General features: G+C 44.3%; 52 protein-coding genes and 12 pseudogenes. 45 read left to right on the forward strand and 19 right to left on the reverse strand.

Annotation, left to right across the window (positions count from 1 at the left end; genetic code table 11):
• Window positions 1-1,581, reverse strand: a pseudogene (locus JCM19039_RS13995) (collagen-like protein); the annotation flags it as partial.
• A gap of 355 nt (window positions 1,582-1,936) precedes the next feature.
• Between JCM19039_RS13995 and JCM19039_RS14000 the strand changes: the two are divergent.
• The 8 genes and pseudogenes from JCM19039_RS14000 (at window position 1,937) to JCM19039_RS14030 (ending at window position 11,146) form a co-directional block, all read left to right on the forward strand.
• Window positions 1,937-3,376 (forward strand): Msr family ABC-F type ribosomal protection protein, encoded by a 1,440-nt coding sequence (locus tag JCM19039_RS14000; RefSeq protein ID WP_042428237.1) that lies wholly within the window; start codon window positions 1,937-1,939, stop codon window positions 3,374-3,376.
• Window positions 3,377-3,796: 420 nt separating this feature from the next.
• A pseudogene (locus JCM19039_RS28020) lies at window positions 3,797-4,093 on the forward strand (peptidase M4 family protein); the annotation flags it as partial.
• Window positions 4,088-5,280: pseudogene (locus JCM19039_RS28025) on the forward strand (M4 family metallopeptidase). The pseudogenes JCM19039_RS28020 and JCM19039_RS28025, both read left to right, overlap by 6 nt.
• 323 nt (window positions 5,281-5,603) lie before the next feature.
• A complete protein-coding gene (locus JCM19039_RS14010; RefSeq protein ID WP_042428240.1) occupies window positions 5,604-5,915 on the forward strand; it encodes a hypothetical protein in 312 nt (103 codons plus the stop codon).
• A gap of 634 nt (window positions 5,916-6,549) precedes the next feature.
• Window positions 6,550-8,103 carry a BCCT family transporter gene (locus tag JCM19039_RS14015; RefSeq protein ID WP_042428243.1) on the forward strand — a complete coding sequence of 518 codons (1,554 nt, stop codon included), beginning with the start codon at window positions 6,550-6,552 and terminating at the stop codon, window positions 8,101-8,103.
• A 69-nt stretch (window positions 8,104-8,172) separates the two neighbouring features.
• Complete coding sequence (gene htpX, locus JCM19039_RS14020) at window positions 8,173-9,075, forward strand: protease HtpX (protein WP_042428246.1); 903 nt, start codon at window positions 8,173-8,175, stop codon at window positions 9,073-9,075.
• Window positions 9,076-9,238: 163 nt separating this feature from the next.
• Entirely contained in the window at window positions 9,239-10,294 is a 1,056-nt protein-coding gene (locus JCM19039_RS14025; RefSeq protein ID WP_042428249.1) for a tartrate dehydrogenase, read from the forward strand.
• Window positions 10,295-10,297: 3 nt separating this feature from the next.
• On the forward strand, window positions 10,298-11,146 hold the full coding sequence (locus JCM19039_RS14030; RefSeq protein WP_042428252.1) for an alpha/beta fold hydrolase: 849 nt from the start codon (window positions 10,298-10,300) through the stop codon (window positions 11,144-11,146).
• 40 nt (window positions 11,147-11,186) lie between these two features.
• Here JCM19039_RS14030 and JCM19039_RS14035 read toward each other — a convergent pair whose 3' ends face one another.
• Entirely contained in the window at window positions 11,187-12,041 is an 855-nt protein-coding gene (locus JCM19039_RS14035; RefSeq protein WP_042428255.1) for a LysR family transcriptional regulator, read from the reverse strand.
• Window positions 12,042-12,154: 113 nt separating this feature from the next.
• Between JCM19039_RS14035 and JCM19039_RS14040 the strand changes: the two genes are divergently transcribed.
• Both JCM19039_RS14040 and JCM19039_RS14045 read left to right on the forward strand, forming a co-directional pair.
• Window positions 12,155-12,544 (forward strand): hypothetical protein, encoded by a 390-nt coding sequence (locus JCM19039_RS14040; RefSeq protein ID WP_042428258.1) that lies wholly within the window; start codon window positions 12,155-12,157, stop codon window positions 12,542-12,544.
• A 37-nt stretch (window positions 12,545-12,581) separates the two neighbouring features.
• Window positions 12,582-14,096 carry a succinate CoA transferase gene (locus JCM19039_RS14045; protein WP_042428262.1) on the forward strand — a complete coding sequence of 505 codons (1,515 nt, stop codon included), beginning with the start codon at window positions 12,582-12,584 and terminating at the stop codon, window positions 14,094-14,096.
• Between the two features lie 1,355 nt (window positions 14,097-15,451).
• Here JCM19039_RS14045 and JCM19039_RS23260 read toward each other — a convergent pair.
• The 6 genes and pseudogenes from JCM19039_RS23260 to JCM19039_RS14080 all read right to left on the reverse strand — a co-directional run bounded on the left by JCM19039_RS23260 (window position 15,452) and on the right by JCM19039_RS14080 (window position 20,460).
• Complete coding sequence (locus JCM19039_RS23260) at window positions 15,452-15,886, reverse strand: bifunctional precorrin-2 dehydrogenase/sirohydrochlorin ferrochelatase (protein ID WP_081834539.1); 435 nt, start codon at window positions 15,884-15,886, stop codon at window positions 15,452-15,454.
• Complete coding sequence (locus JCM19039_RS14060) at window positions 15,883-16,647, reverse strand: sirohydrochlorin chelatase (RefSeq protein WP_042428269.1); 765 nt, start codon at window positions 16,645-16,647, stop codon at window positions 15,883-15,885. Before JCM19039_RS14060 ends, JCM19039_RS23260 begins: the two co-directional genes overlap by 4 nt.
• On the reverse strand, window positions 16,586-17,989 hold the full coding sequence (gene cobA, locus JCM19039_RS14065; RefSeq protein WP_052398814.1) for a uroporphyrinogen-III C-methyltransferase: 1,404 nt from the start codon (window positions 17,987-17,989) through the stop codon (window positions 16,586-16,588). The genes JCM19039_RS14060 and cobA overlap by 62 nt, the downstream gene beginning before the upstream one ends.
• The gene (gene cysC, locus JCM19039_RS14070) at window positions 17,982-18,596 is read right to left on the reverse strand and encodes an adenylyl-sulfate kinase (RefSeq protein ID WP_042428271.1); all 615 of its coding nucleotides are present in this window, start codon (window positions 18,594-18,596) and stop codon (window positions 17,982-17,984) included. The genes cobA and cysC overlap by 8 nt, the downstream gene beginning before the upstream one ends.
• A pseudogene (sat, locus tag JCM19039_RS14075) lies at window positions 18,593-19,741 on the reverse strand (sulfate adenylyltransferase). Before sat ends, cysC begins: the two are co-directional and overlap by 4 nt.
• Window positions 19,705-20,460, reverse strand: coding sequence for a phosphoadenylyl-sulfate reductase (locus JCM19039_RS14080; protein WP_042428273.1), 756 nt, complete (start codon window positions 20,458-20,460; stop codon window positions 19,705-19,707). Before JCM19039_RS14080 ends, sat begins: the two are co-directional and overlap by 37 nt.
• 231 nt (window positions 20,461-20,691) lie before the next feature.
• On the opposite strand from JCM19039_RS14080, the pseudogene JCM19039_RS14085 reads away from it, so the two are divergent.
• From JCM19039_RS14085 to JCM19039_RS14140, 16 genes and pseudogenes are all read left to right on the forward strand, one after another.
• Window positions 20,692-22,516, forward strand: a pseudogene (locus JCM19039_RS14085) (assimilatory sulfite reductase (NADPH) flavoprotein subunit).
• A gap of 14 nt (window positions 22,517-22,530) precedes the next feature.
• Window positions 22,531-24,247: pseudogene (gene cysI / locus JCM19039_RS14090) on the forward strand (assimilatory sulfite reductase (NADPH) hemoprotein subunit).
• Window positions 24,248-24,396: 149 nt separating this feature from the next.
• On the forward strand, window positions 24,397-25,611 hold the full coding sequence (locus JCM19039_RS14095) for a substrate-binding domain-containing protein (protein ID WP_042428275.1): 1,215 nt from the start codon (window positions 24,397-24,399) through the stop codon (window positions 25,609-25,611).
• Window positions 25,612-25,616: 5 nt separating this feature from the next.
• Window positions 25,617-26,396: an ABC transporter ATP-binding protein gene (locus tag JCM19039_RS14100; RefSeq protein WP_042428277.1), complete on the forward strand. Its 780-nt coding sequence runs from the start codon at window positions 25,617-25,619 to the stop codon at window positions 26,394-26,396.
• Window positions 26,374-27,078 (forward strand): ABC transporter ATP-binding protein, encoded by a 705-nt coding sequence (locus JCM19039_RS14105; RefSeq protein ID WP_042428280.1) that lies wholly within the window; start codon window positions 26,374-26,376, stop codon window positions 27,076-27,078. Before JCM19039_RS14100 ends, JCM19039_RS14105 begins: the two co-directional genes overlap by 23 nt.
• Before the next feature lie 15 nt (window positions 27,079-27,093).
• A pseudogene (locus JCM19039_RS14110) lies at window positions 27,094-27,980 on the forward strand (branched-chain amino acid ABC transporter permease).
• Between the two features lie 4 nt (window positions 27,981-27,984).
• Window positions 27,985-29,055 (forward strand): branched-chain amino acid ABC transporter permease, encoded by a 1,071-nt coding sequence (locus JCM19039_RS14115; RefSeq protein ID WP_238545065.1) that lies wholly within the window; start codon window positions 27,985-27,987, stop codon window positions 29,053-29,055.
• Entirely contained in the window at window positions 29,052-29,219 is a 168-nt protein-coding gene (locus tag JCM19039_RS24485; RefSeq protein WP_193744249.1) for a hypothetical protein, read from the forward strand. Before JCM19039_RS14115 ends, JCM19039_RS24485 begins: the two co-directional genes overlap by 4 nt.
• Window positions 29,212-29,355: a hypothetical protein gene (locus JCM19039_RS25690; RefSeq protein ID WP_238545066.1), complete on the forward strand. Its 144-nt coding sequence runs from the start codon at window positions 29,212-29,214 to the stop codon at window positions 29,353-29,355. Before JCM19039_RS24485 ends, JCM19039_RS25690 begins: the two co-directional genes overlap by 8 nt.
• A gap of 67 nt (window positions 29,356-29,422) precedes the next feature.
• Complete coding sequence (locus JCM19039_RS25695; RefSeq protein ID WP_238545067.1) at window positions 29,423-29,953, forward strand: hypothetical protein; 531 nt, start codon at window positions 29,423-29,425, stop codon at window positions 29,951-29,953.
• Between the two features lie 268 nt (window positions 29,954-30,221).
• The gene (locus JCM19039_RS26620; RefSeq protein WP_052398815.1) at window positions 30,222-30,836 is read left to right on the forward strand and encodes a class I adenylate-forming enzyme family protein; all 615 of its coding nucleotides are present in this window, start codon (window positions 30,222-30,224) and stop codon (window positions 30,834-30,836) included.
• Window positions 30,837-30,838: 2 nt separating this feature from the next.
• Window positions 30,839-31,189 carry an AMP-binding protein gene (locus JCM19039_RS28030; RefSeq protein WP_052398816.1) on the forward strand — a complete coding sequence of 117 codons (351 nt, stop codon included), beginning with the start codon at window positions 30,839-30,841 and terminating at the stop codon, window positions 31,187-31,189.
• Window positions 31,137-31,700 carry a class I adenylate-forming enzyme family protein gene (locus JCM19039_RS26625; RefSeq protein ID WP_052398817.1) on the forward strand — a complete coding sequence of 188 codons (564 nt, stop codon included), beginning with the start codon at window positions 31,137-31,139 and terminating at the stop codon, window positions 31,698-31,700. Before JCM19039_RS28030 ends, JCM19039_RS26625 begins: the two co-directional genes overlap by 53 nt.
• Window positions 31,701-31,751: 51 nt before the next feature.
• A complete protein-coding gene (locus JCM19039_RS14130; protein WP_042428283.1) occupies window positions 31,752-33,059 on the forward strand; it encodes a hypothetical protein in 1,308 nt (435 codons plus the stop codon).
• 35 nt (window positions 33,060-33,094) lie between these two features.
• Window positions 33,095-34,966, forward strand: coding sequence for a bacterial transcriptional activator domain-containing protein (locus tag JCM19039_RS14135; RefSeq protein WP_042428286.1), 1,872 nt, complete (start codon window positions 33,095-33,097; stop codon window positions 34,964-34,966).
• On the forward strand, window positions 34,939-35,826 hold the full coding sequence (locus tag JCM19039_RS14140) for an alpha/beta fold hydrolase (protein WP_042428289.1): 888 nt from the start codon (window positions 34,939-34,941) through the stop codon (window positions 35,824-35,826). The genes JCM19039_RS14135 and JCM19039_RS14140 overlap by 28 nt, the downstream gene beginning before the upstream one ends.
• Before the next feature lie 870 nt (window positions 35,827-36,696).
• Here JCM19039_RS14140 and JCM19039_RS14145 read toward each other — a convergent pair.
• The 4 genes from JCM19039_RS14145 to JCM19039_RS14160 all read right to left on the reverse strand — a co-directional run bounded on the left by JCM19039_RS14145 (window position 36,697) and on the right by JCM19039_RS14160 (window position 38,866).
• Entirely contained in the window at window positions 36,697-37,452 is a 756-nt protein-coding gene (locus JCM19039_RS14145; protein ID WP_042428292.1) for a DUF4097 family beta strand repeat-containing protein, read from the reverse strand.
• On the reverse strand, window positions 37,449-37,997 hold the full coding sequence (locus JCM19039_RS14150; protein ID WP_042428295.1) for an HAAS domain-containing protein: 549 nt from the start codon (window positions 37,995-37,997) through the stop codon (window positions 37,449-37,451). Before JCM19039_RS14150 ends, JCM19039_RS14145 begins: the two co-directional genes overlap by 4 nt.
• Window positions 37,990-38,313, reverse strand: a complete 324-nt coding sequence (locus JCM19039_RS14155) for a PadR family transcriptional regulator (protein WP_042428298.1) — start codon at window positions 38,311-38,313, stop codon at window positions 37,990-37,992. Before JCM19039_RS14155 ends, JCM19039_RS14150 begins: the two co-directional genes overlap by 8 nt.
• A 112-nt stretch (window positions 38,314-38,425) precedes the next feature.
• Entirely contained in the window at window positions 38,426-38,866 is a 441-nt protein-coding gene (locus JCM19039_RS14160; protein ID WP_042428299.1) for a hypothetical protein, read from the reverse strand.
• 339 nt (window positions 38,867-39,205) lie between these two features.
• Between JCM19039_RS14160 and JCM19039_RS22255 the strand changes: the two genes are divergently transcribed.
• From JCM19039_RS22255 to JCM19039_RS14190, 8 genes and pseudogenes are all read left to right on the forward strand, one after another.
• Window positions 39,206-39,646, forward strand: a complete 441-nt coding sequence (locus JCM19039_RS22255; protein ID WP_152550222.1) for a hypothetical protein — start codon at window positions 39,206-39,208, stop codon at window positions 39,644-39,646.
• Between the two features lie 2 nt (window positions 39,647-39,648).
• A complete protein-coding gene (locus tag JCM19039_RS22260) occupies window positions 39,649-39,915 on the forward strand; it encodes a helix-turn-helix domain-containing protein (RefSeq protein ID WP_081834540.1) in 267 nt (88 codons plus the stop codon).
• On the forward strand, window positions 39,912-40,703 hold the full coding sequence (locus JCM19039_RS22265) for an MFS transporter (RefSeq protein WP_052398820.1): 792 nt from the start codon (window positions 39,912-39,914) through the stop codon (window positions 40,701-40,703). The genes JCM19039_RS22260 and JCM19039_RS22265 overlap by 4 nt, the downstream gene beginning before the upstream one ends.
• Before the next feature lie 25 nt (window positions 40,704-40,728).
• The gene (locus JCM19039_RS22270) at window positions 40,729-41,142 is read left to right on the forward strand and encodes an MFS transporter (protein ID WP_152550223.1); all 414 of its coding nucleotides are present in this window, start codon (window positions 40,729-40,731) and stop codon (window positions 41,140-41,142) included.
• Window positions 41,132-41,551: a metallothiol transferase FosB gene (gene fosB / locus JCM19039_RS14175; protein ID WP_042428302.1), complete on the forward strand. Its 420-nt coding sequence runs from the start codon at window positions 41,132-41,134 to the stop codon at window positions 41,549-41,551. The genes JCM19039_RS22270 and fosB overlap by 11 nt, the downstream gene beginning before the upstream one ends.
• Window positions 41,551-42,638: pseudogene (locus tag JCM19039_RS14180) on the forward strand (ethanolamine utilization protein EutH). The gene fosB and the pseudogene JCM19039_RS14180 overlap by 1 nt, the downstream one beginning before the upstream one ends.
• A 20-nt stretch (window positions 42,639-42,658) precedes the next feature.
• Complete coding sequence (locus JCM19039_RS14185; protein WP_042428305.1) at window positions 42,659-43,426, forward strand: kanamycin nucleotidyltransferase C-terminal domain-containing protein; 768 nt, start codon at window positions 42,659-42,661, stop codon at window positions 43,424-43,426.
• A gap of 66 nt (window positions 43,427-43,492) precedes the next feature.
• A complete protein-coding gene (locus JCM19039_RS14190) occupies window positions 43,493-43,792 on the forward strand; it encodes a hypothetical protein (protein ID WP_042428308.1) in 300 nt (99 codons plus the stop codon).
• A 39-nt stretch (window positions 43,793-43,831) separates the two neighbouring features.
• Here JCM19039_RS14190 and JCM19039_RS14195 read toward each other — a convergent pair whose 3' ends face one another.
• From JCM19039_RS14195 to JCM19039_RS25715, 5 genes and pseudogenes are all read right to left on the reverse strand, one after another.
• Window positions 43,832-44,188, reverse strand: a complete 357-nt coding sequence (locus JCM19039_RS14195) for a hypothetical protein (protein ID WP_042428311.1) — start codon at window positions 44,186-44,188, stop codon at window positions 43,832-43,834.
• 66 nt (window positions 44,189-44,254) lie between these two features.
• Window positions 44,255-45,410: pseudogene (locus JCM19039_RS14200) on the reverse strand (MFS transporter).
• 176 nt (window positions 45,411-45,586) lie between these two features.
• Window positions 45,587-46,907, reverse strand: a pseudogene (locus JCM19039_RS14205) (Na+/H+ antiporter family protein).
• A 98-nt stretch (window positions 46,908-47,005) separates the two neighbouring features.
• On the reverse strand, window positions 47,006-47,236 hold the full coding sequence (locus tag JCM19039_RS25710) for a DUF2179 domain-containing protein (protein ID WP_307190271.1): 231 nt from the start codon (window positions 47,234-47,236) through the stop codon (window positions 47,006-47,008).
• A gap of 69 nt (window positions 47,237-47,305) precedes the next feature.
• Window positions 47,306-47,886: pseudogene (locus tag JCM19039_RS25715) on the reverse strand (YitT family protein); the annotation flags it as partial.
• 88 nt (window positions 47,887-47,974) lie between these two features.
• Here JCM19039_RS25715 and JCM19039_RS14215 point away from each other — a divergent pair.
• Entirely contained in the window at window positions 47,975-48,955 is a 981-nt protein-coding gene (locus tag JCM19039_RS14215; RefSeq protein WP_042428314.1) for a zinc-binding alcohol dehydrogenase family protein, read from the forward strand.
• Here the strand turns inward: JCM19039_RS14215 and JCM19039_RS14220 are convergent.
• The gene (locus tag JCM19039_RS14220) at window positions 48,952-49,734 is read right to left on the reverse strand and encodes a hypothetical protein (RefSeq protein WP_042428317.1); all 783 of its coding nucleotides are present in this window, start codon (window positions 49,732-49,734) and stop codon (window positions 48,952-48,954) included. The two genes, JCM19039_RS14215 and JCM19039_RS14220, sit on opposite strands and share 4 nt — an antisense overlap.
• Before the next feature lie 224 nt (window positions 49,735-49,958).
• On the opposite strand from JCM19039_RS14220, the gene cyoE reads away from it, so the two are divergent.
• Window positions 49,959-50,921 carry a heme o synthase gene (cyoE, locus tag JCM19039_RS14225; RefSeq protein WP_081834541.1) on the forward strand — a complete coding sequence of 321 codons (963 nt, stop codon included), beginning with the start codon at window positions 49,959-49,961 and terminating at the stop codon, window positions 50,919-50,921.
• Window positions 50,922-50,992: 71 nt separating this feature from the next.
• Here the strand turns inward: cyoE and JCM19039_RS14230 are convergent, their stop codons facing one another.
• Window positions 50,993-51,451: a GNAT family N-acetyltransferase gene (locus JCM19039_RS14230; protein WP_052398823.1), complete on the reverse strand. Its 459-nt coding sequence runs from the start codon at window positions 51,449-51,451 to the stop codon at window positions 50,993-50,995.
• A 238-nt stretch (window positions 51,452-51,689) separates the two neighbouring features.
• Between JCM19039_RS14230 and JCM19039_RS14235 the strand changes: the two genes are divergently transcribed.
• The 9 genes and pseudogenes from JCM19039_RS14235 (at window position 51,690) to guaA (ending at window position 57,639) form a co-directional block, all read left to right on the forward strand.
• Entirely contained in the window at window positions 51,690-52,493 is an 804-nt protein-coding gene (locus tag JCM19039_RS14235; RefSeq protein ID WP_373975749.1) for an AAA family ATPase, read from the forward strand.
• Entirely contained in the window at window positions 52,408-52,644 is a 237-nt protein-coding gene (locus JCM19039_RS28035) for a hypothetical protein (protein WP_373975751.1), read from the forward strand. The genes JCM19039_RS14235 and JCM19039_RS28035 overlap by 86 nt, the downstream gene beginning before the upstream one ends.
• Entirely contained in the window at window positions 52,641-53,090 is a 450-nt protein-coding gene (locus JCM19039_RS23895) for a hypothetical protein (RefSeq protein ID WP_152550224.1), read from the forward strand. Before JCM19039_RS28035 ends, JCM19039_RS23895 begins: the two co-directional genes overlap by 4 nt.
• Window positions 53,087-53,842 carry a DUF58 domain-containing protein gene (locus JCM19039_RS14240; protein ID WP_193744250.1) on the forward strand — a complete coding sequence of 252 codons (756 nt, stop codon included), beginning with the start codon at window positions 53,087-53,089 and terminating at the stop codon, window positions 53,840-53,842. Before JCM19039_RS23895 ends, JCM19039_RS14240 begins: the two co-directional genes overlap by 4 nt.
• On the forward strand, window positions 53,842-54,729 hold the full coding sequence (locus tag JCM19039_RS14245; protein WP_042428323.1) for a hypothetical protein: 888 nt from the start codon (window positions 53,842-53,844) through the stop codon (window positions 54,727-54,729). The genes JCM19039_RS14240 and JCM19039_RS14245 overlap by 1 nt, the downstream gene beginning before the upstream one ends.
• Window positions 54,705-54,851 carry a hypothetical protein gene (locus tag JCM19039_RS24490; protein ID WP_193744251.1) on the forward strand — a complete coding sequence of 49 codons (147 nt, stop codon included), beginning with the start codon at window positions 54,705-54,707 and terminating at the stop codon, window positions 54,849-54,851. The genes JCM19039_RS14245 and JCM19039_RS24490 overlap by 25 nt, the downstream gene beginning before the upstream one ends.
• A complete protein-coding gene (locus tag JCM19039_RS14250; protein WP_052398824.1) occupies window positions 54,848-55,651 on the forward strand; it encodes a transglutaminase family protein in 804 nt (267 codons plus the stop codon). The genes JCM19039_RS24490 and JCM19039_RS14250 overlap by 4 nt, the downstream gene beginning before the upstream one ends.
• Before the next feature lie 119 nt (window positions 55,652-55,770).
• Complete coding sequence (locus tag JCM19039_RS22275; RefSeq protein ID WP_052398825.1) at window positions 55,771-56,019, forward strand: DUF4129 domain-containing protein; 249 nt, start codon at window positions 55,771-55,773, stop codon at window positions 56,017-56,019.
• 79 nt (window positions 56,020-56,098) lie between these two features.
• Window positions 56,099-57,639, forward strand: a pseudogene (gene guaA / locus JCM19039_RS14255) (glutamine-hydrolyzing GMP synthase).
• Window positions 57,640-57,671 lie beyond the last annotated feature (32 nt).

Below are 57,671 nucleotides of genomic sequence, written 5' to 3' on the forward strand. Positions count from 1 at the left end.
CGTAGGACCAGTTGAGCCAGTGAGTCCGGTATTGCCGGTTATGCCAGAAGGACCAGTGACACCGGTGGTGCCCGTAGCTCCGGTAACGCCAGTAGCACCCGTCGCACCTGAAGGGCCAATGTCGCCTGTAACTCCAGTCACACCACTACTCCCAGTAGACCCTGTTGAGCCAGTAACTCCGGTATTTCCAGTGTTACCCGTAGCCCCGGTTGCTCCAGTATTGCCAGTTGAGCCAGTAATCCCGGTACTGCCAGTTGTTCCTGAAGGACCGGTAGCGCCCGTGGGACCAATATCCCCAGCAGATCCCGTGACACCGGTGGTGCCCGTTGCTCCGGTAGCGCCAGTAGCACCCGTCGCACCTGAAGGGCCAATGTCGCCTGTAACTCCAGTCACACCACTACTCCCAGTAGGCCCTATTGCACCAGTAACTCCGGTATTGCCAGTACTTCCAGTGTTACCTGTAGCCCCGATTGCTCCTGTATTTCCAGTTGAACCGCTAGGTCCAGTAGGACCAGTGACGCCAGTACTACCTGCAGTACCAGTATTCCCTGTAGCTCCAGATAGACCAGTAGGCCCGGTGTTACCAGTGCTTCCAGTATTGCCAGTAGGTCCAAATGGTCCAGTAGCTCCTGAAGGGCCAGTGGTACCAGTGAATCCCGTTACACCTGTAGGACCAGTTGAACCGCTAGGACCTATGGCGCCAGTACTCCCTGTAGCCCCTGGTGGACCAGTTAAACCATTCGGCCCCGTATCTCCAGAGACCCCCGTCGCGCCTGTTATTCCGGTATTTCCAGTTATGCCAGTAGCCCCAGTGACACCCGTGCCTCCTGTGATCCCGGTAGAGCCCGTCGCTCCTGTACCTCCAGTTGATCCACTAGGTCCCGTGATACCAGCGATTCCAGTAGAGCCAGTGACGCCCGTTGATCCGGTTACACCTGAGGGACCAGTGGCGCCAGTACTCCCTGTAGCGCCGATAGATCCAGTAGGACCTGTGTTACCCGTCGGCCCAGTAACTCCCGTAACACCTGAGGGGCCTATGGGACCGGTAAGCCCCGTAGCCCCGGTATTGCCTGTTATTCCTGTGATCCCGGTAGATCCCGCCGCACCTGAAGGTCCAGTAACACCAGTAGGCCCTGTCGATCCAGATGCACCAGTAACGCCTGTGGCACCAGTGACACCAGAAGCCCCAGTACTACCTGTAGGCCCAGTAGGACCTACAATCCCAGTGATTCCTGTTGCTCCAGTATTCCCAGTCAATCCAGTAGGTCCGGTAACCCCGGTAACCCCGGTAGGCCCAGTGGGGCCGGTCACACTAGTCAATCCAGTCCCTGGCGGCCCCGTTGGTCCAGTAGCACCTGGAACACCTTGAGGTCCTGCTAATCCTTGTCTTCCTGGTCGGCCAAGTGGCCCTGTGGCACCAGTAGCACCCGTATTTCCTGTTGGTCCAGTAACTGTAATCCCATTAGGAGGAATTGATGAAGTATACAGTGACTGAATAAGTTGATTGTTTATGTGAATGCCACTCAGGCGATTTTTGCGATTTTCGTTCCGCAAATGATCCCAGTCCGAGTTGGGTCTCAATGATGTCTCCTCCTCCATGAGTGTTTTCTATTGTGTATGCAACAAGTGTAGAAAACGTTAGAAAAGTCCATTATATTACCGATGTTGACAATCATCACTAACGTACATATACTGGAACTAATTCTACGAAAAGGAGGAAAGTTATATTATGTTTTTACCCAGACTACGTTTCCCAACATTGAACAAGTAATTGAATGGTTCAATGACTCTGCACTCCGCAGGGTAAATGGGATAAGTCTGTCATTTTATAACTTCTTCTATCGATGAGTTGGGCGGATTTTTCTGCTCTTCTCTTTTTTTTTGTACAGACTTTCTTCTCACTCTGACGGATCAGAGCAAACGGGAGGAAGAGAGAATGGAAAAAGTAACGATTGAATTAGAAAACATCCAAATGTCGTATTTGGATCGTGTTGTACTTGATATACAAAAGCTGTCTGTCCATCAGTTTAATCGGATTGGCATCGTCGGAAACAATGGAAGTGGCAAAAGCACACTCTTGAAGTTAATGAGTCGCGAAGTTACACCAAGCAGGGGAAAAGTAATTAGTCATACAGACGCTAGTGTATTCCCTCAATTGGACAGTGAAAGAAATGCGGTGGCAGATGCTGAATGGCTCGGTCGATTATCTGTCCCTAATCACGACCAACTTAGCGGTGGAGAAGAGACGAGAAGAAAGCTCGCTCAAACATTCTCGGTCTACAAAGAGGTGTTGCTTTTGGATGAACCAACAACACATTTGGACTGTGAAGGTGTGCGCTTTGTCATTGATGAATTGAAGTACTACTATGGTGCTTTCGTTTTGGTTAGCCATGACCGTGACGTATTAGATGAGTTGGTTACAAAGATATGGGAAGTCGATCAGGGGCGAGTGACGGTCTATAGCGGCAATTACTCGGATTACAAACAACAGAAAGAGCTGGAGAACAAACAGCAAGCCAATCAATATGATAAATATTTAAAAGATAAGGAACGACTTCAAAAATCAGCACAAGAAAAAATGAGAAAAGCGAGTGATGTTACAAAGGGAAGTAAAGGCACGCCAAACGCCAATCGCATGTTTATGACAAAAGAAAAAGGAAGCAGTCAAAAGGCGATGGCGAAAGCTGCAAAAGCAATTGAACAGCGAATGGATCAATTAGAAGAAGTCCAAGCTCCAGAACAAGCACAACACATTCGCTTTCATAGTCCCGAAGTGTTGGAATTACACAACAAGATCCCCATTATGGCAGACCGAGCAACCATTCGAGCAGGAAATCGAACCCTAGTAAAGGATGTTAGTTTTCAACTACCGCTAGGAAAGACAATTGCGTTTACCGGTGCCAATGGTGCGGGGAAGTCAACGCTTTTGCACCATATTGCAAACGATCAAGCTGGCGTGACATTGTCACCGAAAGTCATAATCGGCCGGTACGAGCAGATGGCTTATCAGTTTCAGAGTTCCGAAACAGTCATTGATTGGATGCGAAATCAATCAGATTACGTAGAACCACAAATTCGTGCAGTGTTGTCCTCAATGGGTTTTCAAGGGAATGATATACAGAAATCAGTCAATCAACTTAGTGGTGGAGAAGCCATTCGTCTTGTTTTGAGTGAACGATTTTTAGGTAGCTATAATGTGCTCATCTTAGATGAACCAACGACTTTTCTTGATGTGCAAAGCATTGAAGCGCTCGAAGAAATGATCGCTAAATACAAGGGAACTGTTCTTATTGTGTCTCATGACAAGCGATTTTTAGAGGGTGTTTCGGACCTGATCTATGAGATTAAAGATGGTAGATTAACACGAACAAAGTAGAGAAAGTTAGAGCCTCTTGTTGTTAAAGCAAGAGGCTCCTTAAGGAAAAAAGGCCCAAAGCAAATCTATAGCTTTTACCGATTTCAGTTAATTCTATTAAATGAGATAATAATAAAAATGCAGAGGGGTGAACCTATGAAAAAATTCTATTATTTATGTGGTGCTGCTGCGCTATTTTTATCAAGCCCGTCGTTGTCGTTGTCTGCTGAAAATGGAAATGTTCCAGAGGCCAATGATGAGAAGTCTCGTATTTTGCTTGTAGAGAATGAGGTAGATGATCAAGCAATGTCTACACAAGAAAGTCGTGGAACTTACACCGATCAAGCCTTGAACTTTATCCAGTCAAATCAAGATGTGCTCGGTATTGCAGAGCCTGATCAGGAATTAGAATTAATTGAAGAAACCGAAGACGAACACGGCATGACGCATATTCGCTACCAGCAAGTCGTAAATGGTGTTCCCGTTGAAGGACATCAATTACTCGTTCATTTCAACGCCGATGGCACAATGAGTAGTGTAAATGGCAATTACCATGAGGCGCAATCGGCCGTATCAACGAGTGCTGTTCATCTGTCTACAGAAGATGCGGTCAATGAGGCAAAACATCATGTAGATGCTCCTGACCACCTTGAATATAAACCTACAGTAGAATTGATCATGTATCCAATGGGGGATGAACTTGTTACCGTATATAAAGTAAACATAAACTTCATGGGCGAGGAGCCAGGGGATTGGCATGTGTTTGTGAACGCAGAAAATGGAGAGATCGTTGATCGTTACAATACGATTGGTCATCTCGCCGAAGACGCAGGCCTAGAAGTGGAAGACATATCACCTGCCCCTGTAGAAGAAAATCCGCTCATGCAAATCCGACAGCTTCCAGAAGACATTGACCGAAGTGATTTTGGGCCTATGCACGGGTCCGGTTTTGGTGTGCTCGGCGATTATCGAGTACTAAATATGGCGTATAAGATTTCTGACATTCCTCAAGGTACATTTAAGCTGTATGATTGGACGCGGCCGGACTTTGAGGGCATTTACACATATGATATGAAGAACCAATTTCCTTCTAGTGGCTTCGGGCTGCCGGGAGACCCATTTACAAACGATACCGCAGGGTTTAATTCAAGTTACGATGCACCGGGGGTGGACGCACATTACAACTCTTTGAGGGTGTATGAATATTATCTAGAAGAGCACGGTCGGAATTCTCTAGACGATGAAGGAGCACCCTCATTTCAACGGCCAATTACGGGGATAACTTCAATAACGCATTTTGGAATGGTAGACAGATGGCCTATGGGAATGGAGATGGACAGCAATTCATTCCATTATCAGCAGGGCTAGATGTTGCCGCTCATGAAATTACACATGGCGTCATTACGAACACCGCCAACTTGATGTATCGTTTTGAGTCTGGCGCAGTCAACGAATCCATCGCCGATATTTTCGGGGTATTAGTGGATGACTCCAGCTGGGATATTGGCGATGATATTATCGGGGAAGCGTGGCTTGCTGAGGGTAGAACAGCGCTTAGAAGCTTAGAAGAACCAGGGAAATTCCCAGTTAACGATGCGTACGTTGAGTATGGGAATGGTTCAGGAGTCTTCCCTGCACACATGGATGAATTCTATGATATGCCCATTCAGGTTGATAATGGAGGTGTGCACGTCAACTCATCCATCATTAATCATGCAGCATTTCTCATCGGCGATGATATCGGACGTGAAGCATTAGGAAATATCGTATACCGAGCACTCACCGTTTACCTTACACCAATTTCAAACTTCGACGATACCCGATTCGCATTTGTGCAATCAGCAGTCGACCTTTACGGTGAAGGAAGTGAGGAAGCAACATCAACTAGAAACGGCTTCGACGGTGTTGGGATTTACGAGGAATAACTAAGTTCAGAAGTGATAAAAAACCGGCTCAAGTCATACTCGAGCCGGTTTTTTAATTTGCCTTACAATGATTAAATATGTGGTAAGCATACAGTGTCATAGATAACGATAATGGGAACGGAAGTACGAAGCAAGATGTCTCAATAAAGAGATGGATCATGATATGAGAAAGAGTATAATAATCGTCACTTTAACAATCGCAAGTATCTTGTTGGCCGTCTTTATTTTAAGAGAAAATCCTGTAACAACGATAGGGGGGAGAGATTAACGAGGAAGAACTCATTGAAATTGCCTACATATACGTACAGGATGAGTCGGGTGAGATGAGGTACACGTACATTACTGACGAATCTAGCATTCGTCAGTTTAGTGATGAATTATTTGGAATTTCTATTACAAAAACAAATACGTCTATAGATGAATCCAATATTCAATATTGGGTTGAAGTCCATTCCAAAGTTGAAGAATTATTTACGTTATCGTTGACTAGTAATGCTCTGAAAATAAGTGATCCTAACTTGCAGAATGAGCTTACGAGTATTTCAACCACCTATTATGAGTTAGCAAATTTGGAGGATATTGATATTATCAACAACATGGAACTTGACCAAAGGGACTTGAATAATGAATTTTAAAATCCATCAACTCAGTCTCAATTCATAGTGCAAGTGCAAATTAAAAGAATTCTAATAAGCGAAAGAACAACAAAAGGAAGAGTAATTTGTATATGTCGAGTGTTGGAATTATCTGGTTTGCCGTGTTCTTGCTCAATTTTCACTACATGCAGATAATCGTATTCCAGAACACCTCACTCTTCTAGGCTCTATACAGCTACTCCAATCGTCACAAAAACTGATTTTTGAGGCAGTTCGTTGAGCGAAATTAATCATTCATGAGCTTGATTGTCACTTAAACCTTGCCAGTCATGACAATAAGAAATATATGAAACATTTGGCGGCGTAAAGTGCTCCGAGTGAGGGACGAACTGTCACATAAATAAATCATTGATAATGACCACGAAGCGTACAGTTCACGTCTCTATAAAAATGGCTGAAATCCATAAGCTTTTCATATTAAATTATGCCATCCACTTTTAGAAATATCTGCGGACACGGCAGTTCTCATAGCAAAATTCATAACGAGCAATTGTCACCGAGACAAGTTCCACATATCAACTGATTAGTAATATAGACGCTTACGCTATGTATTCCTGTTAGTTTTCATGTTTTTGGTAAACCCTATGGTGAAATGCGCATAGGAGGTTACATAATGAAAATGAAAGATCTGGATTGGACGGTCTTTGGGATTAGCGGTGGCTTGTTGCTCGTTTTTTTAATCGCTTCCATGATTGACGCTGGAGCTGTCGGGCAATTTGTGGATGCTTCGTTTGCCTGGTCTTCCAAGTATTTTGGGGCCTATTGGCAAGTGTTTATGGTGCTGACGTTTATGATAACGCTCATTATGAGTTTTACAGAACTTGGGACGGTTCGCTTAGGAAAGTTACCTCGGCCGAATATTTCACGGTTTAAGTGGCTTGCGATGCTTATGACGACGCTCCTTGCCGGTGGGGGTGTGTTTTGGGCAGCGGCTGAGCCGATGTACCATTATCTAGACGTCCCCCCTGTGTTTCTGGGTGATGATGCAACCGCTTCGGCAGTACATGCGGGGCTATCGCAAGGCTATTTACATTGGGGATTTCTAGCGTGGACGATGATCGGGACATTAGGTGTTGTTGTGCTCATGTATGCAAAAGACAAAGGACAACCCCTTAAACCTCGTACCCTTTTGTACCCGCTTCTCGGTGAGCGTGTGATGAATAAAAGTGTAATTGGAGCGACAGCGGATATTGTCTCAATACTCGCTGCATGTGCAGGAACGATTGGACCAATCGGGTTTCTTGGTTTACAAGCTGGATATGGGTTAAATGCCATATTTGGCTTTCCAGATACGTTTGCCGTGCAAGTGAGCATGATTTTTGTGCTCGTTGGAATTGCGACGATTTCTGCGGCAACGGGAATTCATAAAGGGATTCAGTGGCTGAGTCGCTTTAATATTATATTTACGGTATTTCTAGCGGTACTCATCTTATTGCTCGGTCCGGCGATGTTCATTGTGGATCAATTCATTAGCGCATATGGATCGTACTTAATGAACTTTTTCCCGATGAGTTTTTATCGGGGCGATGAAGAGTGGTTATCGGGTTGGACGATCTTCTTTTGGGGATGGTTTATCGGTTATGGGCCGATTATGGCTATCTTTATAAGTCGAATTTCAGACGGAAGAACGGTCCGGGAACTGTTTTTGTCTGTTGCTTTTATTGCTCCCCTCGTGACGAATTTCTGGTTTACAGTTGTTGGGGGAACAGGATTATTTTATGAAATCAACACCCCTGGTTCAGTTAGTGACATTCTCTTTGAAGGCGGTCTACCCGCATCGATTTTTGCGATTGTACAACAACTGCCTCTTGCGACATTGTTTGCGATTGCGTTTATCCTCGTAACGTGTGTATTTGTGGCCACAACAGCAGATACAATTTCATATTCAATCGGTATGATTATTAGTGGTCAACAAACTCCTCCTAGAATGGTTCGGATGTTTTGGTCCATTATCTTCGGTGCGGTTGCCGCTGTATTGTTGTATATCGGTGAAGGGACGATTGACGCGTTGCAGTCGTTTATCGTTGTGACAGCGGTGCCCGTATTTTTGCTCATGCTCCCGACATTATGGTTGGCTCCCCGGGTGACGATGCAAATGTTGGCAGAAGCGAAAGCGACTCGTAAAGATGAACGCCAACACGATGAGGAAAACTTCACAGATTTGTGAAACCCATGCTCCTCCGCAAACGTAAAACATGCTATCATATAGGAATAGAATAGATACGGAGGTGGGGAAATGGGGAAAAGAGTCTTTCTTTTTATACTGACGAACATCTTGGTTATGACGACCATATTTATCGTCTGGTCCATTATATCAAGAGTCTTTGATATTCATTTATACTCGAGTGACGGCATGTTGCAATTGTTACCACTCGCTATATTTAGTTTGATGTTTGGTTTTGGTGGTGCTTTTATTTCCTTAGCAATGTCTCGTTGGATTGCGAAGAAGATGATGAAAGTGCGTGTGCTCGACCCGAATGGTAACTTGAATCAATATGAGCGTAGTGTAGTGGAGAAAGTCCATCGTTTGTCACGTGCAGCCGGTCTTGCTCATATGCCGGAAGTGGGAATCTATCACTCTAAAGAAGTGAATGCTTTTGCAACAGGGCCATCGAAAAAGCGCTCTCTCGTTGCGGTCTCTACAGGTCTTTTAGAGTCTATGGATGATGATGCGGTTGAAGGCGTCATCGCTCACGAGGTTGCTCACGTTTCAAACGGGGACATGGTCACGATGACGCTTCTCCAAGGAATTGTGAATGCGATTGTTATCTTTGCAGCGCGTGTCGTAGCGTTTGTTGCCGCTCAGTTCGTCCGTCAAGAATTACAATGGATCGTTAACTTTGTCATGATCCTTGTGTTACAAATTTTGTTCTCGATCCTTGGAAGCCTTGTCGTGAACGCTTTCTCTCGTTATCGAGAGTATCATGCAGACAACGGCGGTGCTGACCTTGCAGGCAAGGACAAAATGATTCACGCATTGCAATCACTTCAACGTTATGCAGAACGTGCAACCGTTCAGGATCACCGTGATGATTCTGCTGTACAAACGATGAAAATTAACGGTAATGGCGGCATGATGCGTTTGTTCTCAACGCACCCTGCACTTAGCGACCGAATAGCAAGACTAGAGCAGAAATAGTTATTTATTTGAGCTAGACCGTATAACACGGTTTAGCTTTTTTAATTGTCTAAGGAAGAAAAAATTCAGATGAAACTTGGCACTGTTACTGCGTTGTATATCGTGTATAATAAAGACAAAATATAATCTGTCGACAGACGACAGAAATCTGGAGGGCACATCTATGAAAAGTTGGAAAATTGCAAGCATACCAGGCGATGGTGTAGGAAAAGAGGTTGTCCCAGCCGCAGAACGAGTGCTTCACGCCATGGCGGAAGTGCATGACGGTTTCCAATTTGAATTCACGTCATTCCCGTGGAGTTGTGAGTATTATTTGGAGCATGGTGTGATGATGCCGGAGGATGGGCTTGATACGTTGGCGTCTTTTGATAGCATCTTTTTAGGTGCTGTTGGAAACGAAAACCTTGTTCCGGATCATGTATCTTTGTGGGGTTTATTAATAAAGATTCGCCGCGAGTTCGAACAAGTGATAAATATGCGCCCTGCGAAAGTGCTCCCTGGCGTTCGTTCTCCATTGGCCAACCCGAAGGAATTTGATTTTGTTGTCGTTCGTGAAAATAGTGAAGGAGAATACAGCTCGAGTGGAGGAAGAACAGGTCGGGGCGAAGATGAGATCGCCATTCAAAATGCAGTGTTCACGAGAAAAGGTACGGAGCGTGCCATGCGATTCGCTTTTGAACAAGCGAATAAGAGAGGCAGCCATGTAACGAGTGCAACGAAGTCAAACGGCATTATTCACAGTATGCCGTTTTGGGATGATGTGTTTAACGATGTGAAAACGGATTTCCCGAAGGTAACGACGGACTCGCAACACATTGACGCTCTAGCTGCTTTTCTCGTTACAAAGCCTGAAACACTAGATGTGGTTGTTGCTTCAAACCTTTTTGGGGACATTCTTACCGACATCGGTGCTGGCATTATGGGGAGCATTGGCGTCGCTCCAGCAGCAAACTTAAATGTGAATGGAAAATACCCATCGATGTTTGAACCTGTTCACGGATCAGCCCCGGACATTGTCGGACAAGGAATTGCCAACCCGATCGGACAAATCTGGACTGCGAAAATGATGTTGGACCATCTTGGAGAAGAAGCGTCTGCAACGAAGATTTTAGATGCGATTGAACATGTGACTCGTGAACAAATTGTCACCCCTGACCTAGGTGGTACGGCAACGACAGAAGAAGTTACCGAAGCAATTATAAAACAATTAAAGAGGTGACCTATGGCAGAGCTAACGGTTGGAGGCATACGCATTCACTTTACAGATGACGCCCAGACTGAAAAGCCGGTGTGTGTATTGTTGCATGGATTTCCGCAAAGCTCGTTAACGTGGAGGTATGTCACTCCGTATTTGGCTAATCATTACCGTGTGATTATGGTTGATTTAAGAGGGTACGGAAAGTCGGACAAACCGGTTCAGGAAGAACTGTACACAAATGAAATTATGGCCAATGATGTTGTGGAAGTGCTCGATCATTTGGACATTCATCAAGCACTAGTCGTAGGTCATGACCGCGGAGCAAGGGTCGCGAGAAGGCTCGCTTACGAAAAGCCAACACTCGTGAAGAAATTAGTGCTCATCGATATTTTGCCTGTAGAGTATGTGTATCAATTGTCTGCAGAAGAAGCAGCAAAGAAATATTGGCATTGGGTATTTCAAGTCGTTCCAGATTTACCAGAGACCTTAATTGAAGGCAAGGAAGAAGCGTTTCTTACTTATTTATTGGACCGTGGAGACGGCTTGTATGAACGGTTAAAGGCGGATGGTTCATTTAATGAGTACTTGCGTGACTTTCAACAGCCAGGTGCTGTAAAAGCGGCACTGAACGACTATCGCGCGACGTACCGCACAGATCTAGTGTTCTATAAAAAAGGCGTGGACAAACTTCCCCAAGATACATTGTTGTTATGGGGAGAGAACGGCAACCTCGCTGGATTACCTGTCATTGACGTATGGAAACAAACCGTTGCTCGTGTCGAAGGTGTAGAAATTAAAGATTGTGGACATTATGTACCTGAAGAAAAACCAAAAGAAGTAGCGGAGTACATTCTTCAATTCGATGAATTATGACATGACAAGCCGACCCAGATACAAGTCTGGATCGGTTTTTTTAATCTGAAAGCTGTTCGGCCATGGAAATAAATTTCTTCAGCGCGGAATCGACGTGCATGTCTTTTCGGTGTACGAATATGATTTGAATGTGAGAATGTGGCTCAGGAATATCATAAAAGGAAACAGGACGATCAAATCGGTGAGAGTCGACGAGGGAAATCGGTGCAATGGAGAACCCTAGGCCAGCATTCACGCAATTCAAGATCGATTCAATCGTATTAAATTCCATAATTCGTCGCGGGTAAATCTCTTCTTCTGTCATCCAGGTTTCTAGACGTTCACGATAAAGATCATACGGTCTTGTGAGCAATGTTTTATGTTGAACATCGCCCGGTGTGATGGGGCTGCTTGAGTAGAGCACCAACTCTTCCGTGAAGATCTCCGTCGTGACAAGCTCAGGATGTTCAACAGGTCCAACCATAAACGCCCCGTCAAGCTGATAATTAAAAATATCATCGAGGAGAACTTTCGTTGTACCGACGCGTAAAGACAGTTCGACATCGGGGTAGTTTTTACTATAGTCTACGAGTAAATTCGGCAGGCGGCTGGAAGCTGTCGTTTCATTCGTTCCGATCCGCAACGTCCCATGAGGCATTTCATCATTGATAAGGGCAAGCGTTGTTTCGTCAACAAGTGCGAGAATCTGCTCAGCATACTGAAGGAGTTGACGTCCTTTCGGGGTTAAAGTCATCCCTCGGGGCTGACGAAAAAACAGCTCGGTTTGAAACTCTTTCTCTAGCTTTTTAATACGCGCTGTAATGTTGGACTGTACATAGTTCAGTACTTCAGCAGTTTTCGTTGTATTTTGTTCTTTTGCTAACGTAACGAAGATGTGCAAGTCTTTCAGTTCCATCGTATACTCCTATCATTTTTAATGATTGATTGCGCTCATTATTAATTATTTTTAATGATTGATATTATCTCATATAATATAGTTAAAGCCAATCAACTAAAGGAGAAATGCTCATGTGGTTAATCAATGAATTAGGCATGACAAATGAAAAGAACAAAAACTTTTATCGTTTTATTCAAGAAAACTTTAGAAGGTATGAAAATAAAGAGCCGATGAAGCCGCTCACGTACCAAGTTATTAGCGAGGATACAGAAACATTGCTAAACGGATGGGCTTCGCTAAAGGTCGACATGAAAAAGATTGATTCAACGGAAGAGAAGTTGAACGTGCTAAAGGCGTTTATTGAAGCGAACACGAATAGCTCCAGTATTGATGAATTGCTCATACAATTGGAAGTAGACGAAGATATGATGGTACACACTGAATCAGACCAAAGTACAGTGGATACCTTGAAAGAATTGCGTCTCACGATTGATTCCATGCACAAACTTCACTTCGTATAAAGACTGCAAGAATATCGCATGAAATGAGGCCATAACTATGAACATTTCAGACGTCGTACGCCTCCCGGAACTAACCAACCGTGTAGTAAGCGAACAAACAGCCGCCAGCTGGATTTCTGATGGCATGACATTAGGGTTAAGTGGTTTTACTCGCGCCGGTGATGCCAAAGTCGTACCAAAAGCTCTAGCGAAAAAAGCAAAGAGCGACCCGATGAAAGTGAATGTATTCACAGGGGCGTCTCTTGGGGCTGACTTAGATAAAACGATGGCAGAAGCGGATCTTGTGAACAAGCGTCTCCCGTTCCAAGTGGATACTACGATGCGAAAGAGGATTAATGAAGGTGATATTTACTTCATCGACCAGCATCTTTCCCACACATCAGAAGCTCTTCGCCAACAAGCGTTGCCTCCGATTGATTATGCGATCATTGAGGCGGTAGCCATTACCGAAGAGGGCGAAATTATTCCCACGACATCTGTTGGAAACTCAGCGTCATTTGCTGAGCACGCGAACGAAATTATCGTGGAGATTAATACCGCTCAACCAACATCATTAGAAGGTATGCATGATGTTTATCAGTTGGATGAACAGGGCAATCGAGACCCAATTCCGTTAACTGCTCCTGACGACCGCATCGGAGCAAAAGGCATTCGTGTTAACCCTGATAAAATTCGGGGCATCGTTTTCACTCACCAACTTGACTCCCCTTCAACTGTGACACCTCCAGACGACGAAACCGAACAAATTGCCAGACACCTTATTTCGTTTTTAGAAAAAGAGAACGATGAAGGCCGTCTACCTGAAACGCTAGCACCTCTACAATCGGGGATCGGTTCTGTTGCAAATGCTGTGTTTAGTGGATTAAAAGACTCAAGGTTTAGAGACTTGGAAGTGTACTCCGAAGTGTTACAGGATTCGGTATTTGAATTGCTCGATCAAGGGATAGTGAAATCCGCCTCTGGATGTTCAATTACTCTTTCTCAAGACAAAATGAATGATGTATTTCCTCGATTGGATTCTTATAAAGATCGACTCGTATTACGAGCACAGGAATTCTCAAATCACCCCGAAATTATTCGTCGCTTAGGACTTATTTCCATAAATACCGCAATTGAAGCTGATTTATACGGAAATGTAAATTCCACGCACGTCATGGGCACGAAGATGATGAATGGGATTGGTGGTTCTGGAGACTTTGCAAGGAACGCTCGCCTAAGCATCTTTGTCACAAAATCCATCGCAAAAGGTGGCGACATTTCCAGCATTGTCCCATTCGTTTCCCATGTTGATCATACAGAACACGATGTTGACATCCTCATTACTGAGCACGGGCTTGCAGATTTACGAGGACTGGCGCCTAGAGAACGTGCACCTGTAATCATTCGAAACTGTGCCGACCCAATCTACAGAGATCAGTTGCTCGATTACTTTGAGCGAGCCATTGATGAGAGCGGTGGCCAAACGCCGCACCTTTTACAAGAAGCATTTTCTTGGTATCAACATTTCAAAGAGCATGGAACGATGCACAATCAAGAATTCTCATATAACTAGCGCACCACAACAGAGAGAGACCGAGTGGTGAAAGCAAATAACCGCCCCCGAGACAAACACTCAGGGGCGGTTTATTTAATGAAATATAGAACAGACAGTGCCGTAACAAATAGGGCGTATTAGGATAGATGTCTTCCTGCTTATATAAAGAGCAGGAGGGAAATAGCAGCTCGCTGTGCCCACTTCACCTCGATTTTTATCATCAAGATCGAGCGAACCGTTTGCACCCACTCTCCACCGATGTCGAGATAGTGTTTATTCACAAACACCTCTATTGTTGCATGATTTTGGATATTTATAGGAGATTGATGACCTAGATCACCCCAGAAACGGTCTAGATCACGGTAAAAGGGCTGGTTTTTCTAAATGCTGGGTGATCTATATAGAGTGAACTTAAGGTTTTCTTGATTTGCGCTGTTGGGGTTGGAGGGGTAAGCGCGGTGCTAGGTGAGTCATTTTGCGCGCGAGTTTCCCCCATCTGCGCGCGAGTTTGCGCTTTTCACTGATTTTAGCGCTGATTTCGCCAAACTTGCGCGCAGTTTGTTCCAACTTGCGCGTAGATTCCAGGATGAAGTGCCAACGACACGTCGGCGCCAGCGGGGCCGAAGCCAAATCGGACTCGGTTCGCGCGGTTCGCGCCGACGTCTTGTGGGTACTTGAGCACAGTTTGCACTTACCAATCTTACCATTGCTTCTTGAAGAAGTTCTTTCGTTCAACTTATCTAGATCATATTCATGATGATCTAGATTATATTTCATAGTTTTCAGCACCGGTGGTGCTGATGGTCGCTTGTTTTTGGGAATGATTAGGAGATTGGTGATTTAGATCACCCCCGAAACGGTCTAGATCTCTATTGCACACCGTAGCTCATCGGATACTTGCTCATTTAGGAACGTTCGTATCTATAACGAACATCCAACCTTGTTTTTTCACATCGACCTCAAGAGCTAACAACCATCGGCACTTCCGGCGCCGAAGATAAACCGATTGAACGTCGGCTTGACTCATGCCAACGTCTCGCTGTCCTTTCTGACAGAAAGGGGGTGGAAGTTCTTACGTCTAGCTTATGGAACGGTCCTCTTACGGTGTAAGCGTGATCCATGCGGTGATTAGCACAAGGCATAATGGATTGCGCGACCACATGCCACGCAAAGGGGCCCTTACTAAACAACACTGCCTTAGTGGTTTTTAATCGACTGCGCACCGTGAAGGAACGTTTGCAATTGTTCTTCACGATCTCTTAGTCGCAAGAAGTAATCCGTTGAAATATATTTGAGAAGCTCCTGGCGATTGTTTTTTCTAATGTGCGTTTTTATTTGTGTTCTTGCTTCTTCTAAAAACGCGAGGTCTTGCTCTATAGTATCTGGAAGGAGCTGTTCAATTTGTTGGCGCAACTGCTGTGAATAATAAGGCTGGCACCGTCTGTTGAGGTGGCGACGGTCAGTTTGCCTCGTTGGATAACGGCAGGAAAATGAAAGTCGCTTTTCTTTACGTCATCAGCCCGGTATATGAGTTGACCAGGTGCGCGATTTTTCGATATGGCATCATGCAACTCATAATTATCGGTGCAAAGGACAATGAGATTAGCGGTTAAGCACTCTTGCTTCGTCAAGTATCGGGGTTCCCAACAAACGAAACCTTGAAAACATTCAGGTAATGAAGGGGAGACGACGGTGATTGAAATGCCGCTACTGAGCAGATGGCGAATTCTTCGCGACCCGACATTCCCTGCGCCAACGACGACTGCATTCATTGTATTGGGGTGCAAGACGATGGGTAACTTGCTCATTGCAGTATTTGCCCTTCCAATGCTTGTTTCGCCCTTGCAACAATAACTGGAGCGAGCGCGGTGTCTTTGCCTAAAAAGTCACAGCGAACATACGATGTTGGACCTGTTCTTTTCTGCAAAAAATCATCCAGTTCGTTCATGAGCACCCCAGTAAACAATAAGTACGGAAGCACGTACGTTTTCTCTGACCGCAGTTTCTCCAATTTCTCTATTCCTTGTTCCAAAGTGGGGGTTGTTGCGGCTAAAAAGCAAATCTCAATATTTTCACACGCGGTTCGCTCATATATGAGGCGGGCGATTTTCGCTACATCACTCGGCTGGTAGCCGTCGCTTGAGCCCCGCCCAACGACTAAAACGTCATGAATTCGTTCGGTGTCTTTTGTCATTTTCGGTAATCCTGCATCTATGAGACGTTTAACCGCTAGGTCTACCGCTTCTTCGCAAACGCCAATGGTTTCACCGTACGTAAATGTGATGTGCGGAAAGCGACGTTTGATCGCTTTCACTTCTTCAGGTATGTCAGTGCGGGCATGACCGGCTCTTAAAAGTAATACGGGAACGATTGCAATGTTTCGGGCGCCATTTTCAATACACGATTCAATGGCTCTAGTAATCGTAGGTGCTGACAACTCAATAAAACCGTACGTTTGGAACAGGTTGTCGCCAGGCATTTGCCGCATCACTTCTTCAATGAAGCGCTCAAATTGTTGAACGCCGGTTTTCACTCGACTGCCATGCCCGACGTAAAGAATGGCTTGCATCGTCTTCCTCCTTTATATGAAACCACAGGCTTGCTTTTCGTTTTGTTTCTTCATCAAAACAAACAGCATCAACGTTTGCAATCCAATCGGTCAGATCCCCTTTTTCCAAACCGTCAATAAAAAACGCCACCGATCGTTTGGTTGGAAAATAAACAACAGTACGTTCCTCGTCTTTGAATCGATTGTGTAAACACAAATGACTCACTGGATGATACGTGTGACGCGAGCTTGCTATATGTTTCGTCGACGGAGCACTCGCCAATCGTACGGCACTTAAGCCGCTTCCAGCCATCGTAGAAGATAACCCGTACTGTTCAAGTTGAACGCGCGCCCGGTCCGTTGTAGCAATGAGCCGTGAATAGACGGAGCGAATATCAAGGGATTGCTCTTTTAACCAATGGAACCAATGGTTAACGGCTGTCGCATCATCAAACTGCACAGATGGAATGTGCGACCAATCAACGTCTGGTGAGGGTAAAGGATGCGTGCTTGTTTTCGGATAAACAAGTACTTCTGCACCTTCATGTTCTAACACGTCTTCTAAATGGGTGCTAACATCTTCGTCATAGGCAATCACGACAGATGACCCGAAGCGAGGCTTCTTTTCCCACCAACTCGTGTCGTTATGCAGGTGATTTACGTTTCCGACGAGCGTTATGGCAGGGTTAATAACGGTCATTTCCTTCGCTCGTTTAGCCAGCGTCCCTAAGCTTGCGCGCACAGAACGTTGTTTTGACGTCGTGCCCCATTCGATAATGATTGCAGGTTCATTAGGGTCTCTGCCGTGTCGGAGCAATTGTTCAGTAATCTGCTCAAGGTTATTGATCCCCATGTAAAAAGCGAGCGTTTCAATACCCGCAAGAGATTTCCAATCCAACTCATCAGCGGAGTCTTTCTTACGGTGTCCCGCCGCAACAGCAAAACTAGCGCCGTAGTCGCGGTGTGTAACCGGAACTCCTGCATAAAGTGGGGCGGCGATTCCGGAAGTTACGCCTGGAACAATATCATAAGGGATGTTATGCTCATCTAGGGCTGCGGTCTCTTCGCCGACTCTTCCGAAAATCCCAGGGTCTCCGCCTTTTAAACGGACGACGGTACGGTGTAGATGGGCGTGACGAACGAGCTCTTCTTGAATCAGTTCTTGCCGCAATGTATGATGCTTTGGAAATTTCCCGACATAAATGTATTCGGCGTCGTGCGGGGCATGCAGTAACAGTTTCGGGTTGACAAGTCGGTCATATAGCACTACATCCGCTTGCTTTAGACAGCGGACTCCTTTGTCTGTCAGTAACCCGTGGTCACCAGGGCCAGCACCTACGAAATATACATGTCCGCTATTCATTGGTTTCCCTCGGTATCCGACCGCGTTCGATTAGGAAATCAACAATTTCCTTTGCGCTCTCAGCAATGCTCTTGTCGGCCGTTTCAATGGTGACTTCAGGGTCGACGGGTGCTTCATATGGTGAGCTAATCCCTGTGAAATGCGGGATGCTGCCTGCTCTCGCGCGTTCATATAATCCTTTGACATCCCGTTGCTCACACGTTTCTAACGGGCAGTTCACATACACTTCAATAAACTCATTTTCTGAAAATAACTCCCGTACGAGATCTCGGTCTGCTGTAAATGGAGAGATGAATGCGGTAGAAACGATCACCCCAGCATCAACAAATAGTTTCGACACCTCTCCAATTCTACGAATGTTTTCCACTCGATCGGTATCTGAAAAACCTAAGTCTTTATTTAACCCATGTCGTACGTTATCGCCATCCAACACATAGCTCGTAAGCCCACGTTCATGTAAAGCCACATCGACGACGTTTGCGAGGGTGGATTTTCCTGATCCTGACAAGCCAGTAAACCAGAGTACGCAACTATGAGATCCTAGTTTTTTTTGGCGGTCTTTCTTTGTGATCGTCGTGTTGTGCCAAGTAAGGTTTGGTTTTGTCATGAGCCCACCTCTTTTTTCTTTTCTCCACGGATAAGCACTTCAATGACTTCTTGACGACTAAATTCTTTTGGGGGAAGAATTTCATTCTTCAACATCTCACGCACTTTCGTTCCCGACAAAATGACGTGTTCTTCTTGATCATGAGGCATGTTTTGTGCGATGCCATACTGTCGCATGCGCGGCAATAAAAGCTATGCTCAAAGAATAATGGCATGATGCCTAGTTCATCTGTTGTAAATTCTTTAAAAATCTCTTGCGCATCATACGTACCGTAATAGTCACCAACCCAGCGTGATCGCGGCCGACAATAAAATGTGTACAGCCGTAATTCCGACGAACGAGTGCATGGAAAATGGCTTCCCTCGGACCGGCATAACGCATGGCAGCAGGAAACACAGACAAGTGTACCCGATCTTTTGGATAATAACGCTGGAGAAGCACTTCGTAACTTTCCATCCTTACTTCAGCGGGGATGTCTCCAGCTTTTGTTTCTCCAACAAGTGGGTTCAAAAACAATCCATCGATCGTTTCTAGCGCGGCTTTTTGAATGTATTCGTGGGCGCGGTGGACAGGGTTTCTCGTCTGAAAGCCGACGACCGTGTTCCAGCCATTGTCTTTAAACACTTTTCGGGTTTGTGCAGGAGTGAGATAGTAGGAAGCGAATTCTGGTCGGTGAATCTTTCGCGTCAATATAACATCACCGCCAACATAAATCGGTGCTCGAGCGAACAACTTGGCGACACCAGGGTGTTGTTCATCTGAGGTTCGATACACGAGCTCTGCTTCACGAATTTTGTTCGGTTCATAGATCGAAGAAATTGTGATTGTACCATACGTTTCACCGTCAAAATCGAGGCGAACTTCATCGCCGATATCAAAAGAGGATGCGTCAAAAACAGGCAAAGTGATAGGCAAGCTCCATGCCTCGCCAGACGATAAGTGCATATGTTCAACGACGTTTTCATAATCTTTCTCATCTAAAAACCAGTGAGTGGGCTGTACCCTCCAATTCCGATTAGCTCCAAATCAGAAAGAGCAAAGCCATCCAGCTCAATGGATGCTCTAATATGGTTCGTTTCTTTTTCAGGTTGATAGCGGTTTACGAGTGTCAACGTTCGTTTCCTCCTTCGGCGTGTAAGCCACATTCTGTTTTCGTTGTTCCAGCCCATCGGCCTGCCCTTTCATCCTCGCCTGGTAGAACAGGGCGGGTGCAATATGTGCAGCCGATACTCGGATAATGTTGGTTATGCAGGCGATTGTACGGCAGTTGATGCAGCTCGATATACATCCATATTTCTTCTTCAGTCCAATGAATCAACGGACAAATCTTCATTTTCTGAAACTTGTGGTCAGCGTTTACGAACTCCGTCTTCGCTCTTGTTGGAGACTGTTCTCGCCGTAATCCTGAAAGCCAAGCGTGATAAGGATTAAGTTCTCGATCTAGCACATCAAGCTTACGAATCTGACAACAAAGGTCGGGGTTTGTCTCCCACAAGCGTTCGCCGTGAGTTCTCGCTTGCTCATCGGGAGTGAGCATCGGTTTAGCGAGTGTGATATGAAATTGTGGGTAGCGCTCTTTCACTTCTTCGATGAGCTCATACGTTTCATCGAAATGAAAGTCGGTATCTAAAAAAAGGATGTGGGCATCTTTTTGAACTTTAGAAAGGAGGTCGAGTAGTACCATCGCCTCTGCTCCGAAGCTACAGGCGTACACAAGGTGGTGACCGTACGTTGTGTTTGCCCACTTTAATACATCCAACGAGTCCTTTTTATGAAGCTGTTTATTCAACACTTCGTAATCTTCACGTGTAGACGTTTCATACGTTGGTGTCAATCTCTCTGTCTCCTTTCGGTCATTATTCATACTAATTTGATATGTTTTAAAGTGATTCTACATTCTGATTCTTTCTTTGTCAAAATAAATTAAAAAAAGGGAATATAACAGAGTATATGATACATATGCCGGTTTTGTTCAATTATTCCTATTTGACAACTAGGAATAATTACCATAAGATGAGATATAAATTTTATCATTGACTGAACATTCCATCTTCCAAATGCATAAAAGAGTGGAATGAGGCAAGGGGGGAGTATGTTGCATCTGAAAAGTACAAATAGTCCTTTTACAGACGAGCAAGTTGAATGGTTGAACCAACTTCTGCCGGGACTAACTGTAGAACAAAAACTGTGGTTGAGTGGATATTTAAGCGGGACGGGGGGCGACGCTGAAGTCACTAGAGCAGATGTGACTAATGAGTCGCAAGCTTTAGCCCCTGAACGACAAGACACGCCGATTCGAACGGCTACCGTTTTGTACGGTTCGCAAACAGGGAACTCGCAAAGTGTCGCAGAAACACTAGCAAGTGCGTTAACGAATAACGGGATGGAGATCACACTCCAATCGATGTCTGACTATAAGCCGAAAGAGCTTAAGTCTGTTGAACGACTCTTTGTCGTCATTAGCACACACGGGGAGGGAGACCCACCTGATAACGCCATTCCATTTTATGAATATGTGTTTGGTCGCAAAATGCCAAAACTGACAGATGTGAAATTCTCCGTATTATCTCTAGGAGACGAGTCGTATGAATTTTATTGTCAAACAGGCAAGGAACTGGACCGGAAATTTGAAGAACTTGGCGCGGAAAGGATCGTAGCGAGGGTTGATTGTGATGTTGATTTTGAAGAAGATGCCAATGGTTGGGTCGAGCAAATTGCTGCTAAAATGCTCGTGGAAAGCCCAGCAGTCACAACATCTACTGCCGATCCAATCACCGTAACGGAGCAACCATCCACCTATTCAAGAAGTAAACCTTTCGAGGCGGAAGTATTGGAAAATATTAATCTTAACGGGCGTGGATCGAACAAAGAAACGCGCCATCTTGAACTCTCCATAGACGGTTCTGGGTTTACTTTTTCTCCAGGGGATAGCATTGGCATATTTCCTGAAAATGATGAACAGCTCGTCGATCACTTCATGACGATAATGGCGTGGGAAGCGAATCAAGAAGTGGAAATTAACAAAAAAGGGGATACGCTGCCTTTACGTGAGGCGTTAATTAGGCACTTTGAAATTACGGTTTTAACGAAACCTTTATTACAGAAAACGGTGGGGTGGACGGAAAATGACGCACTACCTCAATTGTTAGAAGATGAACAAAATGATGTGTTACAGGCGTATTTAGAAGGCAGAGACCTTGTTGACTTTGTTCAAGATTACGGGCCTTTTACAGTTTCGGCTCCTCAGTTTGTCGGTGCGCTCCGAAAGATTCCTCCGCGACTGTATTCCATTGCGAATAGTCAGTTGGCGAATGAAGATGAAGTCCACCTTACCGTATCAGCTGTTCGCTATGATGCTCATGATCGAAGCCGTGCTGGTGTATGTTCGGTGCAATGTGCCGAACGAACGGGGACGGGTGGGAGCTTACCGATTTTCGTTCAGAAAAATGATAACTTTCGGTTACCAGAAGACCCTGAAACCCCGATCATCATGGTTGGCCCAGGCACAGGGGTTGCCCCGTACCGAAGTTTTTTAGAAGAAAGGGAAGAACGGGATGCAAAAGGAAAATCTTGGTTGTTTTTTGGGGATCAACATTTCGTTGATGACTTTTTGTACCAGTTAGATTGGCAACGGTGGTTAGGTGACGGCGTGCTTACGAAAATGGATGTCGCTTTTTCAAGAGATACGAGTGAAAATTTATGTACAGCACCGAATGAGAGAAAAAGCAAAAGAAATGTACGCTTGGATTGAAGAAGGTGCGGTTATTTACGTTTGTGGTGACGAAAAACAAATGGCCCAAGATGTGCATACCACGCTCATCGATATTATTTCTGAACAAGGTCGATTTGAACGAGCTGAAGCAGAAAGTTATGTGAAACAAATGCAACAAGAGAAAAGGTACCAAAGAGACGTCTATTAACGAGGTGAAATGAAATGGCAAATGAAGATCGCCCTCATATTCAAACCGGTCCTCCAAGTGATGTTGAGGACATTAAAGAAAAGAGTGATTACTTACGAGGCACGTTAGTCAACACGTTGCAAAACCCGCTCACCGCAGGAATTCCAGAAGAGGATAACCGCTTAATGAAATTCCACGGCAGCTATTTGCAAGATGACCGAGATTTACGTAATGAGCGGAGGCGGCAAAAGCTTGAGCCTGCGCATCAATTTATGGTTAGGGTGCGAGCGCCAGGCGGCGTCGCCACCCTGAACAGTGGCTTGCAATCGACAACTTGGCGACAACGTATGGCAATGGCACGCTCAAGCTAACAACTCGGCAAGCTTTTCAAATCCATGGCATTTTGAAATGGAACATGAAAGCGAGCATTCGGACAATCAATGATTCATTGATGGATACACTCGCAGCTTGCGGGGATGTGAACCGCAACGTCATGTGCAACCCCAATCCAGACGAATCGGCAGTGCATCAACAAGTCTATGAATGTGCGAATGAATTGAGCGATTATTTGTCGCCACGCACGAGGGCGTATCACGAAATATGGCTCGATGAAGAAAAGATTGAAAGCAACAAGGAAGTCGAACAAGAACCGATGTATGGGAAGTTGTATTTGCCGCGAAAATTCAAGATGGGCATTGCCATTCCTCCGTCCAACGACGTGGATGTGTTCTCTCAAGACATAGGGTTAATCGCAATCATTGAAAATGAAAAGTTGCGAGGGTTTAATGTGAGTGTCGGTGGTGGCATGGGCATGACTCATGGTGATTCGCACACGTATCCGCAGCTTTCGAGGGTCATTGGTTTTTGTACGCCAGAGCAAGTGACGGACGTCTCTGAGAAGCTGATTACGATTCAGCGAGATTTCGGAAATCGTCATGAACGAAAGTATGCGAGATTCAAATATACGATTGATGCGAGGGGCATCGACTGGTTGATTGACGAGTTGCATGAACGGTTAGGGTACAGTTTAGAAGAAGCAAGGCCGTATTCATTTACGGATAATGGCGACCGTTACGGCTGGGTGAAAGGTGTGAACAATCGTTGGCATTACACATTGTTCGTGCAAAACGGCCGTATTAAGGATGAAGAGAAGTACGAACTAATGAGTGCAATTCGCGAAATAGCCGCATTCACACAGGGGAATTCAGACTTTCTCCCAATCAAAACCTCGTCATTAGCAACGTGACCGCTGCGAAGAAAAAAGCGATTCGTGAGATTTTAGACCGGTATCATATTGTTGATTCAAAGCAAGTTTCCGCGTTACGTAAAAGTTCAATGGCGTGCGTGTCATTTCCAACTTGCGGCTTGGCTATGGCTGAATCCGAACGCTACTTGCCGAGTTTGATCGACAAACTAGAAGAAACCGTCAATGAGGTGGGGTTACGTGATAAAGAGATTGTCATTCGCATGTCTGGATGTCCTAACGGTTGTTCACGTGCGGCAATGGCCGAAATCGGCTTTATTGGTAAAGCCCCTGGCAAATATAACTTGTATCTCGGTGGAGGGTTTAAAGGTGAACGTCTAAGCAAAATGTACAAAGAAAACATTGGCGAAGAAGAAATTCTGGACACGCTCCGCCCGCTGCTCAATGATTATGGCAAAAACCGTTCGGCAGGCGAGCACTTTGGTGATTACGTCATCCGAGCAGGGTATATAAAAGCAACGAGTGATGGAACGAATTTTCATGATTGAAGGAACTCCTTTTGTGGAGTTTCTTTTTTTGTGTGGATGAGTAAAGAACAACCGCAATAACCCACGCCCTGGAATGTTTGTAACTCATTCGTAACTCGTCTATTTACAATTGAAATTAGGAACGATTATCGACAAGGGGGAAGGTTAGGGTGGCAAAAAAACATTGGGTTATATTTTCAAGCATTACGACTTCGCTTCTTCTGACAATGGCGGCTTGTTCAAGTGATGATTCAGCATCTGGAGGGGACGCAGATGATCCTGTGAAGATTGGTGTGTTAACTTCTCAAACCGGTCTACTTGAGGCGTATGGAAATCAGATGATTAATGGTTTCCAAATTGGTATTGATTATGCCACGGATGGTACGAGGGAAGTTGCGGGCAGGGAAATTGAAGTGATGATTCGCGACACCCAAACCGATCCGCAAGTGGCTGTGCAACAAGCGACAGAGCTCTATGAAGATGAAGAGGTAGACATTTTAGTTGGGGCGGCTGATAGCGGGGACACACTAGCGGTTCTTCCATTAGCAGAGACGTATGATCGCATTATGATTGTTGAGCCTGCAGTCGCAGATGCGATCACAGGGGAAGAATGGAATCCGAATATTTTTAGAACCGGTCGAAACTCAACACAAGATGCGATAGCGGGGGCAGCAGCAATTGCGGAAGAGGGTACGCAAATTGCCGTGTATGCTCCGAACAGTTCATTTGGGCTTGATGGGGCAGAAGCATTCATAGAGGAAGCCGAACGTTTAGGTGCAGAAATTGTGTTGGAAGAGTACCCTGCACCAGATACAACCGACTTCACGTCAAGTGTACAACGTGTCATTGAAGCAGATCCGGACTATATGTTCGTCATTTGGGCGGGGTCAAATACGCCGTGGGGATCTTTTAATGATATGGGGCTTACCGATCGAGGCATTACAATTTCAACAGGAGCCCCGGACATTGCAGCATTAGGCACGATGGGAGATCTCATAGGGATGGAAGGATTCTCGGTCTATCATTACACACTCCCAGATAATGAAGTGAATGATTACCTCATAAGCGAACACGAAGAAGAACACGGGTCCCCACCTGATTTGTTTACAGCTGGAGGCATGGCAAGTGCAATGGCAGCGGTTCAAGCTTTGGAGGAGTCTGAAGGTGCAGCAGATGCTGACACACTCATTAAAGTGATGGAAGGAATGACGTTTGATACACCCAAAGGTCCGATGACATTCCGAGCAGAAGATCATCAAGCATTGCAGACGATGTATTCCATTACGTTGGAAGATAATCCCGACTATGAGTACCCACTTCCAATCTTGAATGAGGCCCTTGAACCAGAACAAACGGAACCACCAATTCGAAACAACAGGGAGTAGATGGTATGGCAGAGGCTTTGCTTCAAACTGACCAACTGAGCATTCAATTTGGGGGACATAAAGCGGTAAGCGATGTATCCTTACGTGTTGAAGACCGAACATTCAAAAGCATTATCGGGCCTAACGGAGCAGGCAAAACAACGTTGTTCAATTTAATTAGCGGTCAACTAAAGCCAACGAGTGGGCGTGTGTTGTTTCGGGGAAACCCGATTCAACATTTGTCCCCGCCTAAACGCACGAAATTAGGCATTGGGCGTTCCTTTCAGATTACGAATATTTTCCCGAATTTAACGGTGCTAGAAAACGTTCGGATGGCTGTTCAATCTAAAGAAAATGTGTATTTTTCCATGTTCCGTCATTTTAAGTCATTCCCCGAGCTTGAGGCGAAAGCGTATGAGTACTTAGTGAATGTGCATTTGAGTGATAAAGCAGATCAGGTCGCAAGTGCATTGGCACATGGGGAGAAACGCAAATTAGAAATCGCCATTCTGCTAGCTTTAGATGCTGAGGTGTTACTACTTGATGAGCCAACGGCAGGCATGTCATTGGAAGAAGTGCCGGCGATTATAGATGTAATTCGTTCGATTCGTGACCAGAGAGATCGAACCATTGTGCTGATCGAACACAAAATGGACTTGGTGTTGGATTTGTCCGACTCGATTGCCGTGCTATTTCACGGCGAACTGATTGCAGATGACGAACCGGAAGCCATCATGAAACACGACCGTGTGCAATCGGCGTATTTAGGAGGGGATGTAGTCGATGACGATGCTTCAAGTACGTAATATTGAAACGTATATTCAAGAGTTTCACATTTTGCAAGGTGTAGAATTTGACGTCCCTGAGCAAGAGGTAACGGTTTTATTAGGGCGAAATGGTGCTGGCAAAACGACAACGATGCGCTCCATCATGGGGCTCAACCCTGCCACAAAAGGAGATATTCTTTTTCAAGGAGAGAGTATCCGGGAATTGCCTCCTCATGTAATCGCCAAAAAAGGGATTGGCTATGTGCCGGAAGATCAAGATATTTTCTCAGATTTAACGGTGCAGGAGAATTTGCGTGTTGCAAAACGTAAGGAAAACGAAAAAACAGAGGAACGAGAAAAGTGGATTTTAGAGTTATTTCCGGATCTGAAAATTGCCTACACAAGAAAAGGAGGCAACTTGTCAGGAGGACAAAAACAAATGCTCTCCATTGCCAGAGCACTCGTAAACGAGACGCCACTTCTGCTCATTGATGAGCCGAGCAAAGGTTTAGCTCCAATTATGGTCGAGAAGGTGATGGAAGCATTAAATGTCATCAAACAAACGACCACTGTACTTCTCGTTGAGCAGAACTTTCGTATGGCAAGTAAAATAGGCGAGCGCTTTTACATCCTTGATGAGGGAAGAACGGTTCATCACGGACAGATGCGTCAGTTGGAAGAAGATAAAGAATTGCGGCAGAAATATTTAGGCATTGCATAGAAAGCAGGTGAACGTATGGAGCTACACTTAACGTTATTGTTTAACGGGCTGGCAACTGGCATGCTTATCTTTCTTCTCGCTGCTGGTTTGAGTTTGATTTTTGGTCTCATGTCGGTCTTGAACTTTGCCCACGGTGCTTTATTCATGTTCGGAGCATATGCCGGTACATGGATGTATTTATTGTTCGGGGGCGCAGCTGGGGACTACAGCATTTTAGCGTTTGGGATGGGGTTGATCGGGGCCATTGTGACTGGTATTGTTCTCGGCTATACAGTGGAGCGGACAACGGTCAGGCAAGTGTATGGCAACCATTTGCGTCAAATTCTCATAACGACCGGTGTGATGCTCGTCGTCGGAGAATTGGTGATGCTCATCTGGGGATCAAACCTCATTTCTGTTCAGCCACCACCGGCCATTAGTGGATTTACGGAACTGATGAACGTGCGATTTCATCACTACCGCATTTTTATTATCGGGTTTGGACTACTTGTTTTAATCTCATTACTTCTCATGTTGAAAAAGTCAAAGATTGGGCTCGTCGTCCGTGCAGGTGTTGAAAATAAAGAAATGGTTCAGGCGCTTGGCATTAATGTGCGAAAAATCTTTACATTCGTTTTCGTGTTTGGCACGACGCTTGCTTGTGTTGGTGGATTTCTTTGGGGACCTTTTCAAGGGCAAATTAACCGGATATGGGGCTAAGTCTTATGCTGACGGCATTTATCGTCGTGGCGATTGGCGGGATGGGCAGTGTGGGTGGTTCGGCAATTGCGGCTGTGATTGTCGGTTTGTCGGAAGCGTACATGGCTTATTACTTTCCACCGGGATCACTTGCGGTCAACATGATGATCATGGCCTTAGTTCTGCTTTTAAAACCGTCGGGATTATTCGGGGCAACGAGGTGATCGGATGAATGTAAACTTTAAAAAACGAATGCTAACGCCAGATACACAACACTCGTCAACGCTAATGGACCGAAACACATGGCGAAAGAAGCAGCCTTGGGTATTTATTGCCATCTGTTTCGTGATGCTTTTGCTGCCACTATTCGTCACACAAAGTTCAATGTTATTTTTACTCACAAACATTTTTATTCTTGCGGTGTTTGCGATGAGCTATGATATTTTGCTCGGCTACACAGGAATTATCTCATTTGGTCACGCGATGTTTTTCGGTTTCGGAGCATACAGTGTGGCTCTTTCATTAACGTATATCGAGCAGGCGGAGGTCGCTCTTCTTGTCGCGCTTTTGGCTGGTGTTAGTTTCTCCGTCATCGTCAGCTTCTTTGTTGGATTGTTATCTTTGCGGCTTAAAGACACATTTTATGCGTTGATTACATTAGCGGTAGCGACAATTTTCTTAGTCATCGCTGAACAATGGCGTTCATTTACACGTGGAGATGAAGGATTTAACTTCACCGCTCAAGTTCCGACAGAGCTGTTCGGATTTATTAACTTAATTGATCGGCAAACGGTGTATTATCTCGCGTTTCTTTTTTTAATCGTTATGTTTCTTGTTCTGCGTCAGTTCATCTATTCCCCGGTCGGTCGAACACTACAAGCGATACGAGAGAATGAAAGTCGCGTATCAGCGCTCGGATATTCAATTATTCGTTACAAGTTAATTTCGACGATTGTAGCAGGTGTTGTCGCCAGTTTGGCGGGGATGATGTACGCCGTATCCATTCGGTTTGTGAATCCTTTTAGCACGATGGATGTGGACGTGACCATTGATGCTCTTCTCATGGTCGTGATTGGAGGGGTAGGCACATTATACGGTGCGATCATTGGTGCGGGAGTGATTGAAATTGCCTCCCATTGGCTAATGGGGATGCGCGATGTGCACCCAATCTTTGAACGTTGGGTCATCTTGTTTGGACTCGTGTTTATTATGAGTATCCTTTTCTTTCCTGCAGGCATTGTCGGAACGGTTAGGGAGAAATGGTCAAAAAGAAAAGGAAAAAGGAGCAGTCAAAAATGAGTGTAATTGCATCCTACGTGCTTCGGGTCGTCATTCACAAGTCAGAACTTCGTGTGAAGATTAAAAATGTACAAACCGACGATGAAGTGAATGTACAAACGATCGAGGAGATGGTTCCTTATCTACAAGAAGAAGTAAAGAGGCTAGGTAGAGGCGATGGATAAGTGTGTTGGAGTGATGAGCGTTGCCTCATACTTACCTTCTCACACAATAACTGGAGAAGAAATTGCAAGAAGAAGTGGAATCCCATCTACCATCGTTACAGAAAAGATGGAAATTCATTCGAAAACAATTCCTTAATGTATCACCCCGCACAAACAGGGATTAGAGCCGCTAAAAAGGGGCTTTGGAATGAACGGGAATTGCTGTGTCTGAACTGGATCTTTTCATCTATGTCGGAGAGGAGTATAAGGAATATTCATTATGGACCGGTTCAATCTATATGCAAGAACAACTCGGTGCTTATGGGGCGGTCGCATTTGATATGTCACTGCGGTGCGGGACGACGGTCTTGGCCATGGACGTTGCAAAATCGATGATGATCGCCAAGGAAGATGTATCGACGGTTCTTTTAGCAGGAGGGTATTGCAACGGTGGCTTTATGAATTATAAAAATGAGCGATCAAGATTTATGTACAATTTGGCAGCTGGCGGCGGAGCGATGATTTTTCGGAAAAACGATAAAAGAAATACGTTGCTTGAAACAGTGACGATGACCGACGGGTCTTTTTCCACTGATGTAATCCATCGCGCTGGTGGATCAATAGCGAGAGATTTATTCGAACGCTCGTCGTATCATGAAGAACTTGATGTGACAAACCCTAAAGAGATGAAGAAAAGACTGGATGCAAAATCGATGAAGAACTTTCTCTATGTCATTCGCGAATCGCTTCAATAAAGTGGATACGCTATTAACGAGTTAGATTTTCTCGCAATTCTCCATTTGAAACGGTTGGCACATCAATATGTACAGCAAATGCTTGCACTTCGTGATGAACAATCCATATATTTACAGGACATTGGGCATGTAGGGCAATTTGATCAATTCATCTCTATAGAACGAGCGTTGGCACAATAGCGGGTGAAAGATGGAGATGTTGTTTGTATGGTAAGTGCGGGCATTGGCTATGCTTGGGTTGCAAATACGATAAGTTGGGGGAGTCTGGATGAAGCTAGACGTCGATTGGTTGGAAACGAGAGCGAGAATTGACCCAGAAAAAATCGCCATCATTGATGGCGATACAGGGGAGCAGTGGACGTACGAGCAAGTAAATCTAATGATCGGAGCATTGACAGAGCAATTCATCGAGAGAGGAATTCGCTTTGGAGAGAGAGTGCTATTGCTATCTAATAATAACATCCGAGGCTTCTTGCTCCTATTTGCTTGTCGAAGAATTGGGGCGATTTTTGTGCCGATGAATGGCAGGTTACACGTTAAGGAACTCAATATGTTGGTGGAAGATTGTACCCCTAAATACTTAGTTTACGACGAGACTCACGAGCATCTGGCAGAGCAGTTACATATTCAAGATAAAGGAATGGTGGACCTAGCTTGCTTACAAGGTCCATCCAATATAAATACATCGTACACATACGAATGGAGCTCTCCATGGATGATGATCTATACAGGGGGGACGACGGGTAAACCGAAAGGTGTAGTATTAAGTAATCGTTCCATCCACACTAACGCCATTAATACGTTAACAAGTTGGGGACTCTCCAGTAGTGATACGACCATTACAGTGTTGCCGATGTTTCACACAGGAGGAATCAAGCTTTAACATTGCCGATTCTTTACGCAGGAGGAACGGTTGTTTATACTGCGCAATACTGTCCAACGCAACTTTCCCAGTTGATTCAACTGTATCGGTGTACCATCCTTCTTATGGTTCCAACGATGTATCAACGGTTCATACAAGAAGTTGATTTTGAACGTGCAAATTTTCCTTCAATGAAATCGTTTTTATCAGGAGGAGCACCGTGTCCAAATACTGTATATGAAGCGTTTGAACGTCGGGGGTTACCTTTTCGAGAAGGATACGGGATGACAGAGGCTGGCCCGAATAACTTTTATATTTCAAATGAAAGAAGCAGAAAAAAAGTATGGAAGTGTCGGAAAAGCGATGATGTATAATGCCATATGCATTCGAGATGAAAATGGACGAGTTGCAAAACCTGGTGAAGTTGGCGAGCTATTTATCAAAGGGGATCACCTGTATGAATATTATTGGGGACAAGAAGAAGTGAATAAAGAACGATGGTTCAATACGGAGGACTTGGCAATGTGCGATGAAGAGGGCGATTATTACATTGTTGGAAGAACGAAAGACATGATCATTAGCGGCGGTGAGAATATATACCCTCAAGAGATTGAAAAAACGTTAATGCAACTCGCTCATGTTCAAGATGTAGCGGTCGTAGGTGTTCATGATCAAACGTGGGGAGAGGTTGTTGCATGTGCGGTCGTGCTCGCGCAAGGGATGTGTACTGATGAAACGTTTCTACGAAATTATTGTCAAAACCAACTTGCGCGATATAAAACGCCGAAATTATATAAGTTCTATGATGAACTGCCGAAAACAGATGTAGGCAAAATTAACAAAAATACATTGAAAGTACAGATGGAAGCAGGATTACGAACGTAGTTTCCGAATAAGTAAACTATTCGGAACTTAAAAAAACTGGAGGTGTGATGAATGAAGGGTGCTGAATGCATTGAAACGAAGCTAGTTGCCCCGAGCAAAGGCACCGATGTACTTTTTCGTCCTCATCTCATTCGGTTTCTAAGGAAGATCGAGCACTATAAATTAACGGTTGTGCAAGCCTTGCCTGGTTACGGAAAAAGTACAGTCGTTTCTTCATTTTTACGGAGTGAGCGGACAAGGTATTGCTGGTATACGATGTCTGAAAGCGATAGCAACCTAGAAGTTTTCGTGCGGTATTTACAACGTGCGGTTCGCACAGAAAACGAGAATGCCAGCACCTTTGTATATGAGCGAGACGGGTGCCTCTTGGCTTCCGTCATTAATGAGTGGATAAACGTTGACGGACCACTTACGATTGTTATTGACCAGAGCGAATGGATGAATCAATCCGAAGATATTTTGAGTTTCATGGATGAACTCATACGGTTTTTACCTGAGCACATTCATCTCGTCCTTCTCACGAGATATTCTCTTTCACTTCCGGTCATTCGTGAGTTGAAAGTGAAAAGTCAGCTGCTCTATCTGTCTCAAGAGACACTTTCATTTAAAGAGTATGAGCTTGAGGCATTATGTGAAGAGCAGATGTTACGTTTGCAGCCAGAAGAGTTGATAGAGCTACATAAACTTTCGAGTGGTTGGATTTCACCAGTACTTATCATTTTCCAAGCGATGAAAAATGGGAGTAGCTTTAGAGTAGTCATCAATGATTTGGAGAGAACGTTAAAGGATTTACAAACGTATCTTCTAGACGAGATCGTTTCCAATATGCCGTATGAAATAAAAACGGTATTGTTTAGAGTGGCAATGCTTGAGCAAGTCCTTATTGAAGAATATACCGAAATATTCGGTGAAGTTCGCCCTGAAATCTTCGAGCGTTTAAGAGAGAACGGGTTTATCTTTAATGATAAGAACAGGAAAACCGATTGTTTTTACCCATTAATTCAACAGTTTCTTCTTACCGAAAATATTCGAATGGGTCAATATAAACCGGCCCAAAAGCAAATTGGAGACTACTATGTCTCAACACAATCTTGGTCGAAAGCTTTGTATCATTACGAAGAAAGTGAACAATATCTTCATATTGCTCAAGTAATAGACGAGCATGCAAAAGAGCTGTTTCAATCAATGAATGTGGATAAGGTGCTCGAAAGCATTCAACAACTGGGAATAGAGCACAAGCGGATGTTCCCGAGAATTTTATTGTACGAAGGGACTGTTACCGGGTTCACTCTCGATATAAAGATGCTCTCGCGTGCTATGAGCGAGCGATTGAACACGGCAAAGAGCGGACGAACTTAGAACTCGAAAGTGCGGGATTGGAAGGGAAAGCTAGAGTGTACATCGACACGATTCAACCAAAAACGGCCAATCACTTGTTGCATCAAGCTGCGGAATGTTTAGAAGCAATGGATGAATTTCGTACCGATAAAATCTATGAGCTCTATCGATTGATGGCTGAGAATGCGGTGAATCTTGGAGATGCTGTTAGTGCTGAGAAGTGGTATTCCATAAGTAAAAAGCACAACATGACTTCTTATGAGAATTTAGAAGCGAGACTTTTGCTCAGAACAGGAAGACTTCAGTCGGCATATAAACGATTAGAACGGCAGAAGAAGTTAGCAGAAAACCGTATTCAAAGAGAACTTCCGAATTCTCACAGAGAAACTGATTTACTCTTGTCCCTTATTCAAGCATTTATGGGCAATTCATTAGAAGCAAAGCAACTTGCACAACAATCGATCATTCAAGGGATTGATGTACAATCCCCATTCATTGAAGCATGCGGATGGATGAGAATGGGTCATGCAATCCAATTATCTACGAAATACAACACACACCTTGTGATCAAATGTTATGAAACTTCTCTTTCGATCATGGATGAAATTGACGTTGCAAGAGGCAAAGCTGAACCGTTTATGGGGCTTTGTCTTCTTCACGGGAAACAAGGAAACATCGAACGGGCGCTATTCTATGGGCAAGAGGCGCTTAAGGAAACAGAGCGTGTAGAAGATTATTGGCTCTCGTCATTGATTCGTCTTTGTCTCGGTATTTCTTACATTCACAATGATAACTACACGCTTGCAAAGAAAGAACTTGATGAGTGTAAGCAGTATTTTTTGGAGAGTGACGAACGTTACGGACAGACACTTGCGCTCATGTGGCAAGCGTACAATGAATATAGAAACAATAAGCATTCTTTATTCCAGTCCACCGTTCGAAAGTTCATTGAAGCCGTACAACTAGAGAACATGGATTATCTTTTACAAAAACGAACGTTTTTTGGACCGAATGATTTACAAGTGTTCACCCCGATGCTTCTTGAATCCAACGGCCCTGTGAGCGAATCAAGCGAGTACCTGAACAGGATATTAAAAGAGCAGAATCTAGAGGATGTTCACATTCATCCGGGGTATACAGTTCGCATCCAAACACTTGGAGGATTGAAAGTGTTTTTAGGGGATAAAGAACTCGTTGAGAAGGATTGGAAACGGGGAAAAGCGAAAGACTTGCTCACATTATTTATTGCAAAGAGAAGAGAACAATTATCGAAGGAAGAAATCTTTTCTATATTATGGTCAGGGCAAAATGAAGAGGTTGCAGATCGTGATTTTAAAGTTGCGCTCAACTCTTTAAACAATGTATTAGAACCGAACCGCTTAGCACGCTCAAAACCATTCTTCATTCAGCGCACGACCTCCAGGTATGGCTTGCGTTTTACTCAATCATTGCAAATGGACTGTAATGACTTTGAAGCTGCTGTAACGGCAGGTCATCAAGCGAAAAGCCGCGAAGAGGCGATGGTCTTTTATGAAAACGCCATCATGCTGTATGAAGGGGACTTTATGAGTGATCGGAATTCTGATGAATGGACGGTTGATGAGCGTGAACGACTACAAGTTCTGTATATTAAAGCGTGTGAGAAATCTGCACATCAACTTCTCCGCACCCAAGAGTATGAGCTAGCTATTGATCGAGCAGAAAAGATTATTGAAAAAGACATCTGCTTTGAGGAAGCTTATCGCATTTTGATGATTGGGTATTATCATTTGAATAATCGTGTGTATGCATTGCGTTCGTACGATAAATGTAGGCGTGTCATGAACGATGAACTCGGTGTTGAACCGACAGCTGAGCTGCAACGAATGCACGAATTATTAAAGATGGGAGAGGTGTTAACATGTGTGTCATTCATGGACAACAGGTGACAATCGAAAATGGTGAAACATTGTACATCCGAGAACGGGAAGGGGGAGAGGTGCCTGTTCTTTTCATTCATGGGAATATGACTTCTTCAAAGCATTGGGATGTGGTTCTCGAGAAAATGGATGCTTCGTACAAACTGTATGCGATTGACCTTAGGGGATTTGGCAAATCAACATACAACCAGTCATTTCAATCTCTAAAAGAGCTTGCCGACGATGTGCATGCGGTCGTGGAGAAGCTGGGTGTCCAGCACGCGTCGGTTGTTGGTTGGTCTACAGGTGGAGGTGTGGCGATGCAACTTGCAGCCGGATACCCTAAGTTTGTCGATCGTTTAATACTGATGTCCTCGCTGTCGACGAGAGGGTACCCGTTTCAAGATCATGAGGGGAAGCGATTGAATACGAAAGAGCAGATTGAAAATGATCGGCTGCGCACAATTCCTACGCTACAGGCTTATAAAAACCGAGATAAATCATTTCTTAAAAAGGTTTGGAATGCAGGCATTTACACGAACCATCAGCCTGAGCCTGAACGTTACGAAGAATATTTGGAAGATATGCTCACGCAAAGAAACCTTGTCGATATTTACTACTCAAATAATCATTTCAACATGAGTGATACGTATAATGGATTGGAAGAAGGGACAAAGGAAATCGAGCGCATTCAAGCTCCTATCCTTATCGTTTGGGGGGAAGATGACTTAGTAATCGTTCGATCCATGACCGAAGAGATCATAGAAGATTTCCAAACGTTTAACAAAGATGTACACGTGAGCTACTTACAAGATACAGGGCATTCCCCACCCATTGATCGACTAGAGGAGCTCATCGAGACTTTTGAGGGATTTATAGCAAACGGGTAAAAATCAAAAATGCATCGCTTTTTTCGTGATGAGCGAAGGAACATTCACGACGTTTACAGCCTCTTTTCGAGCCCCCAAAGATAATAGAAAGTCTTAGATACAACTGCATTGCTAATGAGTACGTAAATCATACGACAATGAATTCTCCGACTTGGTTTATAGAAATATTCCAATGGCCATAAATCGTCGTGTTTATGGCCATGCATTTAGTGAAAACGATCAGTGCTCACAATTTGAAAATCGCATAACGGTGTTTTGCTTGCTGTAAATAGAAGATCCCATCAAAGGCCATTGGTGGGGTTTTATTGATTGAGTACCCATTTTAGATGGACTGCCTAAGTATAATTTTTAGATAAGTTTAACTAAATAATTTCTTCAAGAACCAATGGTAAGTTGGGTAAAGTGGAAACTGTGCTCAAGTTACGACCGAACTGTTCTCCAGTTGAGGAAAATCGATATATCTCCATAAACTAGGGAACAGATTGAGCGAACTCGGTAACAGATTACCGGATCAATTGTACATCCCCGCCCCTAAGTACGCACAAGCTGTCGGCGCGGTTCACGCCGAACCGAGTCCGATTTGGCTTCGGCCGCGCTCAGGCCGACGGGTTGCTCGCTTATGGGCATTGAATCTGCGCTCCAGTTGGAACAAACTGCGCAGGAGTTTAGCGGAATGAGCGCAAAAATCGTTAAACTAGGCAAACTAGCGCGCAAAATGGCACCGCGCTACCCTTGCCAACCCAACACCAAACAGCACAATTTAGGAAAATGTTACGTTCATTCCACAAAAATCGGACCCGATGGTTCTTGTTAGCGAGTAACGTGTATAGTGATGCGCTATTTTCAATCACCTCTTTTCGGGATTTGTGATTAGTCATTTACGACGGTAATGCTTCCCACTTCTGTTTGTAAATCTAACTTCGGAGCGTCACCGGAAGGTTCGATATGTGTAATGGCTTCTGTGTCGACGACACCAACTGTTGTTTGTACATGACTTTGAATCATGTCGGGTAATTCTTTTACTGCAACAGTGATGCTGCCAACGCTTGAACGCACGGTCACGTCGTTAACGAGTTCATCCATGTCTAAACGAATGGCGCCTACTTCGGTCTCGGCTTCAATTTGACTATTTAAGTTCGTACCTTGGATGCTTCCGACATCAGAGTAGAAACGCCAAGCTTGTGAAGAGACATTCTGAGCTTCAATGTTGGCAACAGAAGTTGAAACGGTCACAAGCTCCAAGTCTACATCTGGAACATAAACATTCAGTGTGTGCCTCTCTGGAAAGATGCTGAACAGTTGTACGCGCGGTTCTCGGTCCATAACGACTTCTAACGTGGCATCGTTTAAGCGATGTTGAAGCTCTACATGGTTCCTTTGCATCCGCATTTGGCTGCCTTCTAAAGCAACAAGAATTTCATCATCGTCATGGGGACTAATTTGAATACTGCCGACGTCAGCTTGGATATGAAGGCGATCAATATCTTCTGTTGCGTACGTATACGATTGGTCCATATCTTCAAATTGAAAGGGACTCGTTCCGGCAATGTATTGTCCAACATTTCCAATAATGGAGATGAGAATCATGCTACTGGCGGTAATCACTATCGGCTTAATACGTATCATTTAGACTCACTCCTTACCATTCTCAAATTAAATTTCACGTATCGCAATATTAAGCTGTACATCCACTGGATGAGCTTCATCGTGCCAATGCCTAGCAAAAGCCCGACACCAACATAGCCAATCATAAGAAATCCTTGATTCCAATAGCTCTGACCAATCCCTTCTTGGATGAGCAGCAAAAGGGGAGAGATGACGAGCGTTCCTGCTGTGATTAAAAGGGCAATCGGGATAGATATGAGTGCGAGTAATGGTCCTAAAATAAAGATCAAATTAAACAAGCCTAAGGAAACAGCGGCAAAGACGGCTTTGGATACGCTTTTGTACGTCGGCTTCTGTTCAGCGGCAGTTAATTGATATTGAGCTCGAATTTCTTTCGCTGTTTTTTCTGGGGGACCTAGCCGGTCGGCAATCTCTTCTTCACTCCGCCCTTCCTCTATGCCAAGCACGAAATGTTCTTTATAATCATTGATGAATTCCTCTTGCTCGTGAGCAGGTATATCGTTTAAGTGTTGTTGCAATACGGATATATATTGATTTTTAGTCATGAGAATCCTCCCCGTGAATAATTTCTTGAACCCCTTGTGTAAAATGATTCCATTCCTTTAGTAATTCGTCTTTTAAAAGCAAGCCTTTATTTGTAATTGCGTAATATTTTCTTGGAGGCCCTTCTTTGGATTCAGACAAGTACGTGGAAAACAGTTCTTCCTTCGTCATTCTGCGAAGCAGTGGATAAATTCCACCCTCAGATATTTCGAATTTCTTTGATATTTCTTCAACCAATTCATACCCGTAACGGTCTTTATGAGACGTGAGTATGAGTACGCATAACTCGAGCACACCCTTTTTGAATTGAACATTCATCATTATCACCATCGCTTTAATCGGTACTGATTAATAAACAGTACTGATCGATATAAAGTAATAATAATCTGATAAAATGATCTTGTCAATAAAAAAAACGTGCAACCGCACGTTAAAGTAATACGAACAATAAGAGGACGACAACAAGAATACCCATCGTTAGATGGATGGATTGTTGAGGACTATCATTTGTACGAGAGAGAAGAGAGGTGAGGAGAGAAAAGGTTAAAAAGATAAAGATGAAGATGAAAGTAAGCAACCAATGAGATTGCACGGAGAGAGAAAAGAGTTCAAAGCTAATCATAAAACCTATGGTTAAAATAACTAAAACAACCGATGATACGAATGGCACTTTGGACCAAAAAGCATGATCAAACAATGACGGGTCTTTCTTATTTTCGATGAGGAAAAGCGCGTACACAACGAATACGAACACAATCAAAAACAATCCTGATACCGAACTAGGGATCACCGTGCCGTCTGGGGAAAAGAACACATTCACAATCCATTGAGAGATGAGGTGTGCAAACGATAACCCTGTAAACAGGATCATAAGTATAATGAGTTGGTACCACGTCCACTTAGAAAGTATGAATATCCTCTCCTTTATCGCTCACTAATACGAGGGTAACATAGGAAAAAAGATTTGCAAATTACGAATTGTTCGACTAGAATCGAACTATACTATTCGATAGGAGTCGAACAATATGCGCATTCAGTCTGAGTGTAAACCTGTGATGGAATTTCTCCTTAGTTTGAGATTATTTAGAAATCGTACGCATCAAAAACGGTTTGATCTTAACCATAAATGGAAAGAGGGAGCGGGAACATCTTTTTCTAAGGATCAGTTGGGTACATAGACACAGAGGCGTTTGAACAGACGTTGCTATACTTGGATCAACACTTGTTGTTAAGTGGTGTACAACCTAAAGGAATTATGACTTTCTTACAACAGGTTCAGAGTGAGCAGTGGCCAGAGAGCCATCCAAGAAATCCGTATTCCATTCAAAGTGATGGAAAAGAAATTTATGAAATTTTGCGCACGTGGTATGATGGATATTATCACAAAATTGAGGCAAAAGTGACAGCTGGGTTGTGGATGCAAAAGCAACGTGCCGACCAAATTATAGACCAATACCCACCGGTACAAGCTGTTGAGCAGGTGACGAATGGCATTTACTTAGAAGATATGAAAAGTCGTACCGTCATCGTAACGCCCCACTATCATTGGCGTCCAATTGTGTTATACAAAGACTATGAGGATGTATCTTATTATGCGTATTCAGCAGATGATCTTGTGCTATTCCGTGAAACGATTCCTCCTATTATTTAAGGGTGCAACAAGCACTCAGCGATGAACGGAGATTAGCGCTTTTGCGACTCCTAGTTGGAACTTCTAAGAGTTTTGGAGAAATTCACGAAGAGATGGGCTTAGCGAAAAGTACGGTGCATCACCACATCATCACACTTAGAGCTGCAGGCCTAGTACGAGTGCATTCTACATATGGAAAAAATGATCGGTATTCTTACAGAGAAGAAGGGATGGACGCCATGACGCTTCGGCTCCAGCAATTTTTGCGTGGAGGTGAGCAGTCATTATGAAAGTTTATATGAGTCGTTCGTTCGTCATTCTCTGGATTGCCCAGTCTGCATCGGCACTCGGGAGTACGTTTACGACGTTCATTATCTCTTTTTTAGTCTATCAATTATCGGATTCATTAATTTTTATGAGTCTTACTTGGATCCTCTTTACCGTTCCAAATATTATTATGAACCTCATTGCAGGTCCATATATTGATAAGTTGCAATACAAAAGTGTCATGATTTTCTCTGAGCTCATGCGGGCGTTAGCGATTAGCGTAATTCTTGTTTTTTCGGTAACGGGTGGATTGAACATTGGGTTGTTATTTGCAGCGACGGTTGTTTTTGGACTAGCAGAACCACTATTTCGCCCTGCTGGAATGGCGTATGTTGCGTATCTGCTCCCAAAATCGAAACTACAGCGAGGCAATGCGCTGTTAGAAGGAACGATGCAACTAACAATGATGCTAGGCCCAGCTTTAGGAGGAGTATTACTCGCCTTTCTCGGACCCAACTCTGTTCTCATATTCATTACGAGTGTACTAACGGTTTCCGGGGTTTTGTTGCTCTTTTTAACGAAAATACAAAGAGAAAGGTCAACGGCTGGAGAACGGTGGTTCCAAATGTTTAAGGAAGGGATTGGCTTTTACCGAGTGTTCCCGGTATTGTTTTGGATTGGGATTCTGATGTTAACCATTAATTTTAGTACAGGTGCGGCACAACCAATGTTTTTACCGTATATCCTTGAACACATCGGTGGAACCGAACTCCACTACGGCATATTCATGTCTCTTTTCTCGATCGGATGATGCTTGGTTCTGTTACGGCGGGCATATGGCAGTCCCCAAAAAACTTGCGCGTAGTGATGTTAGGCAGTCTCACGTGTTCGGGTATTGCGATGGCAACATTGGCGTTTACGACGACGATTTGGGTCGCTTGGGTCGTGTCGGCGGTCCAAGCTTTATCGCCATGCTTTTTACAATTAATAATACGACGTTTTACCAAAAACGAGTGCCAGAGCATTTGCGAGGTCGTGTATTTGCGGTTAGAACCATTTTGGCGCAAGCAGGAATTCCTCTAGGGGCAGGGGTTGGTGGGTTACTTGCAGAAGCTTACAATTTCACGGTGTTATTTATTATTCTTGGAGGATTAATTCTGCTCTCCACAATACTCGCGTGGAGTCATAAGATTTTCTATGAGTTAAACAAAGAACATACGATGACGAAAGGGGTCTCTCATGGAGATTAATCACATTACATTTTCAGTTAGTCATCTAAAGAAATCGATCGAATTTTATGAAACGGCACTTGATGCAAAGATTCTTGTAGAAGGGGAACGGATGGCCTATTTTGATTTAGCAGGAGTTTGGCTTGCGTTAAATGTTCAGACTGACATTCCAAGAAACGAAATTTCACATTCATATACACATATGGCATTCACCGTCACACCTGAAGAACTCCAGATGAAAAAGGAGAACTTTACAAAGGTCGGAATTTCATATGACGAAGGTAGAGATCGGGATAAAGGACGTGAAGGACACTCCATCTACTTCTCTGACCCAGATGGTCATCGGTTTGAACTTCATACAGGTAGTAGAGATCAGCGAATTGAATATTATAAGGAAGAAAAGAAACCGATGCGTTTTTATGAAGAGTAATGACAATTAATGACGTGATCTTCATCGTACTTCTCTGCTCATTTATTGTGGCAGCTGTAGACTACTTACTCGGTTCAAAACTAGGGCTTGGGCATAAGTTTCATGAGGCATTTCAATTGCTCGGCGCTTTGATGATCATTATTGTTGGCATCACTACGATAGCGCCCATCATTGCCACGTCGCTTCAATCAATTGCGGACCCACTGTATGGATTCACAGGTATTGAACCGGCGGCAGTGATTAATACGTTTATCGCCATTGATATGGGTGGTTATGCGTTAGCGAGGCACTTCACTACAATGAGGATGCGAAGGTTTTCGCATGGGCGCTTATTGGAACGATGTATGGCCCAACCATTGCATTTACAGTGCCTGTTGCACTCGGAATCATTGAAAAGCAAGACACCCCGCACTTTATTCGAGGTATACTTATTGGCATTATGTTTGCTCCTATTGGGTGTCTAGCAGGTGGTTGGGTGGCTGGGTTTTCTACAGGCATGATGCTCAACAATCTAATCCCAGCGATCGGGTTATCTGTACTTATACTTTTAGGTTTGATGTTCAAAGCTTCATTGGTGATCATTCTCTTTACGATGATTGGAAAAGCCGTTACGGTTGTTGCAGTCATTGGGTTGATGCTACTCGCCACCGATACATTGTTCGTCATGGTCCCAAATATCGCACCGTTACAAGAAGGAATGGGGATTTTAGGACAGATTGTCATTGTATTGGCTGGCGCTATGCCACTCGTATATGTGATTTCAAAGGTGTTAGAAAAACCTCTGCAAACGGTGGGGGCGAAGGTTAACTTGAACAAAGAAAGCAGTGCGGGACTGCTCGTATCTTTAGCACATGCAATTCCGGCATTGGCGATTTATAAGCATATGAATGAACGGGGAAAGGTTATTGTTGCCGCTTTTTGTGTGGCTGGGGCGTTTGTATTTGGTGGCCATCTAGGGTTTGTCGCAGGGGTGAGCCCTGAACATATGACAGCGATGATGATTGGCAAAGGAACGGCAGGTTTATTGGCCGTCGCTGGTGCATTGTATGCCACACGCCATATGAGCCAAACATTGCCCGGGAAATAATAGTGTATGAGGTGATTCGTGTGAGAGAACATCCATTGCCGACGTCAATTCAAGAAAAAGAGCAGTTTTACGCTTCGGTAGCAAAGCAATTGCTTTCAGAATTTGCGGGAGAGATCGTCGCGATTGGGTTGTATGGTTCGATGGCTACAGGCTCGGTTAGCCGTTATTCAGATATCGAAATGCATGTGATTATTACTGACAACTGTACGTTAAAAGAGCATGAATTCGTTTATCCTCCGTTTAAACTTGAGTTGTCTGTAGCAACTGAGCAACAGTTTCTAGAAGGAGCAACTAAGGTTGATGACAGTTGGGCAATCCGAACTGGCATATATATGAACATCCTTCCACTTCACGACCCAAGTGAGCTGTTTAAACGAGCTCGCGAGTTGCCACTTCTTATTGACGAACAAGACATCCGAGCGACGATGCGAATTTTTATGATTTGGGAGCCGTATGAAACAATGGGTAAAATTCGCGGCAACATGGAGATGGAAAACTTTCGTTATTTACCAATGGGTGCATATGACTTGGTTTGGCAAACAGCGAAACTCATAGGGCTGTGGAACCGGATTTGGTATAGCACGCGTGCGAAAACGTTTCAAGAAGCACTTGCCGCAGATTCGATACCTGCCGGGTTTGAACCATTAGCTTCTCGCGTTCTAACAGGCAAATTAGAGGACACAAAAGCTGTTTATGCATGCTGTGAGGCGTTATGGGAAGGATTAAACATCTGGTATGAGCAGTTAGGTATACCGTATATGGAACGAGAAATGCCGCAGTTTAAATAACAAATGGAAGTTGCAATTCAGGGTGTGGTCGTGTAGAGTGCGCAATAGAAAAAATGGAGGGTTCGCATGCACTGGATAACAATCTTGCAAATCGTAGCAGCGCTGGCGGTGACAGCACTAGGCTCGTGGCTTTTTTATCGAAAGTTCAAAGATCTTTACATTGTTCCTGGCATCATGATGATGGTGTGGTTTTTAATTGGCGGTGGGATGTATATTGCATTCATGCTGTTAAGTGATGCGACATGGTTACTTTTCGTGTTCCCTACGCTTATATTTGGGATGATCGTATGTGCGGCTCTCATGATCATTAGTTTAGTTGTCTCACTCGTTGTACGTATACGAAAGATTAAAGAAAGAACGTCTTAATCATAACCGTCAGATCAATTGGGCGTATTGATCTGACGGTTATCTTTTGCGGTTTAGTTGTGATTGCAAATTTTTAATCTTCCAGTTTACGTGATTGAGCTCTGTACGGAGTTGCTCAAGTTTGTTTTCTAGATGTTCCGGTGCGATTTGCCCATCTCGTAGCAGAAGTGAGTTTTCAGCCACTTGTGATTGAAAGGCAAAGCCGGTTGCCGCCTCTGTAGCTTCTGTGTTTTCTGTACGGGCAGCCACTTCACGAGCAATTTGTACACCGATAAGGCCGAGAAATGAGGACGTGGTATTCAGAATTGACCCAAAGTAAATCAAGTCCTCCGATATTTGAATGAGCTCGGCATCTCGGCTTGATTGCCCTTTTTTATTTTGTTGATTTTTGCTCATTCGACCACCTCACGTTTCTAGTTATTATTGTATGAGAAAGGTGGGCGGTCTGTGCACTGGATACGGTTAAATCGTTTTTCCTTGGATAGCAGGTTGTTTGAACGAATAAAGCGCAAACCCAAGCGCTAAAATGACGAGTACACTGCCTGCAAGTGGAGTGGCTGTTACCGACCAGCCATTCACAACAAGACCTCCTACACCAGAACCGATCGCAATTCCAAACTGCAATGCCGATGTGTTCACACTTTGTTGAATGTCTGAAGTATCGGGAGCCGTTTTGATGAGATAGCCTTGTTGAGCTGGAGCAATGGACCAACTGAGCATGCCCCATATCACGACGAATATAGCGAATAGTACTAATGAATTGACGGCGAATGGCATGGTGGCTAATACGATAAAGAAAAGAACGGTGAAGATGAGCACCGTTTTTTCCGGACCGATTTTGTCGGTGACGAATCCACCGATGCCCCCTCCGCTCACGCTGAGATGCCAAACACGAAGAATGCAACACTAACCCAAAAAGGTTCAGGTTCATCGTCACATTGAGAAACTCTGCAAAATACGCATAAAACGTATAGTGTCCGGCTAACACAAGCAATGTGACAAGATGTGCTGATGACAGTTTCGTGTGCCGTAAGGAACGCACTTGCTCTCGAACGGTGCTTACTTGTTCTGGTTGAATGGCGTCAAGAAACTTCATAATAACGAGCCCTGCAACAAGTGTTAGTAGAGCAATAATTAGAAAGAGGATGCGCCAACCATAAGCTTCACCTATGACGACACCTAACGGGACACCGAGCACTAATGCAGAACTAACTCCCATCGTAATAATTCCAATCGCTCTAGACTTATACTCTGGTTTTACAATTTTCGGAGCAATCGTGAGCGACAATACGATAATGAGCGAGGCGCTCATCGCCGTAATTACACGAAAGATCACGAGCACGGCATACGTCGGGCTTAAGAAGGCACCGATGTTACTTACGAAGAATACACCAAGAGAAATTAAGTATAACCGTTTGCGCTCGAACCGACTCGTTAACGAGAGAAGCACAGGGCCAGAAACGGCAAAAACGAGTGCGAAAATCGTAATGAGCTGTCCAGCAGCGCCGACAGATACGCCAAGATCTTCAGAAATTATCGGCAGAATTCCGCCGATAATTAATTCCACCATACCGACAACAAAGGCAGAAACAGCCAATACATATACTTTAAAATTCATATAAAAGCCCTTCTTTTTTGCGAAAATTAATCCAACTTTCTCATTCTAACGCAAAACATTTTCAGATTCAAAAAGAATCACAAACCGTCAATGTTTGCGCAGGCAATTTCCTTTCGATAAAAAAGGCTGTTCCTAAAAGCCGGTCAACCGACTTCTAGGAACAGCCTTTATACGTTCTATAAGATGACAGCAGCGAGCCAACCGAAACTGACAAGGGGAATGTTGAAGTGTAAAAATGTCGGTACACACGTATCCCAAATGTGGTTGTGCTGGCCGTCCGCATTAAGACCTGCAGTAGGCCCTAATGTACTGTCCGATGCCGGTGCACCTGCATCACCAATAGCACCAGCTGTTCCGATTAATGCAATCGTGGCAAGGGGGCTAAAGCCCATCGCTGCACAAATAGGTACGAACAAAGCAGCGATAATCGGCACGGTCGCAAAAGAAGAACCGATGCCCATCGTGATGAGAAGCCCGACGAGAATCATGATGATGGCAGCTAGCCCTTGGCTGTCTCCCATCCAAGCTGTAGAAGCATCGACGATCTGCTCCACATGCCCCGTTTCTCGAATAACTTCAGCAAACCCAGCGGCGGCAATCATAACAAAGGAGATAAATGCCATCATTTTCATACCATCAGTTAAAAGTGCATCTGATTCTTTAAATCGAACGTTTCTGCTAAACACAAGAATGATTAAACCTGCAAGTCCTGCAAAAATCATGGACCCGTAAATGATTTGAACAACAACCGTTGCAATGACGGCGAGTATGGCAAAAATGATGGAGTAAACCGTGTAAGACACCGATTCGTTTGTGTGATCACTCTCGATAGGGATGTTTTCATACGTGCGTTGCTTACGATACGTAATAAAAACAGCAACAAGTAGTCCAAGGAACATTCCGGCTGTCGGTAAGAGCATTGCAAACGACATTGATGAGCCGGCAGTCCATCCCGTTCAACGTCATATTTTCCAGAACAATATTATGGAATAGTGCCCCGAATCCAAACGGTAAGAGCATGTATGGCGCCTTTAGACCAAACGTCATAATTGACGCAACCGCTCGGCGGTCAATCAAAAGCTCATTTAACACTTGTAAAATTGGCGGAATGAGGATCGGAATAAAAGCAATATGAATGGGGATAACATTTTGTGACATACAAGAGATTAAAAAGATGACGAAAAGAATGAGCACTTTCGGCAATGTTTTTGACCGCGATTCTCCTTTTCTACCAATGAGACGAACAGCCCCATCGACGAGCAACTGTGGCAGTCCCGTTCTAGTGAGCGCCACTGCGAAGGCGCCGAGAACGGCATAACTAAGAGCGATGTCCGCATTTTCACCAAGCCCGTTGGTAAAGGTTGAGATCGTTCCTTCCATGCCTAGACCACCAAGAAGTCCACCAGCCAATGCACCGATAATGAGGGCAATGACCACATGTACACGCATAAGGCTTAGAATAATCATAAGTAAAACAGCAATAATAACCGCATTCATGAGAATCACCCTTTAATTACTTTAGTTCGATAAATCACTAATGAACTAAAATGTAATCTATCATTTCATAGCAAGACTGTCAACCGAGTATGCTTTGTTCAGACAGAATAGTTTGAATGAATTCGCTTCTGTATTTTTTTTCGTTTCACGTATGTGCCACCAGACACTTCACGAACGTGATGGACGACGATGAATGCGTTAGTGTCAATTTTTTCAACGATCTTTTTTAGATAGAACAATTGTGGAGTCGGTACGATGATGTACATCACATTTCGCTCTTGTTGTGTATAAATGCCGTGCCCTTTAAAAACGGTAGCACTTGCTGTCATTTTTTGAACGACTTCTTCAGCAATTTCTGGTGCTTTGTTGGAGACAATATTCACTGCCCGTCTCGTATTGACTCCTTCTAAAACAAAATCAGTCGCTTTCTTTCCGATAAAAAGCGCAATGATGGTGTACATCGTATACACAGGTCCAATAATAAAAACTCCGCTCAGGACGATCATGAGTCTAGAATAAAGTTCGTAGCCGTAAGATCAAAACCGAAACGAAAATTCAGCATTCTCGCAATAATCGATGTACCACCCATGGAACTACGTGCTCGGAAAATAAGTCCAAATCCAGCACCTGTAAAGATCCCTGCAAAGATTGCAGCAAGTAGAGGGTCGTTAATTGGAGATCCTACATCTTCTGTGAGAAAGATAAACAAGGAAAGTAGTGGGATGTTCACGAGCGATAACATCACCATACGCCGTGGAAGAAAACGATAACCGATAGCCAGAAGAATGCCATTTACAATGAATGTTACGAGTGCAGGTGATAAATTGATTCCATAATAGAGTAGTAATGAAAGTCCAGCAACTCCTCCTTCGGCAAGTTGGTTTGGCATTGATAATAGTGTGATGGACATGGCAAATAATAAGGTGCCCATCGCCATCACGATAAAATCTTTAATCGTATTCACCATTCTCACCTCCATTAATCATGATCATCATAACACTTCCACTGTGACAATATTCGTACATTTCTTTATTATGGAAAATAAGATGAAGAGAGGAGTGTATCGTATGAAAGCAGTCGGATTTTATCATGATGGAAACTTGGAAGATGTTACGGTTCAACAACCTGAACCTACGGAGCGTCAATTGCTCGTAAAAATCAAAGCGGTATCCGTGAACCCCGTTGACACGAAACAATTTACGGCTGGTGTTGGTCAGTTTGAAGAGCCACGAATTCTTGGTTATGATGCTGCTGGTGTCGTTGAACGAGTCGGCGATGGGGTCAAACAATTTCAAGAAGGCGATGATGTTTACTATGCCGGTGATGTCACAAAACTTGGCACGAATAGTGAGTATCATCTCGTAGATGAGCGTATTGTGGCGAAGAAACCACGATCGTTATCTTTTTCCGAGTCAGCTGCAGTGCCATTAACAACAATTACTGCTTGGGAAGCTTTATTTGATCGAATGGGTGTTAAGAAACAGCGAGAAGAAAACGCAGGGAAAAGGTTGTTAATTGTCGGTGCAGCCGGAGGCGTAGGGTCAATGGCGATTCAGATTGCGAAATGGGTTGGCCTTAGCGTTACGGCGACAGCGTCGCGTAAAGAAACGAAAGAGTGGGTGCACGCATTAGGTGCAGACCACGTGATTGATCATAGAGACATATTAGCTGATGGACAAGATTTGTACTCGTATGTCTTGTGTTGCACTCATCTATCTGACTACTGGGAAAGCATTGCAGCTGCTTGTGCGCCGCAAGGAAACATTTGCAGCATTGTCGCTGAAGAGCCGTTGGACCTTTCACTACTGAAAACAAAAAGCATCACGTTTAGTTATGAGTTCATGTTTACTCGCTCAATGTATGAAACGGATGACCAAATTGCACAGCATGAATTATTAACAGAAGCTGCTCGGCTGTTCGACCAAGGTGTGCTAAAATCTACGGTTCAAGACGTATACTCACCGATTAATGCGAAGAATTTAACACATGCCCATGAGAAGCTGAAAAGCGGGCGTGTGATTGGCAAAATTGTCGTCGAGTCTTTCTAACGCTTTCGCCAAATTGCACGCATATATCCAATCAGAAACCCTGATTTCATTAGATTCGACATGCTTTGACTCTGAAAAGACGCTTGGGCAATGGCAAGTGAACAACTTGCCTGAGCGCTTTTTAGGATTCTCGTGTGAATTAAGTTTTGATGATGCCCTTTTCCACGCTTTTTAGGGAGTGTGCCCGCTCCGGTAAGGTTGGCCACATCTCCATCGATGTGAAGAACGCCAAAACTATCGTCGCGATGATAATAAAACCAATTAGGATCGTCCATTAACTGCTCGTTATTTAACCCAATCGTTTCTGAAAAGGATGAAGGCATGGCAAAAGCACCAGCGTACAGTTCCCCGAAATACGATGAATCGTTACCGTTTAATTGGGTCGACAACTCATTATGAGAAATGCTCGTGTCGGGGTTAATCGGCTTAAAAAGGCAAACATGGAACCCCGCTTGATAAAATCCATATTCTGACAAACCACGTAGCAACGGTTCAATGTTTGTCGTTGGAGAGATGTCAAACGTGGGTGTGCTTTTGTGCTGTTTGTAAAAGTCAATAATATCAGGTAACAACGGCAAATGACTTGGGGTTAGAAGCCGTACAGTATTTAGTGAAGGGCCTGGAATCTTTTTTACAACGAAAGCCTTTGCGCCCTCAAACGCCCCGATTTCTACACCCATCGGGTTACCTGGCTGTTCCATATATGACTGCAGACGCTGTTGAAGCGTATACGATTCAGCGGCTTCCATTTTTTTGATGAGCTGTGAGTTTACGAGCAAAAGTCTCGCCCCTTTCAAGGTTCTGCTATCTATCATTGTACTTTACATTAAAGAACGATGTTGTAGAATTTCTAGTGAGAGGGTACACTAAAATGAGCAATTTGGACTCGTTTGCCGCATCCACATATTGTTCACACGCTTATTTGTGGATTTGCGGTTTTTTTTGTGCGAATCATGGTAGACTATATAGAGATATCATCGGCGCCAGAGGAAAGAGGGGGACAATGAGAAGTAATGTAAAAGTGGACAAAACAATGGATAAGGCAACGACGGCCTCAACCGCATCTGCCTCCCTATCGGTTCCACGTCAAAGCATTTCAAAAGTCATCGCTGAGACGGTGAAAACAGGGATTGTTAAATCAAATTTGATTGCGATGTTTGCGGGTATAGCATTAGCTTTATATGCCAACCAAGTAAGTCCATTGCAAATGATCCCAGAAATTGTGTTTGCAACGATTGGATCAGCATTTATTATCGGTGCTGCCGGCACGTTTAACAATGTATATGATCGAGATATTGATAGCATCATGGAACGTACGAAGAACCGTCCTACAGTGACGGGAGTCATGCCTGTACGTACTGCACTTATATTTGGAACGACAATCGCTCTTTTAGGGCTACTCGCTTTATTCTTTGCATCACCACTCGCAGCATTATTCGGGTTTATGGGTCTATTTCTATATGTTATCCCTTACACGATGTGGTCAAAGAGACGGTCGATTTATAATACTGAAATTGGGAGTATTTCAGGAGCAATGCCTCCACTTATCGGTTGGGCAGCCATTTCAACGGATATGCTCAGCGCGGGTGTACTTGGACTCTTTGTCGTAATGCTCTTATGGCAAATGCCGCATTTTTACGCAATTGCCATTCGTAAGCATGATGAATACAAAGCTGCCAAGGTGCCAATGCTTCCCGTTGTTAAAGGATTGAGACGCACATACGTGCAAACGAATGTATACTTAGTTGCACTTATTTTTGCCAGCTTTTTGTTTATGCCACTCAGTTTAGGGATTGTGCTCGTTGCACTCATCTTAGGAGTCGGCTGGTTGTTGCTTAGTATGATCGGGTATCGGCGGATGGATCCCCAAAAATGGGCGAAATCCATGTTTATTTACTCTCTGAACCATATGAGTATTTTATTTGCAACGATTATCTTGTATTGCATTGTTGCAACGGTATTTTAATGAAAAACAAGCTGCCATAAAAGAGCATCATCTTTTATGGCAGCTTGTTTAATACAATGAATTGTATTAAATTACGGGGATCCTCTAGTTAGGCATTGCAACCATACACCCGATTGTGCTTCTACTAAATGGTCATGAACAAAGCCAAATTGCCGATATAAATGAAGAGCAGGTGTGTTCAAGCTTCCAGTATGAACGTGTATAGGCGTTTCAGGGATGGAATGGGTAAGCAAATGGTTAACGAGACGCGTTGCGACACCTTTTCTGAAGTAAGACGGGAGCACGCATAGCCTCGTAATTTGAGCCTGGTTGGCCCCAGTTTCAAAAGCGATAAACCCAAGTAGCGTATCATCTTCAAAACAACCGAGGAATGTTTCCGTACTTGATTGAATTGAATGAACGGTATCTTTTAGATAAGGAATGCCGTCGAATCCAATTACTTTCGCCTCTTCTTCATATGCGGGGCACTGAACCGTTAAGATTTCTTCTGCGATGCCCGGTTCACTCGTGTTCACGAATCGAATTTGCAATGAGAGCCTCTCCCTTCATGGGTTTTTTCCGAACAATTGATCAATTCACATTATTGTAGCATAGGTTGGCCATCTGTTCGATTGCCTTTTCGTATACCGTATGTTTCGTATAGCAAATAGGCGACGATTTGCTTACTGAAAAAAATGGGAGAAATTACAGAAAAAAATGATCATTGAAGGATTTATTTAATGTTATGATGAAAGTTACGGAGAAGGAGAATGTTGAGGAGGAATTTTTTTGAATCAACCGAGAACTCAATTACAAGAAATTATAGAAGCTGTCGAGTATGTCGTAGTCGGAAAACGTGAGGTCATCACACTAACGCTTACTGCACTTTTAGCACGGGGTCATGTACTTATTGAAGATGTTCCTGGTGTTGGAAAGACAATGCTCGTTCGTTCAGTAGCTAAAGCAACAAGTGCCGATTTTAAGCGGATTCAGTTTACCCCGGACTTACTTCCATCCGACGTCACCGGTGTATCAATATATAATCAACGCACGCAAGAATTTGAATTCCGTCCTGGCCCGATTATGGGGAATATTGTGTTGGCTGATGAAATAAACCGCTCCTCACCAAAAACACAATCAGCGTTGCTTGAAGCGCTTGAAGAAGGCATGGTTACCGTGGATGGTCAAACCCATCAACTGCCTGAGCCTTTCTTTGTCATGGCTACGCAAAATCCGATTGAGCACGGAGGAACGTACCCATTGCCCGAAGCGCAATTGGATCGCTTTTTATTCCGTATACAGATGGGGTACCCAAATGAAATGGAAGAAATGGATATGCTTGATCGAACAGAGAATACTCATCCGTTTTCGCATTTGCAATCGGTCATTTCTGTAGATGAAATTGAACAATTACAACAAGAAGTCACCGGTGTGTATGTCGATGATTCTGTGAAGCAGTACATCGTCGCCATTGTTAGGGAAACGAGAGATCTTGAAGGCGTCGAGCTTGGCGTCAGCCGCGTGGTTCAATTGCGCTCATGCGTGCGAGTCAGGCGTATGCTATGTAAATGGTCGAGAATATGTGCTTCCTGATGATGTGAAATACCTTTCACCATTCGTACTCGGTCACCGATTGGTACTTCAGACCGATGTATTGGGAGCACAAGGGGAAGATACTGCTCTAATTGAACGCGTGTTAAAGCGTGTAAACGTGCCAGCAACCCGGAAAGATATCGTTCGATGAAGTTCAAATACGGGAACTTTTTCGGTCTCGTGTTCCGACTGTTGTTCACGGTCATTATGATTGCCGTGTTATACAGCTATGCCATGTTTCAAGGCGGGTTTATTAGTTGGTTTTTATTTTACAGTGTGGTAACCATCGTCGGTCTTGGTATGCTCTCGACCGTAACGCCACTTAAATTCGTACAAGTGAGTCGTACGATTCGTGACCATCAACTTAAGAACGGGGATCATACGACGGTTGAAGTGACTGTAAGGAAAACAGGCCCATTCCCTCTCCTTTATTTAGGCGTCATGGATGAAGTGCCAAAGGGGTGCGAGTTGAAAGTCACCCAGGTGCATTCTTTTTTATGTTGTTTGCCAAAGAGAAGACATACAGTTATGTCGTCAAAGGCGTCAAACGTGGATTGTACCCGTTCGATCACTTCACACTTGAGACAGGGGATATGATTGGATTTTTTCGCCGAAAAGCGATAAAGAAAGTGACGAATGAGCTTGGTGTATATCCAAACCTTGCCACGCTCCCCGATTCGTTTTTGCAAAGGAAGATGGAACCACACCACTTGGCGAAACTTGAAGGCGGTGGACAGGCAAAATCAAGTTATGATGAGACGATGGATTTTTCTAACGTGCGTGAATATGTAGCGGGTGACCGCCTGTCAAGTATTGACTGGAAAGTCACCGCCCGTCAGAACAAGTTAGCAACAAAGGCTTTTGACCGTGAAGAAAGTCGAGGGTATACGGTCATGCTTGATACGAGGACAGAAGACAACGGCGCATTTGAGTCGGCGATTGAATGGACAGCAGGGCTAGTTGATCATAGCTTTGAACATGGGATTCTGATGAATTTCGCTGCTGTAGGTGAACGCTCCTATACGACGAAGAAAGGGCAAGATCATACGCATTTACGGCACGTAATGAATATTCTTGTCAAAATCACTCCAACAGCAGCTATGAAACGCGCGCCCATTCAAAAAGGCTTCCAATTTCTAAACACGGTCATTTATGTGACCCCTACCCTTCATGACGGTGCCGTTGCGGATGTTCGTAAGCTAAAACAATTGGGGCAGCATGTGATTGTTTTTTACGGAAATCACGAAGCAGCGCCAATCCAATTCAAACAGTTGCGTATTCCGACAATAGAAATGCCGCTCACTCATCAAACCGATGTGCGTCGGGTGTCGAGAAGGAGGAGCAGCTAATGCGAAGTGGGACATCTTTTTTTCAAAACCCTCAACACGTATTTTTGTATCTGCTCACATACATTTTATTGGCTGAATGGTTATTTCCATTGCCTTATTTTACGGATACCGGATACGTGCACGTATTCTTGTTGTTAACGGCATTTCTTTTTGTTGTCAATGCAATTTCGATGCATTTCATACTACGGCTTTTGTTTGTCACAGCTGCAATCTTGTATAGTATGCATACGATATTCTTTCAAGATGTGTTTTTAGGAATCTCGTGGTGGCAAACGTTCTTATCGATGACGTTTGAGCAAACGCTGCTCATCTTTACGGGTGACTTGTACGCTTTGAACGAAATGTACCGCTCCTTTTTATTCATGATTCTCTTAGCACTCATGAGCTTTCTCACGTTTTATTGGGTTGTCTACGTCAGGCGAATGATGTTTTTCTTTATATGTTCAGTCATTTATGTTGCTGTTCTTGATACATTTACGCTTTATGACGGCGCATGGGCGATGCTCAGGTTATTCATCATTGGGTTTGTGCTCGTTGCACATTTGAAGATGTCGCGGTTATCACTAACGTATATGAACATTTCCATGAGGCATTGGTGGCGTTGGTCGATCGTCACGTTACTCGTCGTTAGCATTGCAACAACTGCAGCTGTCTCAGCACCAAAATTGACGCCGCAATGGCCAAATCCTGTTCCTTTCATTCAAGCTGCAGGCGGTTTTGGCACGGAATATGATACAGGCAACCGTCGGATTGGCTATGGAGATCATGACGATCGTCTCGGCGGAGGTTTTGAAATGGATGATACGCCTGTCATGTATGCATCCGTTGATAACCTGGGTATTGGCGGGGTGAGTCCAAGCATGTGTATACCGGTCATGGTTGGGTAACAGAACAACATAGTGAAGCGATTGAAGAGAGAGGCCGTGTGCAGCTCTATGGAAATGACACAGAAGTAGAAGAGCAATCGGCGCATGTGACGTATACACCACGTTTAGCGCCAATGATATGATTTTTACGCAAGGTGAGTTTTTAGAAGCACATTCGAATGACAACCCCATGAATTATTATGTAGATTCGGTGAGCGGAAGAATTGAGATGGGGACGGGGTACAATGAAGAAGCAGGTATGGAAATTGAGTATAACGATGCCGACTTCTCAATAGAACGGATGGAATACACGCCATTAGATGACAGTGATGACCCGGAAGCGATTGTGTCCCGGTATTTGCAATTGCCAAACGAGCTTCCAGACCGGGTTCGTGAACTTGCCGATGATCTAACATCTGAGAGTGAAAATCGATATGACGCTGTGAAGGCCATTGAGACGCATTTGCGCCTTGAATACGATTATGAAATTGAGAACGTGCCAATCCCTGAAGAAGGACAAGATTATGTCGATCAGTTTTTATTCGACAGCCAGATTGGTTATTGTGATAACTTCTCTACCGCGATGGTTGTCATGCTGCGTTCTCAAGACATTCCAAGTCGCTGGGTAAAAGGATTTACGTCTGGTGAGCTTTCTGGAACAGAAGACAACCAGAGCGTGTATGAGGTATCCAATTCCAATGCCCACTCGTGGGTGGAAGTGTACTTCCCAAATGTCGGATGGGTACCGTTTGAACCGACACCTGGCTTTGATAATGAATCATCACACGTGTACACGGACATCGAGATTGGGGATACCGAAGACGTGGACCCGATGGATGATTATGACCCTCTATTAGATGAGCAACAAGAAAACGCTGGGCTTGAGGAAGAGGAAGAAGGCGCAGCGGCTGTAGGCGGTGATTCATCATTCCCGACGGTTTAGTCGCTGTTCTACTCGGAGCTGTAGTCACCATCGCAGCAACACTGTTTTTCTTACGGAAAAAACTCATTTATGCATGGATGAAGCGAAAACACCAGTCAGTTAATTCAAAAGGGGACTTTTTGCAAGCGTATGAATCTGTGTTGTGGTATTTGAAGTTTATTGGATTAACACGAGCAAGACATGAAACACTATCAGAGTATGCGTCGAGAATTGATTTTCGTTTTCAAGATGAACAGATGAGCGTTTTAACGAATGTGTATCATGACTTGTATTACGGAGCTAAAGATCCGGTTCTTCCCGAAAAGACAGAGGGTCATATCCAGAAAATGTTTGATTATATTCACAAGAGCAGTTCATCGTTGCGTTGACCATTCTATCGTATATTGATAAAATTAATCTCGGATTTTAACACGAACGGCAGATAAAACATTCACGAGGTGCGAGCAAATGAATAAGGAAATGAATGAAACGATCGCTGTTTTAGATTTTGGCGGTCAATACAATCAACTCATCACACGGCGAATCCGTGATCTTGGGGTGTACAGTGAGCTCTATTCAAACGAAGTGACGGCTGAAGAGCTTCAGCAATTGGACTTAAAAGGAATTATCTTCTCCGGTGGCCCAAACAGTGCCTATGTAGAAGGAGCACCGACGTGCGATCCGAAGATTTATGATTTAGGCGTGCCGATCCTCGGCATTTGCTACGGGATGCAACTCATGACCCATCATTTTGGGGGCAAGGTAGAAGCGGCCAATCATCGTGAATATGGAAAAGCGATGATTCAAGTTGAGAACGAATCAAAAGTATTCAAAGCGTTGCCGAGTGAGCAACTCGTATGGATGAGTCATGGCGATAAAATTGTTGCCCCACCTGAGAATTTCATCGTGGACGCAACGAGCCCATCATGTCCAGTTGCGGCGATGAGCAACGAAGCCGAGCAACTTTACGGTGTGCAATATCACCCAGAAGTTCGCCATTCCGAGCACGGCGACGCGCTTCTAAAAAACTTTGTGTACGAAGTGTGTAACGCAAGTGGCGAATGGTCAATGGAAAACTTTATCGACATGGAAGTGAGAAGATTCGCGCAGCCGTTGGCGATCGCAAAGTGCTCTGTGCGCTCAGCGGTGGTGTTGACTCATCAGTGACGGCGATGCTCGTCCATCGTGCCATCGGCGACCAGCTTACGTGTATGTTCATTGACCACGGTTTGCTTCGCAAAAACGAAGGTGACCTCGTTATGGAAATGTTCGAAGGCAAATTTGATATTCATGTGAGACGAATTGATGCCGCTGATCGTTTTCTCGGAAAGCTCGAAGGCGTCAGCGACCCTGAACAAAAGCGTAAGATTATCGGCAACGAATTCATTTACTTGTTTGAAGAAGAAGCGGCTAAGCTTGAAAACATGGACTTTCTTGCCCAAGGCACATTGTACACCGATGTGATTGAGAGCGGTACAGCAACAGCAGAAACGATTAAATCGCACCATAACGTTGGCGGGTTGCCTGAAGACATGCGACTCGATTTAATCGAGCCACTGAACACGTTGTTCAAAGATGAAGTTCGCATACTTGGAACCGAACTCGGTTTGCCAGAAAGCTTCGTATGGAGACAACCTTTCCCTGGACCTGGCCTCGGTATTCGTGTCCTCGGTGAAATTACCGAAGAAAAATTAGAAATCGTTCGGGAATCCGACGCCGTCTTGCACGACGTGCTTCAATCCCACGGACTCGACAAAGAGATTTGGCAATTCTTCACCGCACTTCCAGGCATGCGAAGTGTTGGCGTCATGGGAGACTCCAGAACGTATGACTATACCGTAGGTGTACGTGCTGTCACATCGATCGACGGCATGACGTCAGACTGGGCAAGAATCCCACACGACGTGCTCCAAGAAATCTCAACACGAATCGTAAACGAAGTCGCACACGTCAACCGCGTCGTGTACGACATTACGAGTAAGCCACCCGCGACGATTGAGTGGGAATAAGTTGCAGGAGAGTCGAAACCCCTTAATCAAAG

Origin of the sequence: Geomicrobium sp. JCM 19039 (genome assembly GCF_000698145.1) — a bacterium.
Lineage (GTDB): Bacteria > Bacillota > Bacilli > Bacillales > Marinococcaceae > Geomicrobium_A.

Coding starts and splice junctions, on each gene's coding strand:
- JCM19039_RS14000 (WP_042428237.1), top strand. CDS start 1,937: ATGGAAAAAGTAACGATTGAATTAGAAAACATCCAAATGTCGTATTTG.
- JCM19039_RS14010 (WP_042428240.1), top strand. CDS start 5,604: ATGAGGTACACGTACATTACTGACGAATCTAGCATTCGTCAGTTTAGT.
- JCM19039_RS14015 (WP_042428243.1), top strand. CDS start 6,550: ATGAAAATGAAAGATCTGGATTGGACGGTCTTTGGGATTAGCGGTGGC.
- htpX (WP_042428246.1), top strand. CDS start 8,173: ATGGGGAAAAGAGTCTTTCTTTTTATACTGACGAACATCTTGGTTATG.
- JCM19039_RS14025 (WP_042428249.1), top strand. CDS start 9,239: ATGAAAAGTTGGAAAATTGCAAGCATACCAGGCGATGGTGTAGGAAAA.
- JCM19039_RS14030 (WP_042428252.1), top strand. CDS start 10,298: ATGGCAGAGCTAACGGTTGGAGGCATACGCATTCACTTTACAGATGAC.
- JCM19039_RS14035 (WP_042428255.1), bottom strand. CDS start 12,041: ATGGAACTGAAAGACTTGCACATCTTCGTTACGTTAGCAAAAGAACAA.
- JCM19039_RS14040 (WP_042428258.1), top strand. CDS start 12,155: ATGTGGTTAATCAATGAATTAGGCATGACAAATGAAAAGAACAAAAAC.
- JCM19039_RS14045 (WP_042428262.1), top strand. CDS start 12,582: ATGAACATTTCAGACGTCGTACGCCTCCCGGAACTAACCAACCGTGTA.
- JCM19039_RS23260 (WP_081834539.1), bottom strand. CDS start 15,886: ATGAGCAAGTTACCCATCGTCTTGCACCCCAATACAATGAATGCAGTC.
- JCM19039_RS14060 (WP_042428269.1), bottom strand. CDS start 16,647: ATGCAAGCCATTCTTTACGTCGGGCATGGCAGTCGAGTGAAAACCGGC.
- cobA (WP_052398814.1), bottom strand. CDS start 17,989: ATGAATAGCGGACATGTATATTTCGTAGGTGCTGGCCCTGGTGACCAC.
- cysC (WP_042428271.1), bottom strand. CDS start 18,596: ATGACAAAACCAAACCTTACTTGGCACAACACGACGATCACAAAGAAA.
- JCM19039_RS14080 (WP_042428273.1), bottom strand. CDS start 20,460: ATGAATAATGACCGAAAGGAGACAGAGAGATTGACACCAACGTATGAA.
- JCM19039_RS14100 (WP_042428277.1), top strand. CDS start 25,617: ATGGCAGAGGCTTTGCTTCAAACTGACCAACTGAGCATTCAATTTGGG.
- JCM19039_RS14105 (WP_042428280.1), top strand. CDS start 26,374: ATGACGATGCTTCAAGTACGTAATATTGAAACGTATATTCAAGAGTTT.
- JCM19039_RS14115 (WP_238545065.1), top strand. CDS start 27,985: ATGAATGTAAACTTTAAAAAACGAATGCTAACGCCAGATACACAACAC.
- JCM19039_RS24485 (WP_193744249.1), top strand. CDS start 29,052: ATGAGTGTAATTGCATCCTACGTGCTTCGGGTCGTCATTCACAAGTCA.
- JCM19039_RS25690 (WP_238545066.1), top strand. CDS start 29,212: ATGGATAAGTGTGTTGGAGTGATGAGCGTTGCCTCATACTTACCTTCT.
- JCM19039_RS26620 (WP_052398815.1), top strand. CDS start 30,222: ATGAAGCTAGACGTCGATTGGTTGGAAACGAGAGCGAGAATTGACCCA.
- JCM19039_RS26625 (WP_052398817.1), top strand. CDS start 31,137: ATGAAAGAAGCAGAAAAAAAGTATGGAAGTGTCGGAAAAGCGATGATG.
- JCM19039_RS14130 (WP_042428283.1), top strand. CDS start 31,752: ATGAAGGGTGCTGAATGCATTGAAACGAAGCTAGTTGCCCCGAGCAAA.
- JCM19039_RS14140 (WP_042428289.1), top strand. CDS start 34,939: ATGTGTGTCATTCATGGACAACAGGTGACAATCGAAAATGGTGAAACA.
- JCM19039_RS14145 (WP_042428292.1), bottom strand. CDS start 37,452: ATGATACGTATTAAGCCGATAGTGATTACCGCCAGTAGCATGATTCTC.
- JCM19039_RS14150 (WP_042428295.1), bottom strand. CDS start 37,997: ATGACTAAAAATCAATATATATCCGTATTGCAACAACACTTAAACGAT.
- JCM19039_RS14155 (WP_042428298.1), bottom strand. CDS start 38,313: ATGAATGTTCAATTCAAAAAGGGTGTGCTCGAGTTATGCGTACTCATA.
- JCM19039_RS14160 (WP_042428299.1), bottom strand. CDS start 38,866: ATGATCCTGTTTACAGGGTTATCGTTTGCACACCTCATCTCTCAATGG.
- JCM19039_RS22265 (WP_052398820.1), top strand. CDS start 39,912: ATGAAAGTTTATATGAGTCGTTCGTTCGTCATTCTCTGGATTGCCCAG.
- JCM19039_RS22270 (WP_152550223.1), top strand. CDS start 40,729: ATGGCAGTCCCCAAAAAACTTGCGCGTAGTGATGTTAGGCAGTCTCAC.
- fosB (WP_042428302.1), top strand. CDS start 41,132: ATGGAGATTAATCACATTACATTTTCAGTTAGTCATCTAAAGAAATCG.
- JCM19039_RS14190 (WP_042428308.1), top strand. CDS start 43,493: ATGCACTGGATAACAATCTTGCAAATCGTAGCAGCGCTGGCGGTGACA.
- JCM19039_RS14195 (WP_042428311.1), bottom strand. CDS start 44,188: ATGAGCAAAAATCAACAAAATAAAAAAGGGCAATCAAGCCGAGATGCC.
- JCM19039_RS25710 (WP_307190271.1), bottom strand. CDS start 47,236: ATGACAGCAAGTGCTACCGTTTTTAAAGGGCACGGCATTTATACACAA.
- JCM19039_RS14215 (WP_042428314.1), top strand. CDS start 47,975: ATGAAAGCAGTCGGATTTTATCATGATGGAAACTTGGAAGATGTTACG.
- cyoE (WP_081834541.1), top strand. CDS start 49,959: ATGAGAAGTAATGTAAAAGTGGACAAAACAATGGATAAGGCAACGACG.
- JCM19039_RS23895 (WP_152550224.1), top strand. CDS start 52,641: ATGAAGTTCAAATACGGGAACTTTTTCGGTCTCGTGTTCCGACTGTTG.
- JCM19039_RS14240 (WP_193744250.1), top strand. CDS start 53,087: ATGATTGGATTTTTTCGCCGAAAAGCGATAAAGAAAGTGACGAATGAG.
- JCM19039_RS14245 (WP_042428323.1), top strand. CDS start 53,842: ATGCGAAGTGGGACATCTTTTTTTCAAAACCCTCAACACGTATTTTTG.
- JCM19039_RS14250 (WP_052398824.1), top strand. CDS start 54,848: ATGATTTTTACGCAAGGTGAGTTTTTAGAAGCACATTCGAATGACAAC.